Source organism: Alkalitalea saponilacus, assembly GCF_900168165.1.
In the GTDB taxonomy this organism is placed as follows: domain Bacteria; phylum Bacteroidota; class Bacteroidia; order Bacteroidales; family Marinilabiliaceae; genus Natronoflexus; species Natronoflexus saponilacus.
The window spans coordinates 1-57,671 of the sequence record NZ_FUYV01000022.1; the positions used below are offsets into that span (position 1 = coordinate 1).

The 57,671-nt window shown below is 39.6% G+C and carries 49 protein-coding genes; 27 read left to right on the forward strand and 22 right to left on the reverse strand.

Features of this window, described 5'->3' with window-relative positions; all coding sequences use genetic code 11:
- The coding region (locus tag B5X70_RS15295) for a transposase (RefSeq protein WP_143255088.1) at nucleotides 1–301 on the forward strand (301 nt) is incomplete at its 5' end.
- A 51-nt stretch (nucleotides 302–352) separates the two neighbouring features.
- On the opposite strand, the gene B5X70_RS15300 is transcribed toward B5X70_RS15295, so the two are convergent.
- On the reverse strand, nucleotides 353–1,336 hold the full coding sequence (locus B5X70_RS15300) for an IS4 family transposase (protein WP_157666471.1): 984 nt from the start codon (nucleotides 1,334–1,336) through the stop codon (nucleotides 353–355).
- Between the two features lie 773 nt (nucleotides 1,337–2,109).
- Between B5X70_RS15300 and trpC the strand changes: the two genes are divergently transcribed.
- The 4 genes from trpC to trpA all read left to right on the forward strand — a co-directional run bounded on the left by trpC (nucleotide 2,110) and on the right by trpA (nucleotide 5,989).
- Nucleotides 2,110–2,913, forward strand: a complete 804-nt coding sequence (trpC, locus tag B5X70_RS15305; protein ID WP_079558784.1) for an indole-3-glycerol phosphate synthase TrpC — start codon at nucleotides 2,110–2,112, stop codon at nucleotides 2,911–2,913.
- Nucleotides 2,914–3,033: 120 nt separating this feature from the next.
- Nucleotides 3,034–3,639, forward strand: a complete 606-nt coding sequence (locus B5X70_RS15310; protein ID WP_157666470.1) for a phosphoribosylanthranilate isomerase — start codon at nucleotides 3,034–3,036, stop codon at nucleotides 3,637–3,639.
- 374 nt (nucleotides 3,640–4,013) lie between these two features.
- The gene (trpB, locus tag B5X70_RS15315) at nucleotides 4,014–5,192 is read left to right on the forward strand and encodes a tryptophan synthase subunit beta (RefSeq protein ID WP_232468399.1); all 1,179 of its coding nucleotides are present in this window, start codon (nucleotides 4,014–4,016) and stop codon (nucleotides 5,190–5,192) included.
- 26 nt (nucleotides 5,193–5,218) lie between these two features.
- Complete coding sequence (gene trpA / locus B5X70_RS15320) at nucleotides 5,219–5,989, forward strand: tryptophan synthase subunit alpha (protein ID WP_079558787.1); 771 nt, start codon at nucleotides 5,219–5,221, stop codon at nucleotides 5,987–5,989.
- 175 nt (nucleotides 5,990–6,164) lie between these two features.
- Here the strand turns inward: trpA and B5X70_RS15325 are convergent, their stop codons facing one another.
- Nucleotides 6,165–8,321, reverse strand: coding sequence for an elongation factor G (locus B5X70_RS15325; RefSeq protein ID WP_079558788.1), 2,157 nt, complete (start codon nucleotides 8,319–8,321; stop codon nucleotides 6,165–6,167).
- Nucleotides 8,322–8,555: 234 nt separating this feature from the next.
- Between B5X70_RS15325 and B5X70_RS15330 the strand changes: the two genes are divergently transcribed.
- The 3 genes from B5X70_RS15330 to B5X70_RS15340 all read left to right on the forward strand — a co-directional run bounded on the left by B5X70_RS15330 (nucleotide 8,556) and on the right by B5X70_RS15340 (nucleotide 11,209).
- Nucleotides 8,556–8,894: a DUF190 domain-containing protein gene (locus B5X70_RS15330; RefSeq protein ID WP_079558789.1), complete on the forward strand. Its 339-nt coding sequence runs from the start codon at nucleotides 8,556–8,558 to the stop codon at nucleotides 8,892–8,894.
- A 36-nt stretch (nucleotides 8,895–8,930) separates the two neighbouring features.
- Nucleotides 8,931–10,175, forward strand: coding sequence for an ABC transporter permease (locus B5X70_RS15335; protein ID WP_079558826.1), 1,245 nt, complete (start codon nucleotides 8,931–8,933; stop codon nucleotides 10,173–10,175).
- 356 nt (nucleotides 10,176–10,531) lie between these two features.
- On the forward strand, nucleotides 10,532–11,209 hold the full coding sequence (locus tag B5X70_RS15340; RefSeq protein WP_079558790.1) for an NUDIX hydrolase: 678 nt from the start codon (nucleotides 10,532–10,534) through the stop codon (nucleotides 11,207–11,209).
- Here B5X70_RS15340 and B5X70_RS15345 read toward each other — a convergent pair.
- The 3 genes from B5X70_RS15345 to B5X70_RS18090 form a co-directional block, all read right to left on the reverse strand.
- Nucleotides 11,160–12,581, reverse strand: a complete 1,422-nt coding sequence (locus B5X70_RS15345; protein WP_079558791.1) for an MltF family protein — start codon at nucleotides 12,579–12,581, stop codon at nucleotides 11,160–11,162. The genes B5X70_RS15340 and B5X70_RS15345 overlap by 50 nt on opposite strands.
- A gap of 157 nt (nucleotides 12,582–12,738) precedes the next feature.
- Nucleotides 12,739–14,796 (reverse strand): putative porin, encoded by a 2,058-nt coding sequence (locus B5X70_RS15350; protein WP_079558827.1) that lies wholly within the window; start codon nucleotides 14,794–14,796, stop codon nucleotides 12,739–12,741.
- A 364-nt stretch (nucleotides 14,797–15,160) separates the two neighbouring features.
- Nucleotides 15,161–15,307, reverse strand: coding sequence for a hypothetical protein (locus B5X70_RS18090; protein WP_157666469.1), 147 nt, complete (start codon nucleotides 15,305–15,307; stop codon nucleotides 15,161–15,163).
- A gap of 293 nt (nucleotides 15,308–15,600) precedes the next feature.
- On the opposite strand from B5X70_RS18090, the gene B5X70_RS15355 reads away from it, so the two are divergent.
- The 11 genes from B5X70_RS15355 to B5X70_RS15400 all read left to right on the forward strand — a co-directional run bounded on the left by B5X70_RS15355 (nucleotide 15,601) and on the right by B5X70_RS15400 (nucleotide 29,766).
- Nucleotides 15,601–16,731, forward strand: coding sequence for a hypothetical protein (locus B5X70_RS15355; RefSeq protein WP_079558792.1), 1,131 nt, complete (start codon nucleotides 15,601–15,603; stop codon nucleotides 16,729–16,731).
- Nucleotides 16,732–16,772: 41 nt separating this feature from the next.
- Complete coding sequence (locus tag B5X70_RS15360) at nucleotides 16,773–17,717, forward strand: DUF4249 domain-containing protein (protein WP_079558793.1); 945 nt, start codon at nucleotides 16,773–16,775, stop codon at nucleotides 17,715–17,717.
- A gap of 31 nt (nucleotides 17,718–17,748) precedes the next feature.
- Nucleotides 17,749–20,091: a TonB-dependent receptor gene (locus B5X70_RS15365; protein WP_079558794.1), complete on the forward strand. Its 2,343-nt coding sequence runs from the start codon at nucleotides 17,749–17,751 to the stop codon at nucleotides 20,089–20,091.
- A gap of 602 nt (nucleotides 20,092–20,693) precedes the next feature.
- The gene (locus B5X70_RS15370; RefSeq protein WP_079558795.1) at nucleotides 20,694–21,890 is read left to right on the forward strand and encodes a hypothetical protein; all 1,197 of its coding nucleotides are present in this window, start codon (nucleotides 20,694–20,696) and stop codon (nucleotides 21,888–21,890) included.
- A gap of 24 nt (nucleotides 21,891–21,914) precedes the next feature.
- Entirely contained in the window at nucleotides 21,915–22,565 is a 651-nt protein-coding gene (locus tag B5X70_RS15375) for a mitochondrial porin family protein (RefSeq protein ID WP_079558796.1), read from the forward strand.
- Nucleotides 22,566–22,796: 231 nt separating this feature from the next.
- Complete coding sequence (locus B5X70_RS17960; protein ID WP_143255089.1) at nucleotides 22,797–23,027, forward strand: hypothetical protein; 231 nt, start codon at nucleotides 22,797–22,799, stop codon at nucleotides 23,025–23,027.
- Entirely contained in the window at nucleotides 23,017–23,499 is a 483-nt protein-coding gene (locus B5X70_RS15380; RefSeq protein ID WP_079558797.1) for a hypothetical protein, read from the forward strand. Before B5X70_RS17960 ends, B5X70_RS15380 begins: the two co-directional genes overlap by 11 nt.
- A gap of 422 nt (nucleotides 23,500–23,921) precedes the next feature.
- Nucleotides 23,922–24,824 (forward strand): T9SS type A sorting domain-containing protein, encoded by a 903-nt coding sequence (locus B5X70_RS15385; RefSeq protein WP_079558798.1) that lies wholly within the window; start codon nucleotides 23,922–23,924, stop codon nucleotides 24,822–24,824.
- A 56-nt stretch (nucleotides 24,825–24,880) separates the two neighbouring features.
- Nucleotides 24,881–25,831, forward strand: coding sequence for a DUF4249 domain-containing protein (locus B5X70_RS15390; RefSeq protein WP_079558799.1), 951 nt, complete (start codon nucleotides 24,881–24,883; stop codon nucleotides 25,829–25,831).
- 191 nt (nucleotides 25,832–26,022) lie between these two features.
- Nucleotides 26,023–28,326: a TonB-dependent receptor gene (locus B5X70_RS15395; protein WP_079558800.1), complete on the forward strand. Its 2,304-nt coding sequence runs from the start codon at nucleotides 26,023–26,025 to the stop codon at nucleotides 28,324–28,326.
- Between the two features lie 75 nt (nucleotides 28,327–28,401).
- On the forward strand, nucleotides 28,402–29,766 hold the full coding sequence (locus B5X70_RS15400; protein ID WP_079558801.1) for a hypothetical protein: 1,365 nt from the start codon (nucleotides 28,402–28,404) through the stop codon (nucleotides 29,764–29,766).
- A gap of 520 nt (nucleotides 29,767–30,286) precedes the next feature.
- Here B5X70_RS15400 and B5X70_RS15405 read toward each other — a convergent pair.
- The 3 genes from B5X70_RS15405 to B5X70_RS15415 form a co-directional block, all read right to left on the reverse strand.
- On the reverse strand, nucleotides 30,287–31,135 hold the full coding sequence (locus tag B5X70_RS15405; protein ID WP_079558802.1) for a hypothetical protein: 849 nt from the start codon (nucleotides 31,133–31,135) through the stop codon (nucleotides 30,287–30,289).
- Nucleotides 31,136–31,208: 73 nt separating this feature from the next.
- Nucleotides 31,209–32,228: a 2-oxoacid:ferredoxin oxidoreductase subunit beta gene (locus tag B5X70_RS15410; RefSeq protein WP_079558803.1), complete on the reverse strand. Its 1,020-nt coding sequence runs from the start codon at nucleotides 32,226–32,228 to the stop codon at nucleotides 31,209–31,211.
- Nucleotides 32,225–34,075 (reverse strand): 2-oxoacid:acceptor oxidoreductase subunit alpha, encoded by a 1,851-nt coding sequence (locus tag B5X70_RS15415; protein ID WP_079558804.1) that lies wholly within the window; start codon nucleotides 34,073–34,075, stop codon nucleotides 32,225–32,227. Before B5X70_RS15415 ends, B5X70_RS15410 begins: the two co-directional genes overlap by 4 nt.
- A 195-nt stretch (nucleotides 34,076–34,270) precedes the next feature.
- Here B5X70_RS15415 and B5X70_RS15420 point away from each other — a divergent pair, with 195 nt between their 5' ends.
- Nucleotides 34,271–34,798, forward strand: a complete 528-nt coding sequence (locus B5X70_RS15420) for a gamma carbonic anhydrase family protein (protein ID WP_079558805.1) — start codon at nucleotides 34,271–34,273, stop codon at nucleotides 34,796–34,798.
- Between the two features lie 5 nt (nucleotides 34,799–34,803).
- On the opposite strand, the gene murI is transcribed toward B5X70_RS15420, so the two are convergent.
- The 10 genes from murI to B5X70_RS15470 form a co-directional block, all read right to left on the reverse strand.
- Nucleotides 34,804–35,628, reverse strand: a complete 825-nt coding sequence (murI, locus tag B5X70_RS15425) for a glutamate racemase (protein ID WP_079558806.1) — start codon at nucleotides 35,626–35,628, stop codon at nucleotides 34,804–34,806.
- 127 nt (nucleotides 35,629–35,755) lie between these two features.
- Nucleotides 35,756–36,271, reverse strand: a complete 516-nt coding sequence (locus tag B5X70_RS15430; protein WP_079558828.1) for an OmpH/Skp family outer membrane protein — start codon at nucleotides 36,269–36,271, stop codon at nucleotides 35,756–35,758.
- Nucleotides 36,272–36,298: 27 nt separating this feature from the next.
- On the reverse strand, nucleotides 36,299–36,817 hold the full coding sequence (locus tag B5X70_RS15435) for an OmpH/Skp family outer membrane protein (RefSeq protein WP_079558807.1): 519 nt from the start codon (nucleotides 36,815–36,817) through the stop codon (nucleotides 36,299–36,301).
- Nucleotides 36,818–36,834: 17 nt separating this feature from the next.
- Nucleotides 36,835–37,344: an OmpH/Skp family outer membrane protein gene (locus B5X70_RS15440; RefSeq protein WP_079558808.1), complete on the reverse strand. Its 510-nt coding sequence runs from the start codon at nucleotides 37,342–37,344 to the stop codon at nucleotides 36,835–36,837.
- An 81-nt stretch (nucleotides 37,345–37,425) separates the two neighbouring features.
- The gene (gene bamA / locus B5X70_RS15445; protein ID WP_088328561.1) at nucleotides 37,426–39,993 is read right to left on the reverse strand and encodes an outer membrane protein assembly factor BamA; all 2,568 of its coding nucleotides are present in this window, start codon (nucleotides 39,991–39,993) and stop codon (nucleotides 37,426–37,428) included.
- A gap of 3 nt (nucleotides 39,994–39,996) precedes the next feature.
- On the reverse strand, nucleotides 39,997–40,788 hold the full coding sequence (locus tag B5X70_RS15450; RefSeq protein WP_234995086.1) for an isoprenyl transferase: 792 nt from the start codon (nucleotides 40,786–40,788) through the stop codon (nucleotides 39,997–39,999).
- On the reverse strand, nucleotides 40,745–41,524 hold the full coding sequence (porG, locus tag B5X70_RS15455) for a type IX secretion system protein PorG (RefSeq protein WP_079558810.1): 780 nt from the start codon (nucleotides 41,522–41,524) through the stop codon (nucleotides 40,745–40,747). The genes B5X70_RS15450 and porG overlap by 44 nt, the downstream gene beginning before the upstream one ends.
- A 114-nt stretch (nucleotides 41,525–41,638) precedes the next feature.
- Nucleotides 41,639–42,517 carry an NAD kinase gene (locus tag B5X70_RS15460; protein ID WP_079558811.1) on the reverse strand — a complete coding sequence of 293 codons (879 nt, stop codon included), beginning with the start codon at nucleotides 42,515–42,517 and terminating at the stop codon, nucleotides 41,639–41,641.
- Between the two features lie 15 nt (nucleotides 42,518–42,532).
- Complete coding sequence (locus B5X70_RS15465; RefSeq protein ID WP_079558812.1) at nucleotides 42,533–43,951, reverse strand: POTRA domain-containing protein; 1,419 nt, start codon at nucleotides 43,949–43,951, stop codon at nucleotides 42,533–42,535.
- Between the two features lie 26 nt (nucleotides 43,952–43,977).
- Nucleotides 43,978–44,643, reverse strand: a complete 666-nt coding sequence (locus B5X70_RS15470; protein WP_079558813.1) for a CBS domain-containing protein — start codon at nucleotides 44,641–44,643, stop codon at nucleotides 43,978–43,980.
- 161 nt (nucleotides 44,644–44,804) lie between these two features.
- On the opposite strand from B5X70_RS15470, the gene B5X70_RS15475 reads away from it, so the two are divergent.
- The 5 genes from B5X70_RS15475 to B5X70_RS15495 all read left to right on the forward strand — a co-directional run bounded on the left by B5X70_RS15475 (nucleotide 44,805) and on the right by B5X70_RS15495 (nucleotide 48,261).
- Nucleotides 44,805–45,524: a pyridoxine 5'-phosphate synthase gene (locus B5X70_RS15475; RefSeq protein WP_079558814.1), complete on the forward strand. Its 720-nt coding sequence runs from the start codon at nucleotides 44,805–44,807 to the stop codon at nucleotides 45,522–45,524.
- Nucleotide 45,525: 1 nt separating this feature from the next.
- Nucleotides 45,526–46,332, forward strand: a complete 807-nt coding sequence (locus B5X70_RS15480; protein ID WP_079558815.1) for an alpha/beta fold hydrolase — start codon at nucleotides 45,526–45,528, stop codon at nucleotides 46,330–46,332.
- A gap of 121 nt (nucleotides 46,333–46,453) precedes the next feature.
- Complete coding sequence (locus tag B5X70_RS15485) at nucleotides 46,454–47,191, forward strand: hemerythrin domain-containing protein (protein WP_079558816.1); 738 nt, start codon at nucleotides 46,454–46,456, stop codon at nucleotides 47,189–47,191.
- A gap of 32 nt (nucleotides 47,192–47,223) precedes the next feature.
- Complete coding sequence (locus B5X70_RS15490; RefSeq protein WP_079558817.1) at nucleotides 47,224–47,799, forward strand: response regulator transcription factor; 576 nt, start codon at nucleotides 47,224–47,226, stop codon at nucleotides 47,797–47,799.
- A gap of 48 nt (nucleotides 47,800–47,847) precedes the next feature.
- A complete protein-coding gene (locus B5X70_RS15495; RefSeq protein ID WP_079558818.1) occupies nucleotides 47,848–48,261 on the forward strand; it encodes an RDD family protein in 414 nt (137 codons plus the stop codon).
- On the opposite strand, the gene B5X70_RS15500 is transcribed toward B5X70_RS15495, so the two are convergent.
- Entirely contained in the window at nucleotides 48,216–51,941 is a 3,726-nt protein-coding gene (locus B5X70_RS15500) for a sensor histidine kinase (protein WP_232468397.1), read from the reverse strand. The two genes, B5X70_RS15495 and B5X70_RS15500, sit on opposite strands and share 46 nt — an antisense overlap.
- A 77-nt stretch (nucleotides 51,942–52,018) precedes the next feature.
- Nucleotides 52,019–52,492: a 23S rRNA (pseudouridine(1915)-N(3))-methyltransferase RlmH gene (rlmH, locus tag B5X70_RS15505; RefSeq protein ID WP_079558819.1), complete on the reverse strand. Its 474-nt coding sequence runs from the start codon at nucleotides 52,490–52,492 to the stop codon at nucleotides 52,019–52,021.
- 276 nt (nucleotides 52,493–52,768) lie between these two features.
- Between rlmH and B5X70_RS15510 the strand changes: the two genes are divergently transcribed.
- Nucleotides 52,769–53,173, forward strand: a complete 405-nt coding sequence (locus B5X70_RS15510; RefSeq protein WP_079558820.1) for a DUF4783 domain-containing protein — start codon at nucleotides 52,769–52,771, stop codon at nucleotides 53,171–53,173.
- Nucleotides 53,166–54,008 carry a carboxylating nicotinate-nucleotide diphosphorylase gene (nadC, locus tag B5X70_RS15515; protein WP_079558821.1) on the forward strand — a complete coding sequence of 281 codons (843 nt, stop codon included), beginning with the start codon at nucleotides 53,166–53,168 and terminating at the stop codon, nucleotides 54,006–54,008. Before B5X70_RS15510 ends, nadC begins: the two co-directional genes overlap by 8 nt.
- Nucleotides 54,009–54,023: 15 nt before the next feature.
- Here the strand turns inward: nadC and B5X70_RS15520 are convergent, their stop codons facing one another.
- Nucleotides 54,024–55,337: a DNA recombination protein RmuC gene (locus B5X70_RS15520; RefSeq protein ID WP_079558822.1), complete on the reverse strand. Its 1,314-nt coding sequence runs from the start codon at nucleotides 55,335–55,337 to the stop codon at nucleotides 54,024–54,026.
- A 12-nt stretch (nucleotides 55,338–55,349) separates the two neighbouring features.
- Nucleotides 55,350–57,293, reverse strand: a complete 1,944-nt coding sequence (locus B5X70_RS15525) for a tetratricopeptide repeat-containing sensor histidine kinase (RefSeq protein WP_079558823.1) — start codon at nucleotides 57,291–57,293, stop codon at nucleotides 55,350–55,352.
- Nucleotides 57,294–57,671 lie beyond the last annotated feature (378 nt).

The window sequence follows — 57,671 nt, forward strand, 5'->3', positions numbered from 1 at the left end:
GAACCGCTGGCAAGTCGAGCTTTTCTTCAAGTGGCTAAAGCAACATCTAAAAGTCAAGAAATTCTGGGGAACTACTGAAAATGCTGTTCGAATTCAAATCTACGCTGCGATGTGCACTTATTGTTTGGTAGCAATCGTCCAAAAAGACATGCAACTTAACAGAAGTACATATGAGGTTTTGCAGATATTGAGTATATCTTTAACAGATAAAACTCATCTTCGAGACCTATTTGAGAGAACTAAATTTCAATATGACAAAGAACGTTTTAGACTTAATGAGCCAAATTTGTTTAATTTTTAATAACGTCCCAATTTTAATGGGACACTAGTGTTGGTTTTTAATAAAAACGACCTAAGTACATGACAAAACTTTTACGCATTGATTAAATCCGCTGGTATCCAAAGTGTTTAAGATGGCGTGCGCAATTCGAATAAGTCCATATTTAAAAAAGCTATATGCTCTTCTGCCATGTTTTTTCAGCTTTATAGGGTTTATGTTTTTATGCTTATCAATACCGACAAGATAAGCCCAGACAAATGCAATTGCTATGATTGCCATTAGCGTTGAAAGCCTATCCAAGTCTGTAAGATGAGTGTCTTCCATATTGAAACCACTTGATTTCATGGCTCGAAACATCGTTTCGATCTGCCATCTTTCCTTATAATTAATAAGAGCCTGAACTTGTTGGTTAAACGAAGTAATAATTACAAATTCTATCTTGCCAGTTTGCGAATTAAACGTTTTTATTCCAGACAAATAGACAAGGTTATCAACTAAATAAACAAGTCTTTTATAGTGCATATAACTACCTGTTTTTAGTTGATTAAAGAGCCAAAAAGCTTTCTTAATGCCTTTACCGGCTACGCGCACTTTCATGTTTTCACGAATACGAATATAAAACGGCACTTTATTTCTAATGAGATCCTCAAACCAAAGCTCACCAACAAACTCTCTATCGGCCATAAATGCTGATATTGTTGCCGTGCCAAATACATCAATGTATTCATGGATAAGCTCCTGTCTCTCACTGGCATTTGAGTTCCCTCGTTTGGGAAGCATCTTCCATAACAATGGTATAGCAACTCCATGATAACAAACACTAAGCATCAGAATATTGATGTCAGTTTTACCAAACTTCCAGTTGGTTCTGTCCAAACTCAACCTATAAGGTAGTTTGTCAGGCAACAGTGAAAATATTATCCTAGCAAGCATGTGCCGGTCAATAATAAACTCAGCAAAAAATCGCTGAATTCGTCGATGGTTTGATTCGTAAATAGCCTGACCTTCAAACCCTTGTGCAAGCTTAACAAACGAAACCGTTTGCAATTTACACATCGCGCATATTATTGATACAGCGCACTTTACGCGAGACTTGTGCCACTTAGTTGTTTCTTTAAACAACTGAATTAATTCGCTATATTTGTTATCTGCCTTGGTGTTCATGTATAGTACAAAAAGATGTGAGAATCCTCTTGTAAGATACTGAATAGCAAGGTTTTATCCCAATATTTTACTGTGTTATATTATTGATTTTCAATAATTTAACTGTTTTGTCATGTACTAAGAAAAACGACAATAGACAAATAAAGAAATGCAACCGGATGTTTTTTAGTTCAGTTGTTGCTTTTTACTCAATTTTAGAGATAATACAAGAAAATATACACCTGAAAACTATAAGGCGTGAATTCACATATAGGATATAGAATTCATGCTGTATGTTGGAGTAAAATTTGTTGTCTGGTAAAAAAATAATTCCAAAAATCTTGTATTTTTAAAAATCATTCCCTAAACTTGCAGTACAATAATGATAAAAATCATGACACAGAGTTTTCGCAATAACAATTGGTGGTGGCACATTTCATTTTCTACATCGGGAGGTGAAACAATGCCCTTATGACCATTTGCGAAACAAATGAGATAAATAGAAAAGGCTTGTCGGACTCCCGACAAGCCTTTTTGCTTTTTATGTATATCGCTTAATTGATGTTGTGTGTTTGGCATCCCCTTCAGGGAGTTGAGGGGATGGAAAATATCTCAATCAAAACAACAAATAAAATGAGTTAGTATCTCATAATGGATTATAAACAAAAGTCTTAAAACAGATCAGAATGAACATTCTCGATAAAATTGTTGCCAGGAAAAAGGAAGAGGTTGCAGCCGCTCAGGACAAAGTTTCGGTTAAGGAACTTAAGTATTACCGACATTACAATGAGCAGGTGTCGCTTTTTACTGAACACTTGTTGGCTGAGAACTCTACAGGAATTATTTCTGAGTTCAAGCGTAAATCGCCTTCAAAAGGCGATATAAATGGCAAGGCCGTTGTTGATGAAATCATTCCGGGGTATGCTGCAGCAGGTGTTTCAGGAATCTCCATACTAACCGACCACGATTTCTTTGGGGGATGCAACGAAGATCTTACCCGTGGAAGGGAATTGTGTAAGTTGCCCATCATTCGTAAAGAGTTTATCATCGATCCTTATCAGGTTTATGAGGCCAAAGCCATTGGCGCCAGTGCCATTTTGCTGATTGGTGCCATTCTGGATAAAACAGAGGCTTTGGAATTGGCTGCATTGGCCAATGCATTGGGGATGCAGGTGCTTTTCGAAATCCATGACGAAAAAGAACTGGAGCTTCTAAACAGTTACGTACAGATGGTTGGCATCAATAACCGCAACCTGAAAACTTTCAAAGTTGATTTGGAGCAGTCCATTCGTCTGGCATCGAAATTACCGAAAGAGATGATACCCATTGCCGAAAGCGGAATTGGTTCGGTAGACGATTATCTGAAGCTTAAAAATGCCGGTTTTAAAGGATTTTTAATGGGGGAATATTTTATGAAACAATCCGACCCGGCAGGAGCATGTTTGGAGTTCAGCCAAGAGGTTAAACAACGGACAATAAAATCTGTATAGTAAAATCTGCCATGAAATGGCGTGGGGTTGAGTCCCCCCTTGGGGGTTAGGGGTGGAGTGATGGCAAATTTGGATGTATATTTATAACATAAATAGCGTATGTTGATAAAAGTTTGTGGCATGAAACATGCCAAAAACATAGTCGAAGTAAGTGAGCTAAATCCCGATTTAATGGGATTTATCTTCTATCCGCCATCTCCTCGTTATGTGGTAGGAACGCTTCTGCCTGAAACCATAAAAGAGATTCCTTCAAACATCATTAAAACCGGGGTGTTCGTAAATGCCGGGAAAAAAGAGATTTTGAAGTTGACTGAACTATTTCATCTGAATGCCGTTCAGCTGCACGGAAGTGAAACGCCCCAATTGTGTAGCGAATTAAAAAATGAAGGATTAAAAGTGTTGAAGGCGTTACGTCCCGACGACAGCTTGTCTATTTTGGCTCAGGAGTATCATGATGTTTGTGATATGTTGCTGTTTGATACGCCCTCTCCACAGCATGGCGGAACAGGGCAAAAGTTCGACTGGAGTTTGCTGGAAAGCTATAATGGAAAAACACCTTTCTTTTTAAGTGGAGGGATTGGAGTTGAAGATGCAGAAACATTAAAGAACTTAGAAAATATCCATCCCATGGGGGTGGATATAAACAGTAAATTTGAAATTGAACCAGAGTTAAAGGATGTCTCCCGGTTAAAAACTTTTATCAATAAAATCAGAGGATGTGTATGAATATAGAGCAAACCAATAGGCACCCTGAAGCTTAACAATTTGAATTGTAGTGCCATGATAAAGAATACACAGCACCATAATTGAGCTGCCCTTACAGGGCGAAAACACCTTGCAATCTTACCCGGGGCGTTGCCCGGGATGAATTGTGTATGGCTTTCACCCAAATTTTAGAGAGAATTGCAAATAGATTAATGATAAGAAAGAATCACATTGAATACGAAATCCACATTTATGCGCCACAGCGTGGCAAATTATTTCAGCCCAATGGCAACACCTTGGGGTATAAAACCAACAGAATATAGTGCCCTGTAAGGGCAAAAGCATTTTATAGTCCAAATATTATACGGATTATGCAAATTCAAAAAATAACATCAATGATAGAGCCAAACAAAAAAGGATTTTACGGTGAGTACGGGGGAGCTTATATCCCCGAGATGCTCATTCCCAATATAGAAGAGTTGAGGTCAAAATATCTTGACATAATTAATTCAGAAGCTTTTCAGAAGGAGTACCACCTTCTTTTGGCTGATTATGCCGGGCGTCCATCGCCCCTGTTTAAAGCAGAGCGGTTATCCGCGAAATATAACGCCAATATATGGCTTAAGCGAGAAGACTTAAACCATACCGGTTCGCACAAGCTGAACAACACCATCGGCCAAATTTTATTGGCGCGTGAAATGGGACGCAAACGCATCATTGCTGAAACCGGTGCCGGCCAGCACGGTGTGGCTACAGCCACTGTGTGTGCGCTTATGGGCCTGGATTGTGTGGTTTACATGGGCGCAACTGATATCGAGCGTCAGGCACCAAACGTGGCACGCATGCGAATGCTGGGAGCAGAGGTTCGGCCGGCCACATCGGGCAATAAAACGCTGAAAGATGCTACTAACGAGGCTTTGCGCGATTGGATCGCCAACCCATTGGATACATTTTACCTGATTGGTTCAGTGGTAGGGCCTCATCCTTACCCCGACATGGTGGCGCGTTTGCAGGCCGTCATCAGCTCCGAAATAAAAGAGCAGCTAAAGAGTAAAATAGGAACCGAACTTCCCGATTATGTCATTGCTTGCGTTGGTGGAGGTTCCAATGCGGCAGGCAGTTTTTATCATTTTCTGGAAGATGAATCGGTGAAATTAATCGGTACTGAAGCAGCCGGGTTAGGGGTAAACAGTGGCGAAACCGCTGCCTCCATGGCGTGTGGCGACAAAGGCATCATCCATGGCAGCATGACCTACCTGATGCAAAGCGACGACGGACAGATTACCGAGCCTTACTCCATTTCGGCGGGGCTTGATTATCCGGGAATTGGTCCGCTTCATGCGTTTTTAAAGGACAGCAAACGTGCTGAATACATGCCAATAACAGACGATGAGGCACTGGAGGCCGTTATGGAATTGACCCGTTTGGAAGGAATCATCCCCGCATTGGAATCGGCTCATGCTTTGGCAGTGCTGCCAAAGCTGAAGCTGAAAACTTCCGATAATGTGGTGATAACCGTTTCGGGACGTGGCGATAAGGATATGAAAACTTATATGGAGCGCTTTGGTTTATAGGCGTAAATTTTGATAATAGAAAAATAATGAACCGTTTAAATAGACTTTTTGCTGATAAAAAAGATTTGCTGTCGGTATATTTTACAGCCGGTTTTCCCCGGCTGGAGGATACTGTACCAATTTTGAAAGCATTGGAAACTTCGGGTGTCGATTTTGTGGAAATAGGCATGCCTTTTTCCGACCCACTGGCCGATGGCCCTGTTATTCAGAAAAGCAGCACTCAGGCCTTAAACAATGGAATGAACCTAAAGGTATTGTTTCAGCAGTTGCAAAACATCCGGAACGAAGTTTCCATGCCCATAATTTTAATGGGATATCTTAACCCTGTGTTGAAATTTGGATTTGAACCATTTTTGGATAAATGTTCCGAAGTGGGTGTGGATGGCTTGATTTTGCCCGATTTGCCTTTTGAAATGTACGATGAACAGTATCGCCAACTTTTTGAAGCGCGCGATATCAGCAATACATTTCTAATCACCCCACAAACTCCACCTGAAAGAGTCAGGCTTTTGGATGAAAATACCACCGGATTTATCTATATGGTTTCATCGGCTGCTGTTACAGGTGCTAAAACCGGCTTAAATCAATTCCAGATTGAATATTTTTCGCGTATTCGTGATATGAAATTGAAATCACCCAAAATGGTTGGTTTCGGAATCAGTAATAAGGAAAGCTTTAATGAAGTGTGCAAATATGCCAATGGTGCTATTGTTGGGAGTGCATTTATTAAAATGTTAGAAAAAAGCACCGACTTAAAAAATGATATCAGCAGGTTTGTTGATGAATTGAGGGGGTGATAATATAGAGCTCGCGATTGGGATCTCAATCTTTCCAGAAACCTCCGCACCTCAATTGCTAAACTGTATCGGATTATTTAAAACTCCAGCCTTGCCATTGGCAAGGCTGGAGGAATTATTCTGTAAGAAGTAAAATCAGAGTTTGACTTGGCTTTGCGTCATTGTCTCTCTGCGTTTAATCTTCGCCTTGCTCAGCTTCATAAGCTGCCAATAGTTGTTCTTGTACTTCAGGTGGAACTTTGTCGTATTTGGCAAACTTCATGGTATAGAAAGCACGGCCTCCTGTAATAGAGCTTAATGATGTTGAGTATTTGTTCATCTCTTTTAAGGGGACTTTGGCTTTTATTACTTCAAAGCCTTTTTCGCTGCTCATGCCCTCAATGGTGGCGCGGCGCCCTTGCAAGTCACTCATTACATCTCCCATACGGTCGGCGGGGACACGAACTTCTACATCATAAACAGGTTCCAGAATTTTTGGTGCGGCCTCTTTAAATGCAGTACGGAACGCATTTCGTCCTGCCAGTTTAAAGGAGATTTCGTTGGAGTCAACGGGGTGCATTTTACCGTCGTAAACGCAGACTCTGATGTCACGGGCGTATGAACCTGTAAGTGGTCCTTCTTCCATCTTTTCCATGAGACCTTTCAGAATGGCAGGCATAAAGCGGCTATCGATGCTACCACCTACAATACAGTTGTGGAATACAAGTTTTCCGCCCCATGGAAGTTTAATTTCATCGGTGTCGCGAACATTAACTTTAAACTCCTGTCCGTTAAATTTATACATGGTTGGTACAGGCGCATTCTCGTCATATGGTTCAATAATCATATGGACTTCACCAAACTGGCCGGCTCCACCCGACTGTTTTTTATGGCGGTAATCGGCTCTTGCCTGCTTGGTGATGGTTTCTCTGTAAGGAATTTTTGGATTCTTAAATTCAATAGGCAGTTTGTCGTTGTTTTCAATGCGCCACTTCATGGTACTCAGGTGGAATTCACCCTGTCCGTAAACAATAATTTGCTTAAGTTCTTTGGAGTATTCTACGGTTATTGTTGGGTCTTCTTCGTGAATCCGGCTTAAGATTTCACCCAATTTTTCTTCATCTCCATCGTTAGCAGGCTTAATTGCCACGCGGTACTTAGGTTCAGGATATTTAATGGGTTCAAATATATAGTCACATCCTTTTATATTAAGAGTATGATTGGTTTTGGTCTCTTTAAGTTTTACCGTTGCACCAATGTCTCCTGCAACCAGTTCGCTAACTTTCTGACGGGTGCTGCCGGCTACACAATAGAGTTGAGAGAGACGCTCTTTTGCTTCGCGGTTCACATTGATGAGATCCATTCCTTCGGTGATTTTCCCGGACATAACTTTGAAGTAACTGACCTCGCCCAGGTGAGGTTCAATGCTGGTTTTAAAGACAAATATAGATGCGGGGCCATTAACATCGGGAGTGACTTCCGCTCCGCTTGTAGTTAGAGCTTTAGGCATTTCATCAACAAATGGAACTATGTTTCCAAGGAATTCCATTAATCTTCGTACGCCCATGTCTTTTGCAGCAGATACACAGAATATGGGGAACAAATCGCGGGCAATCATCCCTTTTTTCATGCCCTGGCGCATCTCATCCTCGTTAAGCGTTCCTTGGTCAAAGAAAAGTTCCATTAGGTTTTCATCGTTCTCAGCTGCCGCCTCAACCAGTGCATTGTGTAGTTCTTCTGCTTTCTCTTTTTCACTATCAGGAATTTCAGATATCTCAGGTTTTCCACCATCTGGTCCCCATTTGTAATATTTCATTTTTAATACATCTACCATGGCATCATAGCCGGGGCCAATGTTTACAGGGTATTGTACGATGATGGCTTTTTTTCCGAAAGATTCATGAAGGCTTTCAACCGTTGATTCATAATTGGCCTTTTCATGGTCCAATTGATTGACAACAAAAATTACAGGCTTGTTGTAATTGTCAGTGTATCGAAACAAGTTCTGGGTGCCAACTTCAACGCCCTGCGTTGAGTTGATAACCATCAAAGCCGTGTCGGTAACATTTAGAGAAGTTATGGCTCCATTTATGAAATCATCTGATCCCGGACAGTCGATGATGTTCAGCTTTTTTTCCAGCCATTCGGTGAACAGAACGGACGAAAAAACCGAGTAGCCGTATTCATGCTCTACCCGGTTGTAATCCGAAACAGTATTCTTGCTATTTACATCGCCTCTCCGGCTTATGACCCCGCCCTCGTATAGCATCGCTTCTGCAAGGGTGGTTTTACCCGAGCCGCTGCTTCCCAGCAGCGATATGTTTTTTATTTGATTGGTTTGATACACCTTCATGGTAAATGTATTTAAAAAGGTTAATAAATTGTGAGTTCTAAAAAAGGAATAAATAAGGGTACGACTTCAAAATTAATAATATTTGGTTAAGATGCAAGGTTTCACCCCTTAAACTTGATTGGCAAAAATTGACTTTTTTTGGGTTTTTAATTTGAGGTAATTATTTAAGGAGAACTTGAATTTATGCAATGTTATTGTTAAATTACATATTGAATAACAATTAATCCCATAATCATGGAGCTATCCGGAAAAGTAGTGAGGTTAAAAATTATAGTGGGGGAGAGTGATCAGGTTTATCAGCGTCCCCTATATGAAGCCATAGTTTATGCTGCAAAGAAATATAAGTTGTCTGGAGCTACAGTTACCAGAGGTATCATGAATTACGGTTCCGGGAGTTTGGGACTTAGTATCAAGGTCTTTTCACTGGCAACGGATGCATCTATGATTATTGAAATGGTGGATCACCGGGAGAGATTGACCGACTTTGCTCAGATTGTCAGCCGATTAATGGAAAAAGCAGATGCCGGAGGAATTATTACACTTGAAGAAGTGGAAGTGTTGTATCATTGTTGAATCAGTTTATTATCTTTGCTGCAAAACAAGCAGATTTTGAAACCAGAATATTTCATAGCCGGTAAAATTCAATCAGGAGGCGTTTCAGGAAGAAAACTCGCGGGGCCTGTTCTAAAGGTGGCTGTTGGAGGCATCATACTGGGTATGGTGGTGATGATTCTGTCAATCGCCATTGGAACTGGATTTAAGCGGGAAATACGTGAGAAAATTGTCGGTTTTGGAAGTCATATTCAAGTTGTCAACTACGATTTTAACTTAAGCTACGAAGCCAATCCCATCCGTTTTAATCAGGAACTGTATACGGCCATCAAAGAATTGGATGGAGTGAAGAATGTTCAGAGATTTGCTGTTAAGCCCGGATTGCTAAAATCAGAGGAGGAGATGCAGGGGGCGGTTTTGAAGGGCATTGGGGATGATTACGATACTGATTTTCTGGAATCTATCTTACAACTGGGGGAATTGCCAGATTTTGCCGGAGAATCCCCGGCAAATGAAATAATAATATCAGCTACCCTTGCTAACATATTGAACTTGCAATTGGGGCAAGATGTCTTTATGTATTTTTTCCAGGAACAAATTAGAGCGCGCCGATATACCATTGTGGGAATTTACGACAGTAATCTCCCCGATTTGGATAAGATGTTTGTGGTGGCAGATTTGAGGCATATTCAAAGATTAAACAATTGGGATGCTGACCAGATAGCCGGTTATGAGGTGCTTTTGAACGATTTTGATAAGCTGGATGAACTTTGGTATGAGATATACGACCTGACTGCCTCTTACATTTCTCCGGAAGGGGCTATGTTAAGAGCTCAGTCAATCAGGCAAACACAACCTCAAATTTTCAGCTGGCTCGATCTGTTGGATATGAACATCGCGGTAATCATCGTTTTGATTCTCCTTGTGGCAGGGTTTAATATGATTACAGGACTCCTGATTTTGATTCTGGAGAGAACCAATATGATAGGTATTCTGAAAGCCATTGGAATGAGTGACTGGCCTTTGAGAAAAATCTTTCTGTCTTTAGCCGTCCGTATTGCCATACGAGGGTTGGTTTGGGGAAATCTGGTCGGGATTGGGTTGGCGATGATTCAAATGAGGTTTGGCCTTGTAAGTTTGGATCCTGCCAGTTACTTCCTTGATACGGTGCCTATTCACATTGATTTGTCGCATATTCTCCTGCTGAATGCCGGAGCAATTCTGGCGATTTTTTTAATGATGATCGGACCATCATATGTAGCTACACGTATTACTCCTGTCAAAGCCATTCATTTCGACTAAATGATAAACGTTTTCGAACACTAACTGTTCGAAAACGAACGGTTTCGTTTTCGCATTTACTTCCGGTGTATCTGCTTCAAAAAAATGATGTTGATTAAAGTATAGAATTTCAATATGATACTGGATTTGTGTCGATTTTTATTCCGAAAAATAAATTGTGGCATGCTTTTTATAATATAAGTAATAGGTTTAGGTTAGTAATAGGATAAAAAAATGTAGAGTCATTTCTTCAAACGTGAAGAAATGGCTCTTCATTTTTATTGTAGTTTGGCTCTTTTTTTTAATTTTACCGTGTTATGAGGATGGTTTAAACAACCTTGCTGATAGCTTGTTCTGTTTTTACAAGAGATGATTTTATGCAAGATTGGAGAGAAATAATTAAACAAGCGTTGGAAAAGCCATTACCCGGATTAGTGGCTCATGAATTTATGGCACCATCAGTTAGGTTTACCGGAACCAAAGAGCCTGACCGAAAAGTAGCACGTCTCAGCAGTGTTCTGATTCTGCTCTATCCATCTTCAAAAGGGTTATCCATACCATTTATTCAACGACCAGAATATGTAGGCGTACATGGCGGCCAGATCAGTTTGCCCGGTGGGAAGTGTGAGCCAACCGATGCCTGTTACTACGACACTGCTCTTAGAGAAACCCATGAGGAACTAGGAATTGACCCTGATACCGTTACTTTACTGGGAGAGTTATCATCTCTTTATATCCCGAACAGCAACTACATTGTATATCCACAAGTTGGTTCACTTGATGGCGAGCCGGAATTTCGGCCCAATCAGTTTGAAGTGAAGGAGGTTTTTGATGTTCCACTGAATGTTTTCCTCGAACCGGTAAATAGAACATTAATAAAGAATATTAACGGGCATCGTTTGGAGGCGCCTTTCTTTGACGTTGAAGGGCGTCAGATTTGGGGTGCAACAGCAATGATCATGAGTGAATTTGCTGTTGCATTAAAAAAATATGCTTCAGATTGGGTCAGCGAAGTACGTTCTTGTAATGCTCGTACCGCTCAAGAATCTCCCTGACATAATGGTATGGTTCTTCACCACGACAATAACCGAACTGAACCACCGGGTCGTTATAGTATTTAGGGTTAGATTTGTTTAATACATAATAGTCAACATTGTCGTACCAGATAATTGGGGATCTCCCATACTTCTCAGCCAATCGCATGCCATCCAATACATGCCCGATGCCTACGTTGTACGATGCCAGAACAAACTTCAGACGCTCTTCCGGATCTTCAATTCTCAATGACATTCTTTCGTCAAGCCATTGCAGTAGTTGCATTCCACCTCTAATGTTCTCGCGTGGCGATGTAATGGCATGAACTCCAAACCTCTCTGCTGTTTGTGGCATCAGTTGCATTAATCCCATAGCTCCTGCCCAACTTTCAGCGTCGGGAATAAATCTCGATTCCTGGTAGATTATTGATGCTATCAGTCGCCAGTCCCAATCAAAGCGTTCACTTTCCGCACGAATAATATCATCGTATACAGACACCTGTCCTCCTTTTATAGAATGGAATCCTGAGTTTACAATATGTCCAGATCGGCGGTTTTCAAAATATTTTCTGTGAATTCGCTGGTATCTGGCTGTTTTCTTGAACCCTACCATCCAATTGTTAACTGCATTGAGCAACTCAGGTGAATTCCGGTTTACCGCCCATGCCTGTTTTTGTGGAAAACTGATGGCTGTTTCGATGTCAATGTTGGGGTAAAAATTTAGATTCACTCTGGCCAGATTTTCATCTGACACCGTGTATTCTATTTCACCTTCGGCCACTAGTTCAATTAATTGTTCCACCTCGTAATCGGGTATTTCTACAATATGAATGCTGTCTCCAATTTCGTTGGAAAGGCTTCGCAAACGTTGCACAAATGCAGAGCCTTTTTGAACATATATGGTTTTTCCGCCCAGATCCAACTGATTTCGGATTAATTCATTGTGAATGCGTTCGCTGCTCCCGGATCTTTCGGAGCTGTATGCCTGTTGAACCAATACCTGTCTGCTGTAGCTGTGAGGTTCTGTAAATGCTACTTTTTGTTCACCTTCGCGGGTAACGGCAAGGTTACTTGCGATTAAGTCAAGTTCTCCATTTGCAAGTCTGTCAATGTTCTCCTGAAGATTATTGTTTACTGAAACTTCCAGTCGGAGGTTCATGAAATTGGCAAACTCTTGCAATAGTTCAAACTGGTAACCCATAGGTTGACCCTTATAAACGAAATAGTTGGTGGAGTTGTAATTGGTTACGACACGGATTTGTCCGGATTCCCGTATTTGTTGTAAATCGGGAATGTTTTTTGCGGAAACGTAGCTGCTTTCCTTTTTGGGGCTGGAACTGCCGCATCCTGCTGTAATAATTGCAATAAGTAAAATCAGTAAAAGTTGCCTCATCTGTCGCTATTAAGTTCAACATGCAATGGCTAACCTATACTATGAAACAACGATGGAAAGCCATGAATTCTGCATTTTATGCAGGATTCCTAAAATGCTCTATCAAAAAGCAGACCACAAAGTTACACAGAATTTTGAGATACCCCAAACACCAAAATCAGTCGTAGAAATTCCAAGAGAGACCAAACCTTATTGCACGGGGATTTGCAGGATAATTCAAAGTATGAAAATAATCATTACTTGGATATCCCTGATTGATGTGATCCATTTTTATAAATATCCTTGCACGCTTCAACTGCATGTTCAGAAACAGATCTACATAGGGATAATCACCGGTTTTACGTTGGCGTTGAGCATAAAACTGTCCGGTTGCCGGCATGTATGCCGGCGAATACCAACGGGTATTGTATCTCAAATCAAAACCCAACTGAACAAACAGAACATCAAACAAAGTATTCTGATAATACAATGAACTGTATAATGACCATTCAGGCAATGGCATTAATTCGGAGTTGCTGGTTAATTGGTAGAGTATGGTATTGTGATTGTGAAAATTTCCAAGGTTGAAATGCTTGAACAACCGGAATTCAATTGCTCTCAGGAAAGAACCTGATTGTGTTGGCATGGCATTCTGATCCCAATAAAAGTAATCATTTATGAGCCTGGTTTCAGCCGAAAGTTCAAACTTCCTGGTGGGAATTTTTACCGCCCCGCCTAATCTCAGGGTTTTTACCTGGTCGAATCTTTCATCCCAGATGAAGTGGTTGGATGTGTACCGAGATTCGAAAAATCCCGGAGAAACAAGATACAATCCACCATCGGCATATATTCCTGCGGTATCATTGGCCAGCCTGAAGTGGCTGTTCATGGCTCCGGTGATTTCTGTATCACCGGTTCGGTAACCCTGAAAATACAATCTCATCCCGGCATTCCATCTGAAGGATTCACCCAGGTTTTTAAAAATCTGTCCACCAATCAGAGTAGAAGTCAATTGCTCTTCTTCCGACAGGTATTCTGGCGAAGTGGTGAATGTTCCTTCAACTTCTGGCATGGCCGGGAAGGTGAATTGTTCAACTTCGTTGGTGATGAATGCTCTTAACCCGAACTGAAGAAGCGGGTTTGCTTCTTCATTAAACCTCAGTTGAAAGGTGTTTTTTATAGATGTATAATAGAGGTAGTCTCTGGTTTTAGTTGTGTCAATATAGATGTTATCATAAAAAAACGGCTCATTAGGAGAGAGGTAGTTTCGCAAGTTTTCAATGCGATGTTTTCTCCGATTTCTATCGAGGTGGAATGTATGAATGGCTGTTCCAACAGGCAGTTCAACACGTTCACCCTCACGACGGCTCACCGTTATATTCCCGATATTTAAAGCCTGATTGACGTAAATCTGATGATTGTCAATGCGGTTGCTGGCATCATAAAATCTGATGGGAATATTCTCCTTCTCATCGTAATCATATCTTTGAGGATTGAGAACGTAGTCATCGTCTTCAATTCCGGCATTTTCCAATTGGTCGGTTTTATTGTAAACATATGATCCGTGAACTTGATACCTCTGACCGTTATAACTAGAAAAAAATCTGAAATGGCGATTTTCAACCTGCTGAGCTTCGTACCTTCCAATGGATGATATCAATTGGTAATCAAACCCGACGTTCCATCTTTTATTGACATTTTGAGTGAAAAGTACCCCGACAACCTCTTCAGATCTTCGTTTTGGTGCGGCATACTGGTAATAGAGATTGGTGTATGGAGTCCTGGTATTGTAGTACCGCCACTCTTCCGGCTCTGTGAAAAAAGATCGAAGATTATCTGCAAACAAAAAACGGGAGTAGAGGGGCATTTTGGAAACCATGGCAGGTTGCCATGGTGCTCCTATGTTTCCAAGCTGGACATTGGCTATGGCTGCTCTGTTTGCCGGGTTATGAATCTGGAATCCCTGTGAAAGGGTGTCTATTGGTACAGTGTCTTTGACCGTTCCTAAATCCTTCAAAAACCAATTTGTTATTTTGTGCTCAACGGCTTGTGGTCTGGGACCGGATGAGTGGTCGTGATCATGGTCGTGGTCGTGATGGTGGTCATCTGTGTGACCTTCTTGTTGTGCAGGAGTTCTTCCGCCACCAGGAACATATTCCCGGTCAGGCATAATTTGAGCATTGAGTGTAAACACACTCACTAGTATATATGATATTAGAATCAGGAGACTTCTCATGCAGGGCAAATATATTGAAAAATCCACAACCATGGAGTATGAATACCTAATTCGTTTTTGGATTGGGTTTGATAATGGTTGTGATTATATGCAAAAATAACGAATATCATTCGTTATTTTGTATTTATCGAGCGTGAAAATTTTGTGACGACACAGGTGTTATGGTGACAGGTTATCAGTCTAAAGGAGTCTGCGAACAACAATGTGTCAAAGAAAAATTCGTTACAATAATGATTCGCGATGTTTTTTTGAGAGTTAAATTATTTAACTTAATTTTTATTTGCAGCTTTATTTTTTTTTTTCTTTGCAGGGCGAAAAGAATATTCCCGAATACAAGTTTTCCGGTATAATCAAATGCAAAACCTTAATTTATTGATATGATAACCCTTAACTCTATTCCTGACAGACTAATGCTTTTATCTCTTAATTTTCTTCTGCGGATGTTCTCTTCGTGCAGATTTACCTCCTTTTTTGTTTGCTGCAACGATTCCTGAACATTGTTTGTTTTCAAAAAGCATTTGCATTTATGTGCTGCTTTTAGTCAAATTCCATATTCTAAATTTTAAAGATATTTCTTATTGTCGTTAAGTTCGTCATCGGGTGACTTGTAGTCATCCGACGACTAAATGGATTAATCTAAAATTCGTAATTTTTAAAAATCTATAGTTCTTTTATAATCAGGCCGAAGCACAGTACGCCTTTTTATACGGGGGTTAAAAAAAAGCGTCCGACCCCGAAACCGAGACCGAACGCCATACACAAAATCCATTAACGGGGTTGCAGCCCCACTAACATTACAAAGTTATGAAGAAATTTAATTTATTGATTTTATTGGGAGTGTTTATTTTTGTTGGGTGTAGTGATCAGGATTTTATTGTTGACGAATCGAAATTTGTAGAGAACAATAAACAAGAGACCAGATCGTTTCAGGTTAAAGATGGCGTTCTTGTTTTTAGTGATTTTGAGAGTTTGGACAATACCTTGGAATTGTTTTTATCCATGGATGTTTCTCAGTATCAGGTTTGGTTAGATCAAAACAATATGCAAACATTATTGGGCGCATATAATGAAATTTGTTTAGCAAATGATCAGCTTGATGAATTGGTTCTTAGTGGAATCGTTCAACACAATTCTGAAAGATTGAACGCAGATGTGTACTATGATTATTTGAAAAAGGGAATCATAGTAGAGTATTTAGATGATGAAACCAATGAGATTGAATTTGATCTTGCTACTCCAACTCCTTATTGGGCTTCAGTTCTTAATCATGATGGTGTTTTTGTTGTGGGGGATTCTTTGTTTTATGTTACTGAAAACCTAATGAGAATAATCCCATGGGACAATAAGGGGAGTTTAAAATCATCGTTGAATTTGGATAATATCAAGTTTGATGAAGGTTCAGTCTGGGTTTTGAAATCTCAAAACGATGAAAATCAACTTAAGAGCTTTGATGCAACCGATAATAGATTGGATAGTAAATATGTTTATTCCAGTGGAAGAGGTCGAAGGACTCGAATTCAAGTAAAGTTTCAATCATGGCAATTTTTGGGCGATGGCACTATGTGGCGTTATATCCATTATTTGGATATAAGAAATCAATACAAAAACGGGATTAGAGGTTGGCGTGACAGAGCCTATCCAAGCATTGTGATGGGAGATTGGAGTGGGCATATAAATTTTTGGAATGGTTTGCACGGCGATCCTTACTATCGATTCTCTTCAGGCTATACGCAATCATTTTATAATGTATACAGAGCTTTTGGGAATGTCTCAATTTTAGATGGTAGTGGAGGTGGTGGAAACGGTGAGTCTGAATGGGATATTTATTTTACTCCTCGTAAAGAAATATATGATGTAAAAATTGAGAAAGCCAGATGGAAAATTGAAACACCTTTTGCCACAGCAAAAATTGAGTATGGTGGTTATACTTGGTAAATTTTCAAGATTAAAAACCAGAATCACTTTAGATTACTTTCATGCTAAGTATTATGCCAATTACCTCCCTGTTATTTCAGGGAGGTAATTTAAAAAACAGTAAAAGACACCTTTGTGGGTTTGGTTTTTCCGGACTCAAGTTGGTTGTATTAGTGCTTTTAATATCTGTTTTGTCCTGCACTAAAATCATCCCGCCCATCAACGATGATGAGCCGCATCAATATGTGTTAAACTGCTTTCTGTCACCTGATCATCCCATTGAAGTTTTCATTTCCCGCACCATACCGGTTCTTGCAAAGACGAATTATTCCTGGGAAGATGAATGGGACATTAAACTGTATGAAAATGATGTGTTGCTTCCTTTTGTGCCGGAATATGCCGATAGCAGCTATTTATTATATTACTCTGTTCAGCCCGGTTCGCATTACCGCATTGAAGCTTTAAACAGGAATAACAATCATCTTCTAACGGCTGAAGATGTTGTACCTAAAAGAGTGTCGATAACTGAACTAACCGAACTGTATCCTTTGTACACAGATAGACACGACACAACTTTTGGGCAACTTACCCTAAGATTTAATGATGATGGTAATGTTTCCAACTATTATGAAATTGTAGTAGGTCATGGTTATAATCAAAGGTTCAAAACGTCTCATACTTATAAAATCACTCATCCGGTAATTACTCATGATAGTGAATACGATTTATATCCCTTAACTCTTTTGTTTACCAATGAACTATTTAGAGGAGAAGAGCTGGTGCTTGATATTGCTAAGGATGGATATGGTGGTGCAATTATTTTAAAAAATGTAAGTTATAATTATTTCATGTATAAGAGGTATTTGTATGCACATCTGGAGAATCAAAACAGAAAGAAAGACTTTGCAGAAATATCCGATCCGGTAATGCTCTATTCCAACGTGAATAATGGTTTGGGCATTTTTGCCAGTCATTGTCAGGATATTAAATGGGTAGATGGAAATTGATTCGTAACTACCGTTTCTAAGAAATTTATTTATGATAAATAAATCAGCATTGCTATGCTTTTTGGTTCAAATGCTTGTTTCTATTTGTTTTGCATCAGAGGGCGGGCGTATTCATGGAATTGTGCGGGATGCCTCCAGCAGAGAGCCACTTCCCGGTGCTACTATTCAGTTTGGTGCCGGAGCAGGAACGGTGTCAGATCATAACGGGTATTTTAATTTTCGACACCATTTTTCCGACACCATTCTTCTGAAGGTATCGCACATAGGTTATGAGACCAGAACGGTTAAATCCTCTTGTGCCAGAGAATTGGTTTTTGAGATACTGCTAACGCCCGGAATTCAAATCGGGGAGGTAGAGGTTTCCGGGAACTACCTCAATAGTCGCGAAATTGGCACCCTTGAGATTCCTATTGAGCAATTGTATAAAATTCCGTCACTCTCCGGTGAGCCTGACTTGCTAAAGGCTTATCAGATGATGCCCGGTGTGCAGATGGGAAATGAAGGTACTGCTGGTATTTATGTGCGAGGTGGTACACCCGATCAAAATCTCTTTTTGCTCGATGGTGTTCCCCTTTACAATGTGAGTCACATGGGCGGGTTCCTGTCTGTTTTTGATGTGAGTGCTATACGAAAGGTCAATCTTTATAAAGGGTATATGCCCGCCCGTTATGGAGGGCGTATGTCTTCGGTAGTTGATGTCAGACTAAAAGATGGCAACGCTTCGGAACGTAAGCAGGAATTTATGATTGGGATTTTGGCCAGTAGATATTATTCCGAAGGGCCTTTGGGTGAGAAAAATACCTATATGTTGTCCGTACGAAGATGTAATATTGATCTCCCCCTTAGGCTCTATTATCTAATGAGTTCATCGGGGCAGGAGAGTTTTGGATACACATTTATGGATTTTAATGGCAAAGTAACCCGATATATCGATCAAAAAAATAAACTTACATTCCTTGCCTATTACGGCAGAGACAAGTTGTTTTTACGTGAACGAACTTCCAGTAGTATTTACGGGTATTCCTCCGGACTCAAATCTAAATCATTGTACAAGCACAATTGGGGCAACCTGGCAACAGCACTCAACTGGAACCATATTCTTAATGCCAGCTTGGGTCTGGATTTAATGGTGGGCAGTACCACTTATTTTAATACGGTTAGGGACAAATTCGAGAGTAAAAGCAACGATGGCACTGATAAAGGTTATGCAGAAATTCATTCAGGAATAACCGATCTGTTTGTTAAAGCAGATTTTAATTATTATGGTAACCAGAGTTTGTTGACAGCCGGTTTGGGGGCTGTCTTGCACTCATACACTCCGGCAAGCGGCTCCTATAGCTATAAAAGCTCATCACATGTTGAAAGCTCTGAATTTGCTGACCAAATTTATCGTCCCGAGCTTAATGCGTATATCGATTACGAACACTATTTTGGCGGTCGGATTACCCTTTTGTCGGGGCTAAACAGCATATATTGGCCAACGCTGGACTATTTGTCTTTGGATCCCAGAGTAGGAGTGCATTACCGGTTGTTTTCCGAATGGTTGTTAAGAAGTTCGTTAACCAGAGCGCATCAATATGTCCATTTGCTAACCACATCGGCCGACTTTCTATCGCCCGATGTTTGGGTGCCATCAACCCGGGAAATAAAACCATCCTATGCCGATCAGTTAAATCTGGGTGTAAGTTATATGGTTAAAGGGTATGAACTGAGTCTCGATATTTGGGAAAAGCGAATGCATAACCTGATAGCTTACAAACCGGGACACAATGTCACCAATACACAGCCGTGGGAGTTTGCCGTTGAAAAAGAGGGCAAAGGAACTGCCAGAGGTCTTGAGATTCTTGCACAGAAGAAGCATGGACGCAATACCGGCTGGCTGGGGTACTCTTTATCGAAGAACGACCGACAGTTTGAGAATTTAAATTTTGGCAGACCATTTCCCTTTAAGTATGACCGTCGCCATGAAATCAAGGCGGTGTTTGTGCGGAATGTGTCTGAACGGTTCTCCTTTTCAGGTTCATGGATGTTTGCATCAGGCAATCCAACCACCATTGCCACTAAAAAAGTGCCGGTAATTGATTACACTCATTTTGGTTATAACAGATATGAGGATATCGATATTAGAGACGGGCATTATTACAGCGGTGTAAACAACTTCAGGATGGAGCCATACCACCGGTTGGACTTTGGTTTTAGCTTTAACAAACAGTTGCCCAAATATTACCGAACTTATTATCTTGGTTTGTATAATGCCTACAGCCGGTTGAATCCCAACAGCTACTTTTTTAAGACCAAAAACGGAGAAGTGGTTTTTGTGCGCCGTGCGTACTTCCCGATTATACCGTCGGTGAGTTATACGTTGAGGTTTTAATCTGTGGTTGGTGGAATCAGTTTTTTAGACTTTATTGTTTTTCTTTTTGGAAATTGCATCATTTAACTTAATTTTTATTTGCAGCTTTATTTTTTTTTTTTTTTTCTTTGCAGGGCGAAAAGAAGAATTCCGGATACAAGTTTTCCGGTTTAATCAAATGCAAAACCTTAATTTATTGATATGATAACCCTTAACTCTATTCCTGACAGACAAATGCTTTTATCTCATAATTTTCTTCTGCGGATGTTCTCTTCGTGCAGATTCGCTTCCTTTTTTGTTTGCTACAACGATTCGTGAACATTGTTTGTTTTCAAAAAGCATTTGCATTTATGTGCTGCTTGTAGACAAACTCCATATTCTAAATTTTAAAGATATTTCTTATTGCCGTCAAGTTCGTCATCGGGTGACTTGTAGTCATCCGACGACTAAATGGATTAATCTAAAATTAGTAATTTTTAAAAATCTATAGTTCTTTTATAATCAGGCCGAAGCACAGTACGCCTTTTGTACGGGGGATAAAAAAGCGTCCACCCCCGAAAACGGAAATGGACGCCAGACTATAATTATTAACGGGGTTGCAGCCCCACTAACTTTACAAAGTTATGAAGAAATTTAATTTATTGATTTTATTGGGAGTTTTTATTTTTGTTGGGTGTAGTAAAGAATCAGGAGACCCAATTCTAGAATTGGAATCAGAAGGAGTTTTAACTGAAAAGGAGTTTCTTTTGAAAGACAATCTGGCTAAAACAGCCAAAATGCTGGTTCGTTTCAGTACTTGCTCTGAAGTTGAAGATGAGCTTAAAAGCACGGGGCTGTCTTATGAAATTGCAGACGAGTCATTTTATTTAAAAGAAATTTTGAGTAATGAGAGTTATTTAAAATCAGGAGGTAACAGTTTTAAAAATCTTAGGAATGCATTCTTAAACGGCTCAGATTTGAAAAGTTCAAGTCAGAATGAAATAAATGGGGTAATTGCTTCCATATTTGATTATGATTACGTTATGTATATGCCATATCCATTGGAATGGTATCCTGAAGATCGGCAATTTCTAACAATAGTTTCGCACCCTATTGATAACGAGATTGAGGGAATAGGATACAGGTTGGTTGATGGAGTACTTGAAGTTGTATTAGTTAATGATGAATACAATGATGAATATCCTGTTTTAATTATTGCTCCCAGATATTTGGTTGGAGAATATGATGAACTAGATGATTATTTTCCTGCTAATCTGAAAAGCAAATCTGATGATCCTGTGTATGAGGTGAAGCTAGGCTACTTTAGAAGTAGATCTAAATTTGGAACAAATTATTTTAAAAAGCGTGTGGAATTTGAAATACGTAGAGGTCAGGGAGAACTAAATAAAGACGGTAAAGATATCACAACCAGCTGGCCAACAAGGATTGGGTTTACCGTTCGTAAAAAAGATGTAAAAGCTGCTAGCAATGGATGGACAAAGTACCGAAATGGTGGTTGGCGGAAAATAGATCAAGTATGGGATAACGATTGGAGAGAATCAAGAACTGATCAGGGATTTGTTTTGGTTTGTACAAGTGGATCATCATCAAAAACCACTATTGATGTTAAAGTATCTGTGAATGAAGATGGTGAGGCGAAATCCGAAATAACAGCAAATACTAAGATCGAAGTTAAAGGGCGTTTTGTTGGTTCTGCATCATGGGGTCGTAATGGATTCTTTAAAACAAACCAAAATTCATCTGAAATATATGATGGATTTGCGGTTCGCTCCGTTCATTCTGATGTAAAATTTACCATGCCACATAGAATTGTTGAATAATTATTTATCATAAATCCTTATTAAATGAACAGAATAATTTTATCAGTCTTGTTGTTGGTATTCTCTTTAGTGATTAAAGGGCAGGACAAAATCATCACGAACAACAATCGGGCAATTGAGGCAGTTGTCATTGAGCAAACACCGCGATTTGTTAGTTACAAATGGTTTGGTATGGATAACAGCCCTCTATTTACCGTTAAAACACGCCAGTTGGAGCGAATAGAATATCGCAATGGGGTTGTTGATTATTTAGGAAACCTAAATCCCCGACGACAAAAACCTTTAGGAGTTAGTGCTGGGGTTTTAATGACAGTTTCAGGCATTCGAACTGACTTTTACATTCTCAGTCTTGATTATTTTATTACGCCGCAAATCAAAGTTGTTTTAAACACGGGTGAGTCATTTTATTCAGCCAATGAGTCACATTTCACAGTGGGAGGACAATATCATCTGAATCATAAAAACTCACAAACAAGATTAACTCCATACATAGGTGCGTTGTATGGGTCAGAATTTGGAGATGCCATAGCACAATTCCCTTTAGGCATTAATTATATCTTCCCATTTGGGCTAGACTTGTCAATGAGTTTAAGTCAGCAGATAAAAATAAAAAATAATTATCAATACACTCTTTTGGGTTTATCTTTAGGATGGCGATTTGGAGTGAGAAACTGATAGTGCGTATGTTTTATAATGTTGGAGATAATGTAGTAATCGGATGACTTCAAGTCATCCGATTCTAATATACACACGAATAGACATAAACATTCTTGAAATAACATTTATAGGAAGTTTAGTGAATAAAATAAATAATTAGTCTTGTTGTTTTAATCTAAGGCTTTTCCTTCCTTTAAAGATACCTGTTGGCACAAATACAGGGGGGAAATAGTGTTAATTTAGATTCCAATGAACAAAATACTCATACTAAACATTCTCCTCTCAGGATTTTTCTCTTTAAAATCCCAAATGTTTTACCATGGCGATTTTTATGCCGGTTTTGTTGAGGATGAGGTTGAATTATTTTGGGGCTTAGGAGATGGCGTAGGCTATGTCTTTTTTGATGAGTTGCACCTTTTTACCGGTATTGGATTTTATCAGTGTTATTCCTCCAGTCAAAGCTCGAGATATGAAAGATGACAGCTGGTCAACAAAAACGGTTTTACAGCCCGGCTTCTATTCCGGCATTCAATACAATATAAATATCCGTTACAATAAGGAGCTACGAAGAAGGTGGGGCTTTTATCCCGATTTCCGGATTTATTATCTTCCATATTTGCCGCGTAGAGCCAAGTGGATAGAAAGTGAGTGGGTCGTCGATAAACCGTCAGATAGCCATCAGTGGAACCGGGATTCGGGTTTGCGTCAATATCCTGTTGAAACTGTGAGTTATCATTTCCACAAAGCCAAAGGCAGGTCTGCCTCTGAACTGGGATACGGAATTGGTGGAGGTTTCTTTATCGGAAACTGGGCCAATTATTTCCAAATTCATTTTGAATACAACACCCTAAATCCTTTAAAAGTAATTAGTGAATTGGAGGATTACCCCCGAACAATTTCAAATAAGGGAGGACAATTTATTTTGCGCTTGTCGGCTGTAGGACTGCTGTGAATGAAACCTGTCAAACTAAATTCATTTAACTTAGTTTTTATTTGCAGCTTTATTTTTTTTCTTTGTAGTGTCAAAAGAATATTCCCAGATACAAGTTTTCCGGATAATCAATTGCAAAACCTTAATTTATTGATATGATAACCCTTAACTCTATTCCTGACAGACAAATGCTTTTGTCTCTCAATTTTCTTCTACAGATGTTCTCTTCGTGCAGATTTACCTCCTTTTTTGTTTGCTGTAACGATTCTTGATTATCATCAATAAACATTGTACATTATTTCCGAAGGTTTTCAAATATAGTTTGTGTCAGATATGGGTAGATGTTACCCCATGTTGTGCACTACAACAATTAAGAATTGGTAGAATTTAAACTTTGAAATTGTCAGAAAATATGTTGTTTATCTAATCCAAAAATAAACAGTATGAACAAAACAATCATTTTACTCAGTTTTGTCTGTTCTTTCGCTTTGCAGGCAAATACCCAAACGTACAATAATGCAATTGTTAGTGAGGATAGTTCATGGGCTACACTTGTATATGGATTGAGTGCTTATAATATTCCCTGTTACGTCGAAACACAACATGTTTATTTTAAGGGAGATTCATCAATTGCTTCGGTTTCGTACAAAAAAGTTTTTTCGAGTAGTGATAGACTACATGAAAATATTAATTTCGAAGGACTCATCAGAGAACATAACGAAAAAACGTTTTTTATTCCTGCAAGTTTTGATGAGGAATATTTACTATATGATTTTTCATTTGAAGCAGGTTCATTTTTTGAATATAAGGATTTTAGAACTCGGGAATCAGTCTCGCTATATGTTAACAATGTTGATTTTATAGAAATTAATGGTTTTTCAAAAAAACGCATCGAAATAACTGCAAGTCCAGATGCAGAGTGGATAGTTGATACATGGGTAGAAGAAATCGGAAGTTTAAGTGGAATATTGTACCCGTGTTATAAATCATTTTTGGATGGAGGAGTTCGAAATTTGTTATGTTATAGTCATAAGAATGAATTAATATATGTAAATCCATTCTATTCTGAATGTTATTACGATAGTGTTGGAGACATTACACTTGTGCAAACAACTGAAGCTGACAATTACAATGTTTTCCCAAATCCAGTTTCGGATGCAATAAATATTTCTTGTATAGACAACACAATTCTACTAATCGAAGTTTTCGACAACTTGGGACGGAGAGTTTATAGCCAAACACATAATGAGACAATTAATGTAAGTTCTTTTTCCAAAGGTTTATTATTGCTTAAAGTTTATGATGCAAATCAACAAGTTTCACTTTTTAAAATAATTAAAAAATAAAATATGACTGAAAGCAGAACCCAATGCCAAAGAACAATTTTTATAAATATTGATTTATGCGCGTATTGATTTTTAGTCTTGTCTTTATTGTTTTTGGCTGTGAACAGGAGGTTGAAGTGGATTTAACTAAGGGTTTTGAACCGGAGATTGTGGTTAGCTCTTTTTTTTCGCCGCAGGACTCAATCAGGGTTTTAGTTACTTTAACTCAGCCTGCATATTCGAACAGATACAGACGTGTTAGGGTTTCCTCGGCATGGTTAGAAGATGGTTTCAATCAACGACATCAACTCATTGTTGATGAACATTTTTTCGACACGGATTTATTAAGTTCCGGAATTCCGGACTTTACCCCTGGGAGTGCAGTCACACTAGTTGTAGAGTCAGATGAATTAGATAAATTGGTAACGGCTGTGGATACAATCCCACAGCCTGCATATCTTAGGGGGTTTGAGATTATTCCTGTAAAGGATGAGCATTTTTATTATGTTGGAGGTACTATTATTCCACCAATTATGGACGATGAAAACGATCTGTATTATGAAATTATTTTGTACAGCACAGAGCGAGAGCCTGATGATAGCAATCATCATTTTTATAAATATGATTACCCATTTTCTCACCATTATTTAATAACCAGAGAGGATTACTATCCGGGGGTAATGCTTATTGGAGCGGTTGGCCCGCCGACTCTATTGTGGCGCAGCAACAAAAGAGAACCTTTCTATATTGATTTTTATTATGATTCGCCATCGATCCATTGGAATCCTATCGATGGGTATCGATTTCCCAAACATCACTTAAAAATTGAGTTGCGTACCGTCTCTAAAACCTATTTTGATTATAAAACATCCCTTTACCGGCAACAGTATGCTGTTGAAGGGGACTTCTTATACGGATTAGCTCCTCCTGTATCTGTAAGGTCCAATGTGGTAGGTGGCACTGGTATATTTGCCGGCTTTTGTAAGGTTGATACAGTAATTCCGTTAGAGGCCCGCTCTTTTAAGTAGTCTTTGAAAGAAAACGCCAAGGTACGTTATGCTCGTCAGAAAAATACTCATTTACACAAGTTAAACTTCGTTTTTTCTGACTTGCTCCACCGCTAAAGCTTCAGGCGGCACGCGGTCACAGCCTTGCCTTTGACGCTCTCTTATCAAAGTCTTTAAAATTGGGGTTCTCTTGTTGAAACTAAAAGGTAATTATGTATATCCGACTGTTCAGTTTAATTTTTCTGGTTTTCTGTATTGATGGGGCAAGTGTTGCAGCTCAATCCCCGCGACAGGTTGTTTCCGGAACGGTGCTTGATGTGGTGACGGGAGAGGTGCTAATTGGTGCTTATGTTTTCTGTTCAAATGGAAAATATTTTGCAACATCCAATGCCCAGGGTCATTTCACGCTGTGGCTAAACAGTCGGGATTTTGATAATGAGATTACAGTCACACACATTGGATATGCTCCGGCAATCTTACATGTTGAGTCTTTTGGGCAAAGACAAACGGTATATTTAACCCCGGCTCATTTCTCTTTGGATGAGGTGGTGGTTTCAAGCCAAAAGGTTAGGGATTTCATGATGCCGGAGGTCTCTGTATTTCAATTGGAACGGCGTGAACTGCAACTATTGCCATCTTTTGCCGGAGAAAAAGATTTGCTTCTCTATTTACAAAAAACGCCCGGTGTTAGCACTGCCGGTGATGGCAATGCCAATATGTATGTGCGTGGCGGTGGACATGAACAGAATTTGTTTCTTCTGGATTATATGCCTCTTTACCATGTCAGCCATTTTGGTGGGTTTACATCTACATTTAACTCGGATATAATTAATAGTGCAGATGTTTATCTGGGAGGTTTTCCGGCCCGTTATGGAGGACGTTTGTCATCTGTAGTTGATGTTTACTCCCGCGATGGGAATAATTTGAATCATAAAAAGCAGTTAACCCTGGGCATGTTAACCTCTAAAGCTATGTTGGAAGGTCCAATAGTTAGAGAAAAATCATCCTATCTGGTTGCGTTCCGAAAAAACACGTTTCCTTTTTTTCGCTGGGTTTGGGGGATGGACGAAAACTATACAATGTATGATGTGAATGTTAAATTGAATCATCGCTTTACGGAGAAGGACCGATTATACTTCAGTTACTATATTGGTAATGACCAGGTTTCGGTTCGGGTAAAAAATGACGACAGGGTTAAGTCCAGATTGAACGTAGGGTGGGGGAATCATGCTTTTTCGTTGCGTTATAACAAGGTCTTTGATCATTTTCTTTACATTAATGTTATTGTTGGCAAATCCGGTTACGACTATCGGGAGAAATCAGCAGTAAAGTTGAATAATGAAGGTTCTTCCGGCAATTTTAGAAGTGTTTTCATGTCGGGAATAGAAGATGAATTTGTAAAAATTCATCTTGATTATCAGCCATTGAACAATATGGCTGTTTTCTTTGGCAGTGAGTTGTTTCGTCACTCCTTTAAACCGGGGAATACACATATTTTACAATCGGGAAGCGGGTTTGCTGATCTCAATGAAAAGGGCGGATTTTCAAATGAAAACTCATTCTCTCCCAGTTTTTTTGGCGAAATGATTCTTAAAGATATTTACGGATTTTCGTTAAATGGAGGTGTGCGGGTAAGTTCCATTTATACCAAAAGTGAAAACTATACATTTGTTAAACCCCGGATAACAGTAGCTCGTCGATTGTCTTATGATTTTTCTGTAAAATTTAGTTATTCGGAGATGATGCAGCATTTCCATCTGATCTCAAACAATAGTGCCGGAATGCCCACTGATTTTAGGATTCCTGTTTTTGATTTAGCCCCGCCCTCAATAAGTCAACAATTCTTAGCAGGCATTTACCACTCATCTTATGACGATATGTATGAAGTTTCTCTCGAAACTTATTACAAAAAGATGAATGATCTTGCAGATTTAAAAGAAGGAGTATCGTTTACAACAGCAGGTTTTAACTGGGAATCAATTTTGGCAGTTAACGGGCAAGGCGAAAGCAGGGGTGTTGAGTTTCTTGTTCGAAAAACTAAAGGTGAATCTACCGGATGGATGGGCACTTCCTTATCCCGCTCTGAACGCCGTTTTGACGATTTGAATTCCGGTAAAAAGTTTCCCTTTAAATACGACAGATTGTTTTCCATATCATGTTTTTATCAGCAACAAATCAGTGAAAAAGTCTCCATGTCATTTGCGTGGGATTTAGGAACCGGTTTGCCATACAGCCTGCCCAAATCGCAATACAGAAACCATGAGGGCGATTTTGTTTTTATTTATGATGGTATTAATGGTTATCGCGACATCTGGTACCACCGTGGAGATGTGGGATTATCTTATGTCACAGTAAAGAATAAGTTTAGCAGTGAGTGGAGTTTGAGTGTCATAAACGTTTACAACAGAAGAAATCCGAATTTCTATTTTACCCGAATTCATGATGAAAGTCCAACGCTTTATCGGTTTAGTCTTTTCCCGATTATGCCATCGGCCAGTTATACGATAAAATTCTAATAGGAAGCTAACAATTTGTTGTCTCTTTATGCGTTCATATTTTTAAGTTCTTTGTGTTGTAATTCTTTTTATCTGATGATTAAGAAAATATTGTTGTTCTCTTTCGTCGCAGCCATCTTCGCCCTAACCACCCAGTGCGAAAAGGAGTATGTAAAAACAAACTCCAGTTTGTTTTTTAATGTTGATACCCTTATGCTGGATACTGTTGTGTCTCAGATAGGTAGTGCTGTTCATGTTAAGGTAAGACTATTTAATCACAGTCGGGATAATACCGAAGATGTTCTTATCAGATTAGCCGATGGAGACGATTCCCCTTTTTTAATTAATGTCAATGGCATTCCGGGAAGCGAATCCGTACACAATATAAGGGGTAAAGATAGCTTATTTGTTTTTGTACAGTTGAAGTCCGGGCTGTTACCTAACTCCGACAATTGGGTTGAGGTTGTATCAGACAAAATCATTGTTGAGAGTGGTGAACACAGTCAAAACGTTGTTTTAAAGTGTCCGGTTATCCACGCAATAGAAAAACAGGGAGAAATGAATGATGCTGTATGGGTGCAGGATTCATATATTTTTGTAAGCAACGATGTTACCATTCCATCGGGACATACACTGGAAATTGAATCCGGAGTAAAGATCTTTTTTAACAATGGAGCCAGATTTATAGTAAATGGTGGTCTGAAAGTTCTTGGCAGTTGTGATAAAAGAGTATTCTTCCGCAGTTACAGATATGATAATTTAACCAGAACCATCAAATACGAACAAGTACCGAAGCAATGGGGAGGCATATATATTAAGGAAAGCACCCAGCCGGTGGTTTTTAAAAATGCAGTTATTATGGGCGCAAATACCGGACTTCACATTGGTGAACCGGGAGGTGAGGACGTTTCTGTTGATTTGCTAAATACAATTATGCGGTATAATGGAGATGTAAATATTCTGGCTTTCAATACTGATTTGCAAATGTATAATTGTTTGCTTTCCAATTCCGAACAACAAATCATTATGTATGGAGGCCGAATGAATATGATTCACAGCACAGTTGCCAACTATTATGAATGGCGCGATAGTTATTATAAGTCAGCAATTGAGCTCAATGATGCAGATCCTTTGGGTCATAGCTATGTTTTCGACAAGTCGGATATTACAAATAGTATTATTTATGGAATTCAGCAAAATGAAATTGTTGTGCCTGAGGATGCTCTCTTAGATTATTTTCAATTCAACCAGGTAATATTGAAGTCAACAGCTGATATTGAAGGCATACTAACCCAATCGCCAAATTTTGTGAGCCTGATTCACTATGAATATGATTTTCACTTACAAGAAAACTCACCGGGAATTGATTTCGGCATTGTCATTGAAGATGATCGGCAATATTTTGATCTGGACTGTAAACCCAGAGGAAGTCGAATTGATGTAGGTGTTTATCAGTTTTAAGGTATAAAATAGATGAACTGAGATTCCTCACTCCGTTCGGAATGACAGCCATTTGTGATTGTAGGTAGCGGGAGTTGGAAGCGGCAAAGCCGCCTCCAACTCCCGCGGAACTCTGAAAACCCTTTGTCATTTCGATCTGCGGGAGAAATCTATTGGTTTTAATTGAACAGTAATTATGTTTTTTGTTCAATTTGCTTTTTGCTTGTTTCTTTTTTTCTTTGTAAAGCAAACGTGAAATACATAAACTCCATATCTTATTTGATGTAGGTTCTGTTTATTATTTTGACACCAAGGGAAATCATGGATTTTTCCCTGTTATGCTACAACTTAATATTGGGTGTAATTTGAAAAAATGGTAAGCGCAATGCCAAAGTCATTTATGCTTAGTATGCTGCAATCAATTTCAGATGGGATATCTTTAAGTAAAGGGAAAAACCTGCAAGGTTTTTCCCTTGTTCTTTTTGTTCATACATCTGGTTCTTAAATAATGCCTATTATTGGTAAATGATATTGACGCAGGTCAAATATTATGTGCGGATTTTAGTCGGCTGTTATACCATTCCCCCTCCCCCACACAATATGACTTATAAAAATTCTGTTCGTAACGCTCAAATTGTTTTCGTATGTTTTTCTCCTTCTTTCTGGTTGCTTTGTCTTTTCCGGTAAATTTAATCGATACACATAACTTTACCGGAAGTATATCGTTGCTGCCTCTGTGATTAAATTCTTCTGCTAATGCACGGGAAGTGATGGTATTGTAAGGTCTTAACAAATCATTGCTTCGGTATTTTAAATAAAAACCAAATGCTACCCGCGATTGGGGATGAAAATAGTCGTAACCAAATTGCATAAACCAGTTTAACTTCCAAGGTGATCTGTATTTGTCTGTGTAGTGGCTGTCCCAAGGCATTTTCTGATACCTGGAACCCATTGCCGACTCTTTTTCAAGAAGCTGGGACTCTCCCTCGTACAATTTAGCTGTGGCAAAGGCTTTATATAATCCACTTCCCAATGAGATGTTAAAGTGAGGTTTATCATGCGTATTTCTGAATTTGTAGGAGTAAAAGGGCCCAATGCCCAAGTGACTGACATGTACATAAAGATCTTTGTACCAAGGGTGCGCATTAATTCCCAGACTGTTTTTTTCTAATTCGGATTTATAACCGTCAAATGTTAACAATATGCCTGTCGACGATTTAATGGTGTGATAGTACTCGCCCCCAACTCCTAATATGACAGCCAGAGGACTCAAATCTCCGTTGGTTAACGTGTATCCATTATCGATTCGAAGAAAAGCTTTTTTAATTTGAGCTGTTAGCGTTCCACATATACAGAACAGACCTATGACTACAATTTTTAGTTTGACCATCTTTATCAGATTTTTTGCTGTTTTAAACAATAATCAGACCAAACAAGATTGTTATATCGGCAAAAAACTTTCACTATTCCACCTCCCACACATCCCCCTCAATGGCCAAATCTCTGAATGTTTTAATGGTCGAAGTAGATTGTAATCTTTCTATCTGATTGATAACCTCCTGATCGTAAACCGGAGCTTTTACTTTCCTGATAACACCAAGCGCAACGGGGAATTCCGGGTATTCCATATTAGCAAGTTTCAGGTGCAGGGTACTGTCCTGGCATTCGGCATCGTGCACCAACAGATCGCTTTCGGTTAATCCGTTTTCGCCTATTTTTACCACCTTTAGCTGCATGCCATCAAGGATGAGTCCTTTGTCCCTGTTTTTGCCAAATATCATGGGCTCTCCATGCTTCAAAATAATTGTCCGATCATGCTTCTCCTCTTTATGTGTAAGCTCTTCGTGGGTTTTATCATTATAAATCACGCAGTTTTGCAATACCTCAACAATGGATGTCCCTTTGTGTTGTGCGGCTTCCTTAAATATCTCGGTACAAAGATTTGGCTTTCGATCCATAGACCTGGCGAAAAAGTTGCCTCGTGCACCAATGGCGAGTTCTCCTGGTCTGAACGGGTGTTCAATGGTGCCAAAGGGTGAGGTTTTAGAAATGAACCCTCTTCTGGAGGTGGGTGAAAACTGTCCTTTGGTGAGTCCGTATATTTGGTTGTTAAACAGAATGATGTTTAAATCGATGTTACGCCTGATGGTATGAATAAAATGGTTGCCACCAATGGCCAGGGCGTCGCCATCGCCGGTTATTTGCCATACTTTTAAATCCGGGTTGGCAATTTTAACGCCTGATGCAATGGCTGAACCTCTTCCGTGAATGGTGTGAAAACCGAAGGTATTCATATAATAAGTAAAGCGTGATGAACATCCAATTCCGGAAACCACAACCACCTCTTCACGTTTCAGGTTCAGTTCCGCCATGGCTTTTTGCACACTATTAAGGATGGCATGATCTCCGCAACCGGGGCACCATCTTACGTTTTGACTGCTTTTAAACTCCTCTTTTTGAATGATGGTATGTGGATTATTCATCTTTGTTCCTCCAGACTTTTTTTAAAGAACTCTTTGAGTTCTTTAATGGTAAATGGTAATCCTTGAACTTTATTGTACTGGATGTAGTTGAGTTTTGGGAAATGGTTTCGCAGCCAGGTTGCAAACTGTCCCATATTTAGCTCACATACAATAATGGTTTTATATTTTTTCAGTATATCTTCGGTGTTTTTGGGAAGGGGATTTATGTAGTTAAATATTGCAAAGGCAATTTCATTTCCTTCGGTGTTTAATTCCTCTATGGCTGTATGTAAATGGCCGTATGTGCTGCCCCAACCAACAACCAGAACTTCTGCCCCGGGATTTCCCTCCACCGAAAGTGGAGGAATGAAATTTGCCACCCGGTTTAGTTTTTCCTGTCTTAATTTAACCATGATTTCATGGTTCGGGCCATCGTGTGACACAGCACCTGTATCAGCGTCTTTTTCCAGGCTGCCGATGCGGTGCTCATAACCTTCCATTCCAGGACGCACCCAATCGCGATTGAGCTTCTCAGGATTTCGGAGATACGGTAAAAACTTTCCCGGTTCTTGCTGACTTCTGGGTATGTCAATGGTTGGAAAGTCTCCCTCTTCAGGGACTTTCCACTGTTGGGATCCATTTGCCAGAAAACTGTCGGTAAGCAGTATCACCGGAATCATATGTTCAAGAGCAATTTTGGAAGCATAAAATGCATAATCAAAGCAGTTTACCGGTGTGCTGGCAGCCATCACCACCAGAGGGCTCTCTCCGTTTCTTCCATAAAGTGCCTGCATAAGATCTGATTGCTCTGTTTTGGTTGGTAAACCCGTGGAGGGACCGCCTCGCTGAACGTTAACCACTACCAATGGCACTTCTGCCATGACTGCCAATCCCAGAGCTTCACTTTTTAGGGAAAGTCCCGGGCCGGATGTATTGGTGATGCCAAGTGCGCCGGCGTATGATGCTCCAATGGCCGAGGAAATGGCAGCTATTTCATCTTCAGCCTGAAAAACTTTTACTCCCAAATCTTTTCGCCCGGCCAGCTCTTGTAATATTTCTGTAGATGGCGTAATGGGATAGGATCCCAAAAACAGCTGCAGACCGCTTTTATCGGCAGCCAAAAGGAAACCCCAGGCCACAGCCTTGTTGCCGCTTAAATTCCGGTAAAACCCCTTTTGTGGTTCACTGGTAGTAATGTGATAAGAGGGAGTTCCTGCCTGTATGATGTTGCCGTAATTAAAACCGGTTTCCAGAATTCGCAAATTGGCCTCCATTACGTCAGGCTTATGACTGAACTTGTGGCGTATATATTTCCTGGTATAGTCAATAGGCCGGTTAAACATCCAGTTGATGAGGCCCAGAGCATACATGTTTTTACTTCGCAGAATGCTTTTCCGATCCAATTTTAAGTCTTTGGTGCATTCCTGACTTAGAGATGTAATGGGTGCTTTTACAATGTTAAAGCCTTGAAGTTTATCTTCAATAATAGGATCGTTCGTTAGATAGCCTGCTTTTTCAAGGTTCTTTTTATCGAAGTTATCCACATCCATGATGATGGTGCCGCCGGGGCTCATATAATTTACGTTGGCTTTTAGCGCTGCCGGGTTCATTGCCACCAGCACATCTGTTAAATCGCCAGGAGTGCAAACGCCCTTCCCAAAGTGAACCTGAAAGCCGGACACCCCACTAATGGTTCCTTGCGGAGCTCGTATGTCTGCCGGGAAATCGGGGAAGGTGGATATATCATTGCCAAAAGCAGCGGTAGTTAGTGAAAACAACGATCCGGTGAGTTGCATACCATCTCCGGAATCTCCGGAGAACCTGACGGCAATTCTATCTGCATCAATTATTTTAGATCTTCTTTGCATCGTGACCCTGTTTTTTTTGTTTTATTTTGATGCCTGTATGTACTAGAACTAATTTACCAATTAATTTGTTATAATACAATGACGAGGACACTCTGATGTCCTGCTTTTTCTATGATTTTTATCAACAGAAAAACCTAGTTGGCAGGTTGCAGAAGACAATTTGTTATCTTTGTCGTATAATTTATAATAGTATTTATGGCATTAGTTAGAGAAGTCAGAGGATTTACTCCAAAAATAGGTAAAGATGTTTTCCTGGCGGAAAACGCCACCATCATAGGAGATGTTGTCATAGGAGATGAGTGCAGCATTTGGTATAACGCTGTTTTACGGGGCGATGTTAACTCAATTAGAATCGGTAACCGGGTAAATATACAGGATGGTACAGTTTTGCATACTTTGTATCAAAAATCGGTGGTTGAGATTGGTGATAATGTATCCGTAGGACATAATGTGACCATACACGGTGCGAAGATTGAAGATAACGTTCTTATTGGTATCGGCGCCACTATTCTTGATCATGCAGTGATTGGTTCAAATTCAATCATTGCAGCTAACTCTTTGGTGCTTACAGGAACCATCGTGGAACCCAACAGCGTTTATGCAGGTGTACCTGCTAAAAAAGTTAAAGATATTGAACCTGGGCAATCCAAAGAGATGATTCATAAAATTGCCAACAACTACCTGATGTATGCAGGATGGTATTCGGAGGATGGAGGAAGTTGATTCAATTAGTACTCCAATCTTATTGCTGTTATCTCCCTATCCATAAAAAGCGAAGCGGTTTGTGAAAATTTGTCGGGATGTTCGGTAGTGTAAAACAGGCAACGATTGTTCCTTGAAATCCGTGATTTCATCTCAGGATGGCGTGTGAAATAGTCTTTCAGACTTTCGGCCACAATCGGTCCCTGTGAAATGATTTTTACACCTGCGGGGACGTGTTTTTCAATAACTGGTTTGAGCAGGGGGTAATGGGTGCATCCAAGTATTATGGTGTCCGTTTCAGGGGCTTTTTTAAACAGATTTTCAATGTTCTTTTTTACAAAGTAGTGCGCTCCTTCCGACAGGTGCTCATTGTTTTCAACCAATGGAACCCACATGGGGCAAGACTCCTGTTCTACCCTGATATGAGGAAACAATTTTTTAATTTCCAGTGGGTATGATTCTGAAAGCACGGTGCCGGTGGTACCTAAAATTCCCACACATCCTGATTGTGTTAGTTCTCCGATTTTTTCCGCACTGGGACGGATAACTCCTAAGACCCTTCTTGAACTATCTATTCTTGGCAAATCAATTTGTTGAATGGTTCTGAGTGCCTTTGCCGATGCAGTATTACAGGCAAGAATAATAAGAGGAGAGCCCATTTCAAACAGAGCTTTTACAGCTTGTAAGGTATACCGGTACACCACATCAAATGATCGGCCTCCATAGGGCGATCTGGCATTGTCCCCCAAATAGATGAAGTCATATTCAGGAAAAGAGGTTAAAAGATCATTAAGGATGGTAAGTCCTCCATATCCTGAATCGAATACTGCAATAGGCTCTGATTGGTGCATGTTTTCAAGATCTTTTATAAAAATTAAAAGGAGACATTCCCTTAAAATTCTTATTGCAAACGAACTCCGTTTGCAATAAGAATTCAGGAAATACCTCCTCTAAAATAAGTAAAAATATCTTACCTCGTTAATTAATTCCAAGCTTTGCTTTCACAAGTGGGGCACAGTCCACGCTATCATCAGAGTGAAACAGCACCACCTGTGAGCTAACATCGAAAATGTAGATGAATCCATTCTCTTCTCCTACAGCATCAATGGCTCTTTGTAGTTTTTCCAGGATGGGCTGATATAATTCCTGCTCTTTTCTGGAAAGGGTTTGTTGTGCCATGGACTGGAAGTTCTGCAGTCGTTGTTCAATTTCCTGTATCTCTTTTTCCATGGTTGCTCTGATGAGTTCAGGCATGTTTTCGCGTTCGGCCAAATATTCACGGAATTTGCGTTCGTGCTCCTCGCTCATTACACGCATTCTGTTCTGTAGAGTTTGTGCCTCTTGTTGGAGTCGCCTGTCTGCTTCCTGCTTTTCAGGCATATGCATGATTAGTTCCTGCATATCGATGTGTCCAAACTTCAATTCCTGGGCTGAGGATATCAAAGGAGTAATCAACAACAGAGTGATTACAACAGAAAGTTTTAAAAGTTTCATATTACGATGCATTATTATTATTCAACATTAATTCTGAATTCCTAATTTTTGTTTTACAAGCGGGGTAACATCCACGCTGGTTGTCGACTGAAAAAGAGTTAAACCTGAATTTATCTCGAAAATGTATAAAAAGCCATGTTCATTTCCTACCTCTTCTATGGCAGAGAATAGTTTATTAAGAACAGGTATTTGCAATTCTTCCTGTCTTCTTTGCAGGGTTTGCTGAGAATTGGTGAAAAACTCCTGAACCCTTTGTTGAAGCTGAGCATACTCTTCCTCTTTTGCTGTTCGTTGAGCAGGAGTATATGTGTCGAAATTGTTTTCGTACTCAATTTCAATACGATTGAGTTCTTCTCTCATGGATGTGAATTGCCTTTCCAATACGGCAGTTTCATCTTCCATGGTTTTGCCTATTTGTTGGTATTCAGGCATTTGAAGAATAATGTCGGCAACGCTGACATGTCCAAATTTCGGGGTTTGTGCCGAAACTCCAAAGGACATTAATAAGGCAATAATAATCAGCCCGCTGTTTCTAATTAATCTCATTGATATCTGGTTTATGTTTATCTTCTATGGCCAAGTCTTTGTAGCACCTGGTCGCTTCTGTCATGTCTCGGATCTAGATATAATACTCCGTTGGCTTTATCAAATACTGCGGCCAGATCTTCTTCTCTTGCTATTTCACGAATGGCATTTGATAATTGCTCTTGTATCGGTTGTATCAACGTCTCCTGTCGTTTAGCCATTTCACCTTCAGCCCCAAAATATTTATGCTGAAGCATTTTAGCTTCTCTTTCTTTTGCTATTATGGCCTCTTCTCTGCTTGTTCGCATTTCGGCAGATAAAAATACACTTTCTGTTTGATAGTTCTGATACATACGTGCAACTTCCTGATAAATTTCTTCTATCTCGGCCTGCCAGCGGGTTGACAATTGGTTTAATTGTTCCTGTGCTGCCTGAAAGGCCGGAATGTTTCGCAATACGTAGTCAGTATCAACAAAAGCATATCGTTGTGAATAGGTTGTGGCTTGCAAACCTATTATTGCCAGCAAAATTAAAATTGTCTTCTTCATATGACAAAAATTTTATCGTTCTTGGTTTAAAGCTAATGCAATTATTTACAGGTAATACAAAAACTAAACCATTTTTTAATATTAAAAATTCTGTCCCATTACGAAATGGAAGTTGCTGCCATTTGCATTTGGATTATATGGGTTTTGATCGAAACCATAACCCCAGTCAATTCCCAACAGACCGAACATTGGAAGGAAGATTCGCAAACCAACGCCTGCCGACCTGTATAATTGAAACGGGTTGTAATCAGTAAACTCTGCCCATGAGTTTCCGGCCTCAGCAAAAACTAATCCGTAAACCGTAGCCGATGGCTGAAGAGTTAAAGGATATCTCATTTCCAGAGTCATCTTGTTATATATGTTTGCGTTTGCTACTTGTCGGAAGCCTGAAGACTGTGTTTCATCGGGAATTATACTAAATGCTGTTAAAGAGTTGTTTTCATATCCTCTTAAACCGACGTTTTCGCTGCCGTAGTAGCTAAAATTCATAGCCATACCGTCGCCACCCATAGTGTATTGCTCTAAAGGTGAGCGTCTATGTTTATTGTAATACCCGAGAAAACCAGCTTCTATACGCGGCATAATAACTAATTTGTTTGCATTGTCCAGAGTTTTAAACATACTTCCTTTAAAACTCCATTTATGGTACTCAATGAAACGATATAGTTCCTGTTGATTGGTGACGGTTGAATAGTCCTTGTCGGAGAACCAGGAATATGGTGGGGTAAATTCAAGCCCTAAACTAAAATCAGACCCCGATCTGGTATATAGAGGATTATCAATTGAGCGGCGCGATAGAACTGATCTAAATTTTATATTGTTGGCACGGCCGTTTGACATAAGAAAATGCCACTCTTTCATATCGTAATGCTGATAGCTTAATTCATTATACAATACAAAGTAGTCATCTGGCCAGGTGAGCCTTCTTCCAAGCCCCACTGAGATTCCAAAAGTTTTAAAATGTCGGGAGTCGTCTCCTCTTAAGGCAAAAGGATCCTGTTGCCTTCCGTACATGTTGAACATGTTGTATCTGCTACTTACTCCTGTTTGTATTGATCTGTGCAAGGAAACACTCAGCGAGTTAGGTTTGCTTCCACCCAGCCATGGTTCCATAAAACTGACACTATATGCCTGATAGTATCGTCCATTTGTTTGTGCTCTAAGTGATAAAGTTTGCCCATCTCCTGTTGGTAATGGTCTCCATGCTTCACCATTAAAAAAGTTTCTTACCGAGAAGTTCGTGAATCGTAATCCTAATGAACCGACAAACATTCCTGCTCCCCAACCTCCGGAAAGCTCTATCTGGTCGTTTGCTTTTTCTTCCAGATTATATTCCAGATCAACCGTACCTTTATCGGGATCAGGCAAAGGAATAGGCTGTATTTTTTCCGGGTCAAAGTGGCCCAACTGTGCTAATTCCCTAACAGTACGTATCAGCAGAGCTTTGTTGAAAAGCTCACCGGGTTTGGTTCGTAATTCCCTTCGGATAACATGCTCATGAGTTTTTGTATTACCTCGTATTATGACGTTGTTAATTGTTGCCTGGTCGCCTTCAAAAATTCTCATTTCCAGGTCAACAGTATCGTTTTCAATCCGAATATCCACCGGAATGATTCGGCTGAAAAGGTAGCCGTTATTCATATAGAGATTATGAACAGCATCATCGTCAATAAATAACCTCTCATCCAGTCTTGTCTGATTAAAAATATCTCCTTTTTGAATTCTTAATACATGACCGAGGTATTCACCAGGATAGATGGTATTACCAATCCAGGTAATGTTTCCAAAGTAATATTGGTCACCTTCCTCAATTTTTATATTAATGTCAACTGTATTTTCGTCAGCTCTTGTAACTGATTCTTCAACAATGTATGCATCCCGATAGCCTCTTTCATTGTATTTTTCTATAATGGCGCGCAGGTCGTTTCTGTAGTTTTCTTCTATAAATCGTTTGGTTCTAAAAAAGTTGCGAAGTCGACGTCGTTGATTGGTCTTCTTCATAATCCGGTTCAACCGGTTATCGGTAAACTCTTCGTTTCCTTCAAAAGTCAGACTGTTAACTTTTACTCTCTCTTTTTTATCTACGTGTACATCCAGTATAACATGGTTTACTCTGGCTGTATCGTCACGTTGCACAATCGAGACTTCCGTATTGTAGAATCCTCTTTCAACAAAATGACTCTTAATGAATCGCTGTGCTCTGTCAACAAGGTATGGAGTTACCTGGCTGCCTCGCATCATGGCGACTCTGTCGTTTACTGCGTCAATTTCTGAACGTCGAAGTCCAGTATAGTTTATTTCTGATAATCGCGGTCGTTCCTGGAGGTAAATTTCCAACCATATTTGGCGACCTTCTATTTTGGCGGCAGAAATTTTCACATCGGAAAAAAGTCCGTAGTCCCAATACTTTTTGATGGCATTGGTTATATCATCTCCGGGAACTGTGATCTGTTGACCAACTCTTAATCCTGATAAATTAGCAAGAATTTGCGGATCATTATTGAGATCACCGACAACTTCGATTCCGGCAATAGTATAGCTTCTGGGAGTACCTGAATAGGATATTTCAGGAGTGGACGTTTGTCCGTTAAGCGTTAAAATTGAAATGATAAAAAGGAAAAGAATTGTACTGAAACGTTGCAACATCATTGTTTATTTAAGTATTAACTGATCACTTGTTTTTCCGAAACGTCTTTCTCTTTGTTGATAATTTAAAAGTGCTTCATGGAAATGTTCCTTGCGAAAATCAGGCCATAATACATCAGAAAAGTATAATTCTGAATAAGCAATCTGCCAAAGCAGAAAATTGCTTATTCTTAATTCTCCGCTGGTTCTTATAAGGAGCTCAGGATCAGGCATGTTTTTCGTTTCCAAATATTGGCTAAACAAATGATCGTTTATTTCGTCTGAATTAATTTTATTGTTTTTAACATCTTCGGCCAACTGCTTAATACCCTGAATGATTTCCCATCTGGAACTGTAACTCAGCGCCAAAACCAAAGTCAAACCTGTATTGTTCGAGGTTTTCTCGATGCAGGTGTTGAGTTTGTCAATTACATTTCCGGGCAAACTTTTTTTGCAGCCTATGGATTTTAGTTTTACGTTGTTTTTCATCAGGGTTTTGGTCTCCGATGCAATGGTGGAAACCAAAAGTGACATCAGTGCATCAACTTCATTCTTCGGTCGGGTCCAATTTTCTGTTGAGAAAGCATAAAGGGTTAAAAAGTCGATCCCCATTTCTGCTGCGGCTTCTGTTACTTCCCGTACAGCTTTGACTCCATTTTGATGACCAAAGACTCTAACGTTACCTCTTTTTTTTGCCCAACGCCCATTGCCGTCCATTATAATGGCGACATGGCGTGGTAATTTTTCCCGGTTCAATTGTTCTTTTAAAAGCATACTATCTTCTTCCTCTGTTGTGGAAACCATCATAACATTTTGCATCTCTGGTAAATATATTGAAGGTAACATATACACCAACAATGGAATACCAGTCATTATTATGCGTCCAATTCGACCTTCCAAAGCCAAACGGGTCACCCGGGTTGACAGGAAAATCGGTTCCAACTACATCTAAATCATCGGTAAAAGTTTTACGGAAAGTCCATTCAGCTCCAAGTTTGAACCAATCAGTTACTTTCCATTTTACACCTGCACCGAACGGCAAAGATAATACAAAAGTCGGTTTTTCAGAGTGATTATCATCTACTTCTTCATATCTTGTGTAAAAAGTAGATGCCACGCCTAAAGCAACATAAGGAGTAAAGATGGTTTCAGGCCGGTGTGGATGGTCAAATGAGAAAAAATTAATTTCCAAAAGCGTAGATAAATCTATCACATTTCTTTTGAAAGAGTATGGGGCAGAATCATATTCTCGCAAATGTACATCATCAAACTCGGGGTAGGAGCCGCTGAGTCCGGCCATTTGCAAACCGCCCCTGAAAGCAATTCGTTCATTAACATTGTATCTTATAATTCCTCCTATGGAAGGCTGGATGTTGTAAAACATCCTATCAGGGTTTAGATCTCCGTTATACCAGGAAATTCCAAGGAACGGACCTCCTTCTATTTTTGTTTGTGCTTCTACCGGAGCTGATAAAAAACCAATGAATAGAAATGCCAAAAATAAACCTGGTTTCAGGCGTTTGTATAGACTGCTGTACGATTCTGGTTTTTGCATTGATAGAGTTATGAAGATTACCTTGATTTTTTGTACGTAATTATAAATAGTAAAAACGATAACAGGTTTGATTTATTGCTCTTGTAGCCATTGGGGAAATCATCTATAATGAAGTCAGTTTCTCTTATCGGCTCCCCACATTAGCTTGGAGCGCAACGTAGAGTAAAAAGTATGTCCTTCGGGTTCAATAACTGAAACTGAAAAACCGGCTTTTCTTATGATCAATTCTGTCTCCTCATCTAAAATACAACTTCTTGAGTCGAGTGAAGCCAGATAGGTGCCTCCGCGCCCTTCAACTTTTAATTTTAACTCCACGTCATTTGGCACCACTAGTGGTCGCACCGTTAAATTATGAGGAGCAATTGGGGTTATCACGAAATCCTGAGACGAGGGATGCAATATAGGGCCACCAACGCTTAATGAATATGCAGTGGAGCCTGTGGGAGTGGCCACAATCAGACCATCGGCCCAGTAGGAAGTTAAAAATTCATCATTTAAATAAGTGTGGATGGTAATCATTGATGATCCATCTCTTTTTTGGATGGCCAATTCGTTTAAAGCGCACCTGAAATCACCAAAATCGGGAATTTCCGTTACCAGTTTTAGTAAGTCCAGTTGTTTTACCCTGAAGCGTTTGTTTAAAATATCATCTAGTGCTTTTGGTAACTCCTCCATCGAAATGTCTGCCAGAAACCCTAATCGGCCACTGTTAATTCCTGCCATTGGGATTTTTTTGTTGCGAATCATGGTTACAGCATCCAGAAAAGTACCGTCTCCTCCAATGCTGAACATTAGATCTGATTCCGGCAGATCATGATGGTTGTGGAACAGTTTGTCGGTTTTAGGATGTATGCCGGCTGTTTGGGTAAGGAAGTTGTAGAATGGAGCGTATATACAGAAGTCAATTTTTTGCTCATCCAGGTGGTTGAACAGGTTGGTACATCGTTCATAAAACAATTTTCCAAATTGTTTGCCATAAATAGCTATTTTCATTTTTTTCAGGTTTGCTTACATGGAGAGGTTAAAATGTACAAAAATTCCATGTTCGCCAAAATTATTAAAAGAATAATTCAGACTCAAAATTTTATCATAAAAAGTTACCATATCAAACCCAAATCCATAACCCATGAGTAAACTATTGGCCATTTGATTATAGCTTATGGCTTTATCGTTAAGAACGTAACCTGCATCAAAGTGAAGTCTGAAGTATAACGCATAGTGAACTCTCGAAAACTGAGAAATAGGTATCCAGTTGATGTTTCTTTCTGTTCTGGGAATGATCTCATACAATAACCTGTTTTGAACATATCCGTATGATGCACCATCTATTACCCGGTATTCAAAACCGTTCAGATACTCTCTGTAGCCAAGACCTGTTCTGAAAACATAAGGAACCTGATCTTTATCGATGGCAGACAAATGTGTTTTACTTCCGGCAAATATTCGATTGGTCAACGGGTATTGGAATGATGCTGTGGCGCTTGTCTGAAAAAATCCTTCATAGCCATTGTCGACGCTGAACCCGCGCCTGGCAAAGGAGAATTCATATTTATTTCCCCGTAACGGATAGATTTTTGAATCTCTTCTGTCGTACGTATATTTATATTCGGCATCGATGGATTGGTTGTTGTTGGAGTTTGATGGCAAAAAATCGGGATTAATTTTTCGCAAAGTATCTGCAGCATTTAAATTTTCATATGTGACGGTGATTTGGTGGTGATGGTCAAGTTGATGTCTGTAAAAGTAATTGAACTCAAATGTTGATTGTCTTAAAAGTCTGGATCCAGAGGTTTTTATAAATACCTGTTTGTCGTACATGGTGTTATAGGCCGTTTGGTCATATGCGAGCCATCCTGCGCTAAAGCCCCAGCCTGATTGCTGGTTAAAACCGGGTTTTTTAAATTCAAAAAGTACCTGGGAGCGATATCCGGTTACCATTCTGAGTTTAAGAGTCTCGTTTCTGCCTCTGAAATTGTCGTGTTTCAGGTAAACGCCATAATTGAAATGGGAGCCATCGTTTATTCGAAGAAAATCACTGAAGTTGCGTCCTTCCTGTTCAAATACGGGGAAAGCCCATATGTACCATCTCTCTTCAACATCAATATGAAAGCTGACTGTTCTTCTGTCGGGATAAATCACATCTATCTCAACGAAGTTAAAAAGGGAAGTATTCAGCAGGTTTTGTTCTGCGCGCCTGACAAGAGCAAGAATATCTTTTTCTTTGATGATGTTGCCGGTTTCAAACGGCAGCTCAGTTAAAATGGTGATTTCTCTGGTACTGTGATTTCCGGAAATATAAATGGTGCTTACCTGGCGGTATTCATCATATGATGATTGAACCTCAATTCCGGCTGATGCCGGGATTGAGTGAAGGCAAAAAGCTACGATGATTAGCCCAAGATATATATCTGCACGTTTCCATCCCATCTTACCTGAAAAAAATCAATCCTGAATTATACGCTCAAATATCGAATCAATGATTCGTAATTTCTTTTGGCTGTTTCATCCATATGACTTTCGGAGCCATATTCGGCTCTTATTTTATAACCGTATCTTTCAAAACCATTAATTACAGGTTGTAAATCGGTGCGATTTAATTTTATGGTAATGAACAGTTGACCGGATAGCGGTTCTTGTGTTACATATAAACTGAGTATTTTGCTGTCAGAGTCTTCTACTATTCGGGCCAGTTCTGAGAGAGCATAGTCACGCGGGGCAATCTCAATTTGTATGATTCCGCCGGGGGTGTGCGCAGCTATTAATTCACTGAACTGTTGCATTAAATCGTACTGCGTAATTACACCGGTAAATTCCTGCTCAATGGTTAAAACAGGGACAATGCTCAGTTTTAACCTGGAGGCTATCTCTATGACATCATATATGTGTTGATGAGCGAAGATGTAAGGTTTCATCAATGATAACCGATGATTTCCCAACGGTTCCCCGGCTGTGTTCAGTTCGTAAATGTCGGTGTCTGAAACAAGCCCCAGGAATACTTTGTTATTTACAATGGGCAGGTGAGAAACCTTAAACGCTTCCATCCAGTTAAGTGCATCCAATCCTGTGTCAGAGGTTTTTAATGCAGGGATTATGTCAGATATGAGATCTTTTGCCAGCATAAAAATCAGTAATAACGAAATACTTTATAACTTTGTGCTCTGCAAGCTTATATTTAAAGTTAAACCTTTTTATGCAGAAAATAGTTCTGTTGTTAAATAAAAAAGATAAATAACTTTTGGCTTCAATATAAACAAAAGTTGCTACAAATTAAATACCGAAAATGACTAAACTTAGTGTAAACATAAATAAAATAGCTACATTACGCAATTCACGGGGAGGAATTATTCCTGATGTTGTTAAAGCAGCAGTGGATGTGCAGTTATTTGGAGCCGATGGCGTTACTGTTCATCCGCGCCCGGATGAACGTCACATTACCAGGAAAGATGTCCACAATATCCGGCCTGTGATAAAAACGGAGTTTAATATTGAAGGATATCCCTCCCGGGAGTTTATCGATCTTGTTAAAAGTGTTAGACCGCATCAGGTTACTCTCGTGCCCGATCCTCCGGAAGCCATTACTTCAAGTTCCGGTTGGGACACCATCGCTCATTTCTCGTTTCTACAGGAAGTTATTTCCGAATTTAAAGAAAGTGGCATCAGAACTTCTATCTTTATTGATCCGGTTGAAGAGATGATTTCCAAAGCTGTTGAGACTGATACCGACAGGGTTGAACTTTATACCGAACCTTATGCGACAGGTTATGCTAAAGATCGGGAAAAAGCTGTGGCACCTTTTGTCGCAGCCGCGAATCTGGCAAATAAACTTGGTATGAAAGTAAATGCTGGTCATGATCTCAACCTCGAGAACCTTGCATATTTCAATGAGTGCATCCCCTTTTTAAAAGAGGTTTCCATAGGTCATGCGCTTATTGCCGATGCCTTGTACTTGGGTCTTGAGAGAACCGTTGCAAGCTACAAGGCGCTTTTAAAAAAGAACTAGCATGGAGTTGTTTGCAAGAGAATTGGGTGCCAAGGGGCCGGTTATGGTGATTGTGCATGGACTTTATGGAGAGTCAGATAACTGGTTGTCGGTGGCACGGCAGTTTGAAAATGATTACCGGATCATTCTTCCCGATCAGCGTAATCATGGTCAAAGTCCCCATAATAAAAGCCATAGCTATGAAGCAATGGCCAATGACTTGCTGGAACTTATCCGCAGTAAAACCAATGAAAAGGTAATTCTGGTTGGTCACTCCATGGGTGGGAAAACAGTTATGAGGTTGGCTCTGGAAAATCCTGAAATAGTTAGCAAGCTAGTGGTGTTGGACATAGCTCCCAAGGATTACGGAACCTTTTCAAATTTTGCGCAAACCACTACCAATCACCTCAAAATTTTGGACTCACTTATTCAGATACCCATCGACAAAATGTCGAATAGGGGAGAGATGGATCGGGCGTTGGCAAATGATTTGCCTTCAAAAAAACTGAGACAGTTTTTGCTTAAGAATGTGAAACGCAATAAAGAGGGAGGATATTCGTGGCAATTGAACTTACCTGTGTTAAAAGAAGAGATGCCTGAAATAATGGATGGCTTTTCAAACATTCAGCCTATCAATTCAAATGGCAGTTTTCCGGTTTTTTTAATCAGGGGAGAGCAGTCTCCTTATGTGGCAGATGAAGATACCCTGGTTTTTAATCGGTTTTTCCCGGGAACCCAAATGGTTACCATTCCTGATGCCGGACACTGGTTGCATGCCGATCAGCCTGAGCTTTTCATAAAAACGCTTCGCTACCTCATTGAGGATTAATGAAGGAATTGCAGATTCTTATTTTGTGTTTTGATAACAAAATGCTATTTTTACTGATTCTAAATAAGTAGCTTCTAAAACTGCTTAATTGTTGTGGAGTGATATAACTAATAACTTGACTATGAGGATTCATGCAAAAATGAAGATGGCTGATCTGGTGCAATTCAATTTTGAAATACTTGCCGTTATTCAGCGACTTCAAATCCCTTTTGGTTTTAAGGATAAATCCATTGAAACAGTATGCAGGGAGAGTAGCATAAATGTTGATTTTTTTCTGCAACTGGCACAATGGTTTAACGAGAGGGAAAACTTTCCTCAGCAGCAACTGATTGATCATCCTCCTCATTGGTTGGTAACCTATTTGCATAACACCCATCAGTGCTATATCAATTACCAGATTCCGAGAATTGAAAAGGAGATAGAGCAACTGGAGTCGATGACCGAAATACCTGACCAAACGGCTGCGTTAATGATTCGCTTCTTCAAAGAATATATCAAAGAGTTTTCCGAACACCTTGATGATGAAGAACAGGTCACTTTTCCATACGTTCTTGACCTGGAAAAAGCCATAAACGGGGAAATGACTTCGGAGCAGTTTCGCGACAAATATTCAGAGTACTCAATTGACAAATACCTAGATCATCACAGCGATTTGGAGGAGAAGATTTTTGATATGCAGAGTATTTTATTAAAGTATATGTCACCTCCATCCGATAATTGCCATTTTACAAACCTTCTTCTTGAGTTTTATCGATTAGGCAAGGATTTGAAAGATCATACCATATTAGAGGAGAATGTGTTAATTCCCAAAGTTCGTCAAATGGAGGCTGAATTAAAAAAACGGCCATCGTTTTTTTAATGATCAACTATTATTAAATCAAACAATAGGTAATGGTAAAAATATTAATAGTTGAACAATCATATCTTGTAAGAAAAGGAATCATTCATATACTAAAACAGTTTCCTGAAATTGCTAATATAGAGATTCTGGGCTCACATCTTGGGGTTGAAGAGGTGTTGGAACATTTCATGCCGGATATATTAATCATTAACACTTCTCTTGCATCGCTGATTGCAGATGAAAAGTTAAAAGGGTTATTGAGTGATTCATCTCGCGTGATTTATGTTATTGGAACGGCTTTACCATATGAATCTCCCGAAAATCAGTTTTCTGTTTTTGATTCAAAAATTTCTATCACACGAAAGCTTGCTCCATATATAAAGGGTGCAGGAAAAATAAAAGAACCTGAAGAATCAGAAGAACTGACACCACGAGAAAAGCTGATTCTGAAAAATGTGGCTCTCGGGCGTACCAATAAAGAGATTGCCACGCTGCTCCATATCAGTACACACACGGTTATCTCTCATCGAAAAAATATTACCCGGAAACTGGACATCAAGAGTGTGTCTGGTCTTACAGTTTATGCCATTATAAACGGGTTGATAAAAATGGACGATATTTCATAAATTGTATGGCTGCTTTTTGTATCATTGCAATTTAAGAATTATAGAATCATGGCAACAAGCGGACAACCCGATGCGGTTATAAATGCGCCTCATATGGAGCGCATTATAGCTGCAGTAATAGACATCATAATAGTAACAGGACTGTTTTTATTTCCCCGTGTAGGTTGGATGATCGGAATAATTTATCATCTGACCAAGGATTCACTGCCTTTTTTAAAAGGTCAGAGTTTCGGGAAGCATTTAATGCGCATAAAGGTCATTACGCGACCTGACAACAGGAGTTTGGTTCGTCATCCCGAAAAGTCTGTCATCCGCGGATTGGTACTTCTTATTCCGGGGTTGAATCTGGTTGATATCTGGTATTTTTTTACCAAGGGCAGCCGGTTGGCCGATTATTGGGCTCAAACTTCTGTCATTTATACCTCAGACGAGAATCCGGAGAGTGAAGATTCTTCCTTGTAAGGTAGTTGCACATAAAATATCGACCCTTTATTAATTTCTGTTTCAAACCAGATGTGACCGCCGGCATTTTCAATGATTCTGCGTGCAATGGCCAATCCAAGCCCCATTCCGCCGGTTTTAGTAGTGAAGCTGGGAACAAAGAGTTTGTCTGTAATTTCTTCAGGAATCCCTTTTCCATTATCCTTAATGGCCACTCTCACACCATGCCCCTCATTTGTAACTGTTATCTCAATTTTTCCTGTTTTGACGGATGGGATGGACTGAATGGCATTTTTGATGAGGTTGTTAAATACCCCCAAAAGTTGCTCTCCATCGGCTTTTACATATACCGGATCGCCAGCCATATTAATAAATTCGATGGGGGTTTTTGTGGAGTTGGCAAAGAGAGTTCTACTGTTTTCAATCTTTTCAATCAGGTTTACAATCTCCGTTTTTGCCGATGGCATTTGAGCAAATTTTGAAAACTCCGACGCTATGGATGAGAGATTATTGATCTGCTCGATGAGCGTTTGAGTTACTTTTTTCATGTAGCTGTCAAAATCCTCAACCTGATCGTTCCAGGCTCTTTGGAGATACTGAATGCTTAATTTCATTGGAGTCAGAGGATTTTTGATTTCATGAGCTATCTGTTTGGCCATTTCTCTCCATGCCAAATCGCGTTCCGATTTGGCCAGCTTCTCCGCACTGATGGCCAGTTCGTCAACCATTCGGTTATACTCTTTCACCAGACTTCCGATTTCATCTTCACCTTTATAATCAATTTTTTCGTTCAGGTGATCTAGTTTTAAGCTGGATATCCGTTCCTGCAATAACAGAAGAGGCCTGGTGATTTGTCGGGCCAGGAATACAGCAAATCCAACTACCAAAAACGAGAAAACAAGGTAGAAGTTAATCACGGTAACAATTACTGAAGAAATTTCGTCGCGTAATTCATTGTTGCCCACAAAGTAAGGTAGGTTTACGAATCCTGCAAGTCTGTTATCAGCAGTTATCACCGGTACATAAAACGAGATGTAACTGAGGTTGCCAATTCGTTCTTCGGCCAAATACCTTACGGCATCAGTATATGCCAGATTGAAATATGCGTTTGGATTCATCTGGCGACCTGCCAACCCATTGTGGAACAATTCCGGTCTGGATGTTCCTGTCAGTTTTCCATCAACTCCGTATAAATTGATGTCTGCATGAAATACGTTGGATATCATTTGGAGTTGATAATTAAGATACTCACCGGGATTTGTGGTTTCGGGGCCTTCCAGACCAACTTTATATTCCAGCTCCATCAGGATGGATTGTATTTTGCTCTCTAAAAGTTCGAGATGTTTTCTCTCGAACTGCTGAACGGTGTAATACACCGTTCCAATGGCAACGATTACTAGCATCAGCAATAAAAGCATCACAAATGCTACCTGTATTCTTTTCTGAATGGAAATTCTGAAAGAGAATCCGGCGTAGCGCCATTGCATAATTAATATAATGAGAGCACCCGTGAGAAAGAAGAAAATAAAGAAAATGGAGAAAGCCATGAATACATCCCAAATAGAGAAATCCTGACGACTTAACATGACGGCCATTTGGCCGGAGTGCTGATAAAGCAAATGAGAGTGGTCGCTCTCCTTCATAAACACCTTTGTTCCTGCAGTAAGTGGTAGCCAGGATAATTCATTTTTAAACAAGTAGTCTCCGGAACGTCTCACCAGCCTGCCGTTGAGATATTTTGCATAACTGTAGTCCCTGAATAATTTTAATCTTCCGTATTCGCGTTCGCTGATCAGTAGTTCGGGGTATCCCAACCCTTCAAAATAGGCTTTGGAATGAAGTTCGATAAATAGTGATATTTCTCGATCCGGATCGTTTGGGAAAAAACGGAAAACTCCAAAATAGGAAACTCGTCCATTTAGGTTATCAAGGTAATGAAAATGGTTGCTTCCGGGAATGGTGTAGGCATACTGATCCAGCATGTGGAAGAAATATTGGTAGCAGTTATAAATTTCGCCCGTCTCTTCAATATATAAATCTCCCTGTGGCCAGCAAGGAATAATTTGCATGTCGTAGCGATTCCAGAATCCGTAAAAGTAAAATTTCACAAGATGATTTCGAATGGCCTCCGGATCGGGTTCAGGTTGATCAAGTATTCGTGACAGGGTGGCATCAGAAGAGATTTGTTTTTCAATTTCAGAAAGATACATCTCGGCCACCGGGTCTTCATCACGCATTAGTTGAAAGGCAAGGTTTTCAATGAGTAGTTCCCTGCCTGATTCCTCTTTGCGAATGGATAAATCCATAAGAACTACTCCGGCATAAATGGCAAACAATCCTGCAAACCATAAAAAGGTTGAATATGAATGTGTAAGGTGAGGTCGGCGTTTTGAAAAAATCAGCAGACTGCTGCATGCAAAAAACAGAAGAAAAGCCCAGTCACTGGCACCAATTCCAATTCCTCTGAAAATCAGGCAGAGCAGGAAAAATGTGATAAAGAAGCCAGTGAATATCTGCCAGCGCGTAAGATACAGCAGAAAAATAACTACGATGCGCTCTAAAACCATAAGAAAAGAGAGCAACAGTAGAGCCACAATGAGCATTTTGGTAAATGCAACCAGGTCGAAATCAATAACCTTAGTAATAATTAAAGATCCTGCAGAGTGTTTAGCCAGTAAGTAAAACAACTGGTTGATATATATGATGAATAGGGCGCTTATCGCCAGGAATAACCCCAATGCGACATAGGTTTTTAAGTGTCTCCTTTTTCCGTATCCAATGTTATCCGGTAGCCTGAAAAACTTAAAAAACCAGAACGAAACTGAGAATATCAGGATGGAATATAATAAAAAATGACCCAGGGACGGAAGAAACTCCGACATGGCAAAATACCTGGGTGAAAAAAGAGCAGAATTGTCTGGTATGATGGTATTTTTTTGCCATATAATGAGATAGTATACCAATGCAAATAATCCTGAAGCCAGAAAAAACACTCTGTTTGTCGCACCAGTGCTTGAAAACCGGAACTGAATTCTGTAGACCAAAAGCCAAAGAAACAGAATAGATATTAAAAAAGAGATTCTGCTCATTTGCATAATGGCAGATTGATCCTTTTCGACACCATTGGGGATGAGGCTGAACAGAAACTCCCCGTTTGTATCATGAATGCCAACTTGAGTGGCTGATTGTTCACGTGAGATGAGAACAGTGGGGGCAAGGTCAAATTTTGTTGAGAACCCATTCCTCAAAAACTGGTTTTCGTAGGGATATTCTTGTTTAAAGAGGGTGAAGCCAACAGCAAGTATTGAACCGTACTGACGATATGATGTTAAGTACCAGCCATTATCTAATCTTACCAATGGATTCCTGAAATATTGAGGGTTTATACCCTCAACAGGAAGAATGTGGTTATTCCAGGCAACCAGTTCATGCCCCTGGAAAATCAGGTAATCAAAGTCTTTTTTTTGAAGAGAATCAAGTCCCCGCCACAACTCTTCGTGGGTGGTATAGGATTCAATTGGTATCTGATCCAACTGATCAGACATTTTTTGGCGGATAGAATTCACCGTTTTTTCTATCCGCTGAGAAGCGAATGGTTTTTCAGGCAGTATTTCAGACAGATACCTTAATCCTTCTCCCAAAATTAGAAAGAATAGAAATAGCAATATTTGAGGAAGAAATTTTGGGTAATTCTTATACATGCCTGTTTTTTGTCTCTCTATTTACAATTATTGTGCAAAATAGTGAATATATATCTTAAAAAAACACTCAATCTTCATTAATCGTGGTGATATGGTTCGTTGTTGAGTATTGTTAGTGAGCGATAAAGCTGCTCTGCAAAAAATAGACGAACCATTTGGTGAGAAAAAGTCATTTGCGACAAACTGATTTTGAAATCGGCTCTTTTATACACTTCAGGAGAGAATCCGTAAGCGCCGCCAATAACAAACCATAGATTTTTAATTCCTGAAGCCATTTGCTTCTCCATCCATTGTGCAAATTGCCGGGATGTAAATTCACGTCCTTTTTCATCCAGTATGACAAGAACATCGCCGGGCAATATGTTTTTAAGAATTACCTCACCTTCTTTCTCTTTCAGCAGATTTTCTGATAAATTCTTTGCCTTTTTTATGTCGGGAATAACAATGTCCTGAAAGGGGATATACCTTGAAATTCTTTTGAAATAATCGGAAATTCCAGTGTTCAGCCAGGGGTCGGAGGTGCGTCCAACCATAACCAAATATGTTTTCATCACGTATAACGATTTAATGTGCCAAAAAACGAATTTTGAACACGGTTTCCAAATATATGGTTTGGTTTTTGTAGATTTGAGTGGCGGAATTGGTTCGTGATTTTATGATGATGATTGATAATTAGGTATTTGTGTTTATTCGCCGCTTGTTAAAAGAGTAAAAGTTTTGCTTTCTGGAAAGCAAAACAAAAGCTGATCTAATTCATAAACAAATGGCATAAAACCCAATGCTTAACCCGAATAAATCATGAACTTAACTCCTAAATTATACTCGTTATGAAACTTGAAAAATTGCTTTTAGTTGCTTTCCTGTTGTGTTCTCTGCCTCTTTTGATGCATGGACAAACGGAGGGTAAATTGCAGAATGAAATAGTTGTGGCCACCAGAAATGGCGATTCCGGTCAATTATCACAATACTTCAATGACAGAATTGAACTGGTATTGCCGGGTCAGTCTGGCGTTTACAGTCGAGAGCAGGCTCGTTTTTTAGTAAAAGACTTTTTCGATTCACATCCTCCCGTATCTTTTCAGGTAATACATCAGGGAGTTAGAGAAAACGCCACATTCGCCATAGGTAGATATCATTTTAACACCGGCCAATTCAGAATATTGTTTCTGACCAAACGAACAGGAGATAAAACATTAATTCATCAAATTAGAGTAGAGCGGCAGGATGACTAACGATTGGTTAACAAATTTCATAAAATCGGCACTGCAAGAGGACATAGGAGATGGAGACCACTCTTCATTGGCCTGTATTCCACAAAACGCAAGGGGTAAGGCAGTTCTTCTGGCGAAAGAGACGGGCATTATTGCAGGTGTTGAAATCGCGGTATTTATTTTTAAGCATGTGGAACCAACTTCCAAAGTCAATGTTTTAATCCAGGATGGAACAGTTGTTTATCAGGGAGACAAGGTCTTTGAAGTGGAGGCCAGCGTTCATACGCTACTCAAAGCCGAAAGACTGGTTCTTAATATCATGCAACGTTTGAGTGGTGTTGCTACAAAAACCAATCAATATGTAAGGCGACTGGAAGGGTTGCAAACTAAGGTGCTCGACACACGCAAAACCACTCCGGGCATGCGACTGCTTGAAAAGCAGGCTGTGTTGATTGGTGGTGGAACCAATCACCGCATCGGGTTATATGATATGATTATGCTTAAAGATAATCATATTGATTTTGCTGGCGGCATCGAAAACGCCATTACCCGAACAAAATCCTATTTGAAAGATCAAAACAAAGACCTTCGTATTGAAGTTGAAGTGCGAAACTTCGAGGAATTGAACGAAGTACTCAGGGTGGGGGGCATTGATAGAATCATGCTGGATAATTTCACTGTTGAAGACACAAAAGAGGCTGTTGCCATCATTAATGGAGCCTTTGAGATTGAATCTTCCGGAAACATTACTCTTGAAACCATACGAGATTATGCTGAAACAGGTGTGGACTTTGTCTCTGTTGGGGCTTTGACGCATCAAATCAGCAGTCTCGATTTGAGTTTAAAAGCCACATAGTGGCTTTTAAATATTTTACATATCTGTATTTTCCTCTTCAATTTCTGTTTTGGTCTCCTGCGGAAGTGCATCAATGTTTTTAAGTTTGCTCATCATTACATTGGTACGGGTGGTAACCAGCGTCTCTATTTCATCATTGGCCTGTCGAATGCGATCCTGAGCCTTCTTTAGAACCTTTCCAAATTCTCCGAACTGCTTTTTTACCGATGCCAGTACTTCCCAAACTTCACTGCTTCGTTTTTGAATGGCCAGGGTTTTAAATCCCATTTGCAGACTGTTAAGCATGGCCGCAAGGGTTGTTGGGCCGGTTATAATCACTTTAAATTCGTTTTGCAATTGGGTAATGAGTGCGGGTTGTCGCACTATTTCAGCATACAAGCCTTCGACTGGCAAAAACATTATAGCAAAATCAGTGGTGTGGGGTGGGTGAATATATTTATCTCTGATATCCTTTGCACTCTTTTTAATGGACGCAGCAAGATTGCGTGTTTCTGTTTCAATCACACTTTTATCTGCTTGTTCATAAGCTTCATAGAGCCGGAGATAATCTTCCTGAGGAAATTTGGCGTCGATTGGTAAATATACCGGTTCGCCTGAATTGTCCTTCCCCGGAAGTTTAATGGCAAATTCCACATTATCGGCCGAGTGGGGCTTTATCCTTACATTGGATTCATATTGCTCAGGTGCCATAATTTGTTCAAGAATATTCCCAAGCTGAATCTCACCTAAAACTCCGCGGGTTTTTACATTGGTGAGTACCTTTTTCAAGTCGCCAACCCCGCTCGCCAGGGTTTGCATTTCCCCCAATCCTTTTTGCACGGCTTCAAGTCGTTCACTCACCTGTTTGAACGATTGCGAAAGTCTTTCTTCCAGTGTTTTATGCAATTTTTCGTCAACCGTAACCCGCATCTCCTCAAGTTTCTTCTCTGTGGATTGTATCAGGGCATCCTGCCTTTTTGTCATCTCTTCAAATTTGTGTTTTTGAAGAGTATTAAATTCATTAACACTGGCAGTGAAGGATTCCCGAAAAACGTTGAACCCTCTGGTCATCTCCTCTCTTGCGAGCCAGGCCGATTTTTCATTGATTTCCTGCATTTTTGAAAGTCGCTGCTCCAGCCTTAGCGAGAGCCTTTCCAGATTGTTGGCCAGTTCTTCACGGTTCTGCAAAAGAGAGGTAGACAATTCCGATCGGCTCTCATTTTGTTGTTTTTTAAGCAGATCCTGAAACGGGTCAAGAACAGCACCGGTTTTATTTGGGTTGCGGATGAGGATGATGATTTGAAAAATGATCAGTATGAAAAGTAGAATGATGATCAGAGTGATTTCCATGAACTAGTGTATTTATTTTTTTACGTTGGTGGCTACTTCAGCGTTTTCCCGTTTTTCCACTAATGCAGCAGGAATAGCTACAACAAAAACAGTTCCATGATTTGGCTTACTATCCACCTCTATTGTGCCTTTGTTGATGATCACAAAATCGTGAACCAGAATCAAACCCAACCCCTGACCTTTTTCATTCATCGTACCCCATGAGCTTTTTATGCTGTCAGGTTTAAACAAGGACTCAATCTGACTTTTGGTCATTCCAATCCCATTGTCTTTTACTTCCAGACTAAGTTTTCCTGATTGGTAATTAAGCTTAATTCGTATAGTTCCCCCTTTTTGTGTAAACTTAATTGCATTATTCAAAAGGTTTCTGGTTATTGTGGCCCAGCAATTGGGATCAGTCTCAGCTATAACTACAGAATAAGGGCTTGAGTAAATGATCTCTATTTCTTTCTCCTTGGCCGTTGGTTTATATAATAAGATAATATCTGATATAAGATTGGTGATGTTAAGTGGCTTCTTTTCTGGTTGATATATGTTTTGTTGACTAATACTCCAATGTAACAGGTTGTTGAGGAGAAATGTAACTTGTTTTGATGCGTCGGACATGGAAAATGCCATTTCTTTTGCTTCTTTCAGGTTGTTACTGTTTAAAGCCTCCTGTAAATAACGGGAGAGGGAGTTGATGGCACCAACAGGTCCTCTTAAATCGTGCGCTAGTATTGAGAACAGTTTATCTTTGGATTTATTCGAAATTTCCAATTCCCGCTTATTTATTAATAGTTCATCGGCCTGATGGCTTAACTCTATGTTGAGCAGGTTTTTTTGGCGATTTTGGCGCCAAATTATAAACAGGAAAAAAGATACGAGAACGAGACTGGCTGTAACTAATGATAGGATGCCCCTTGCATAACGATTTGTAATTGTCAGTTGATCAACTTCTACCTGTTTAAGTCCAATTTCATAATCGGTGCGTAAGTTGGCCATTGCGGTAACAGTTTCAATGTTTAAAATGCTATCGTTTAAATGCATGAAACGAATGAGACTTGTATAAGCATTTTCAAAATCATCATTATTAAAATATACCTTAGCCATATTTTCATATGCGTCTTTTAATCTCTCAGCACTTTTTGAGGCCTTGGCATGCTTCATGGCATCATAAGATAATTGCAATGCCATTTGCTTGTTTCCAGATATCATTTCATTTCTACTGTTGTAAATAAGCAATGGAACAAGAGCTAAATTGTCCTCCATTTCAGAAAGAATTCTGATGGCTTTATTGAGATTTGTTCTGGCCGAATCAGTTCTGTTTTGTTGAAAATGAATTGTCCCAATATTCCCTTGAATATATGCAAGTGCATGTGGAGAGATATCAGGATCGAAATATTGACTGGCTGAATTATAGTAATAGAGTGCAGAATCAGGTTCCTTAAGCGTAAGAAAGATATTCCCCAATTGATAATAACTCCCTCCAAGAAAATGTTGGCTTTGTTCCTGATCAAAGTATATATTAATGGCTTCTTTTATATACTTGATAGCGGTTTCATGGTTATTGGTTTTATAGAAAACAACGCTCAAGGCATATTTTGCCAATCCAATTTCCTCAATTAATTTGTTCCTTTCGGCTATTTTCAGGCTTCTGATCAAACTGGAAGTTGCATCTTCGTAATTCCCTTTATTTATAAGTGCCTGACCTTCTTCGTACCAGGAATAAAACAAATAAAAGGGGTTTCCTGATTTTTCTGCTATTTTCCGAAGTTGTGAAGTAAATTTGAAAAACGGTTCTTCATAATCTGAGTTTTGAATGATCTTGAGAATTAGCCGACATTGCTCATCCTCAGGTAGGTTCGTTTGACTGCTGAGGATTTGCAGACAACTATCAACAGCAACCCCGTTTCTGCCATAACTTATGATAGTCAGGCTGAACAATATTGCGAAAATTAGGGGTTGTCTGATCATGATTGTCTTTTTGTCTTTAAACGAATACTCTTGTAAGTTTAACGGTTACTAAGGCATTCTAAGAGTTGGTGGTTTCGGTTCGCTTTTCAATTTGCCTGTGTCTGCCGTTTTTTCTGTACATTTGGTAACCTCAATCTGGTATGAAATTTCACCTTCCCCTTTATCAGCACCTTCTGCCTCCCATAAGTCAAAATCTACTTTCTGAGGCTTTGTTTTTAATATGCTGGTATCGCCTTCTATACTTATTTGGGTGATTTCATTAATGGCCGGGCATCGATCAAGCTTCCATATAACTTTATTTCCGGGAGCAAGATGAGTATTAATAGTTCTTCCTGAGTTATTTTGCGAATCACGATAGTATAATTCACCATTCTCTAG

Coding starts and splice junctions, on each gene's coding strand:
- B5X70_RS15300 (WP_157666471.1), bottom strand. CDS start 1,336: ATGTGTAAATTGCAAACGGTTTCGTTTGTTAAGCTTGCACAAGGGTTT.
- trpC (WP_079558784.1), top strand. CDS start 2,110: ATGAACATTCTCGATAAAATTGTTGCCAGGAAAAAGGAAGAGGTTGCA.
- B5X70_RS15310 (WP_157666470.1), top strand. CDS start 3,034: ATGAAACATGCCAAAAACATAGTCGAAGTAAGTGAGCTAAATCCCGAT.
- trpB (WP_232468399.1), top strand. CDS start 4,014: ATGATAGAGCCAAACAAAAAAGGATTTTACGGTGAGTACGGGGGAGCT.
- trpA (WP_079558787.1), top strand. CDS start 5,219: ATGAACCGTTTAAATAGACTTTTTGCTGATAAAAAAGATTTGCTGTCG.
- B5X70_RS15325 (WP_079558788.1), bottom strand. CDS start 8,321: ATGAAGGTGTATCAAACCAATCAAATAAAAAACATATCGCTGCTGGGA.
- B5X70_RS15330 (WP_079558789.1), top strand. CDS start 8,556: ATGGAGCTATCCGGAAAAGTAGTGAGGTTAAAAATTATAGTGGGGGAG.
- B5X70_RS15340 (WP_079558790.1), top strand. CDS start 10,532: ATGCAAGATTGGAGAGAAATAATTAAACAAGCGTTGGAAAAGCCATTA.
- B5X70_RS15345 (WP_079558791.1), bottom strand. CDS start 12,581: ATGAGGCAACTTTTACTGATTTTACTTATTGCAATTATTACAGCAGGA.
- B5X70_RS15350 (WP_079558827.1), bottom strand. CDS start 14,796: ATGAGAAGTCTCCTGATTCTAATATCATATATACTAGTGAGTGTGTTT.
- B5X70_RS15355 (WP_079558792.1), top strand. CDS start 15,601: ATGAAGAAATTTAATTTATTGATTTTATTGGGAGTGTTTATTTTTGTT.
- B5X70_RS15360 (WP_079558793.1), top strand. CDS start 16,773: ATGCTAAGTATTATGCCAATTACCTCCCTGTTATTTCAGGGAGGTAAT.
- B5X70_RS15365 (WP_079558794.1), top strand. CDS start 17,749: ATGATAAATAAATCAGCATTGCTATGCTTTTTGGTTCAAATGCTTGTT.
- B5X70_RS15370 (WP_079558795.1), top strand. CDS start 20,694: ATGAAGAAATTTAATTTATTGATTTTATTGGGAGTTTTTATTTTTGTT.
- B5X70_RS15375 (WP_079558796.1), top strand. CDS start 21,915: ATGAACAGAATAATTTTATCAGTCTTGTTGTTGGTATTCTCTTTAGTG.
- B5X70_RS17960 (WP_143255089.1), top strand. CDS start 22,797: ATGAACAAAATACTCATACTAAACATTCTCCTCTCAGGATTTTTCTCT.
- B5X70_RS15380 (WP_079558797.1), top strand. CDS start 23,017: ATGAAAGATGACAGCTGGTCAACAAAAACGGTTTTACAGCCCGGCTTC.
- B5X70_RS15385 (WP_079558798.1), top strand. CDS start 23,922: ATGAACAAAACAATCATTTTACTCAGTTTTGTCTGTTCTTTCGCTTTG.
- B5X70_RS15390 (WP_079558799.1), top strand. CDS start 24,881: ATGCGCGTATTGATTTTTAGTCTTGTCTTTATTGTTTTTGGCTGTGAA.
- B5X70_RS15395 (WP_079558800.1), top strand. CDS start 26,023: ATGTATATCCGACTGTTCAGTTTAATTTTTCTGGTTTTCTGTATTGAT.
- B5X70_RS15400 (WP_079558801.1), top strand. CDS start 28,402: ATGATTAAGAAAATATTGTTGTTCTCTTTCGTCGCAGCCATCTTCGCC.
- B5X70_RS15405 (WP_079558802.1), bottom strand. CDS start 31,135: ATGGTCAAACTAAAAATTGTAGTCATAGGTCTGTTCTGTATATGTGGA.
- B5X70_RS15410 (WP_079558803.1), bottom strand. CDS start 32,228: ATGAATAATCCACATACCATCATTCAAAAAGAGGAGTTTAAAAGCAGT.
- B5X70_RS15415 (WP_079558804.1), bottom strand. CDS start 34,075: ATGCAAAGAAGATCTAAAATAATTGATGCAGATAGAATTGCCGTCAGG.
- B5X70_RS15420 (WP_079558805.1), top strand. CDS start 34,271: ATGGCATTAGTTAGAGAAGTCAGAGGATTTACTCCAAAAATAGGTAAA.
- murI (WP_079558806.1), bottom strand. CDS start 35,628: ATGCACCAATCAGAGCCTATTGCAGTATTCGATTCAGGATATGGAGGA.
- B5X70_RS15430 (WP_079558828.1), bottom strand. CDS start 36,271: ATGAAACTTTTAAAACTTTCTGTTGTAATCACTCTGTTGTTGATTACT.
- B5X70_RS15435 (WP_079558807.1), bottom strand. CDS start 36,817: ATGAGATTAATTAGAAACAGCGGGCTGATTATTATTGCCTTATTAATG.
- B5X70_RS15440 (WP_079558808.1), bottom strand. CDS start 37,344: ATGAAGAAGACAATTTTAATTTTGCTGGCAATAATAGGTTTGCAAGCC.
- bamA (WP_088328561.1), bottom strand. CDS start 39,993: ATGATGTTGCAACGTTTCAGTACAATTCTTTTCCTTTTTATCATTTCA.
- B5X70_RS15450 (WP_234995086.1), bottom strand. CDS start 40,788: ATGCAAAATGTTATGATGGTTTCCACAACAGAGGAAGAAGATAGTATG.
- porG (WP_079558810.1), bottom strand. CDS start 41,524: ATGCAAAAACCAGAATCGTACAGCAGTCTATACAAACGCCTGAAACCA.
- B5X70_RS15460 (WP_079558811.1), bottom strand. CDS start 42,517: ATGAAAATAGCTATTTATGGCAAACAATTTGGAAAATTGTTTTATGAA.
- B5X70_RS15465 (WP_079558812.1), bottom strand. CDS start 43,951: ATGGGATGGAAACGTGCAGATATATATCTTGGGCTAATCATCGTAGCT.
- B5X70_RS15470 (WP_079558813.1), bottom strand. CDS start 44,643: ATGCTGGCAAAAGATCTCATATCTGACATAATCCCTGCATTAAAAACC.
- B5X70_RS15475 (WP_079558814.1), top strand. CDS start 44,805: ATGACTAAACTTAGTGTAAACATAAATAAAATAGCTACATTACGCAAT.
- B5X70_RS15480 (WP_079558815.1), top strand. CDS start 45,526: ATGGAGTTGTTTGCAAGAGAATTGGGTGCCAAGGGGCCGGTTATGGTG.
- B5X70_RS15485 (WP_079558816.1), top strand. CDS start 46,454: ATGAGGATTCATGCAAAAATGAAGATGGCTGATCTGGTGCAATTCAAT.
- B5X70_RS15490 (WP_079558817.1), top strand. CDS start 47,224: ATGGTAAAAATATTAATAGTTGAACAATCATATCTTGTAAGAAAAGGA.
- B5X70_RS15495 (WP_079558818.1), top strand. CDS start 47,848: ATGGCAACAAGCGGACAACCCGATGCGGTTATAAATGCGCCTCATATG.
- B5X70_RS15500 (WP_232468397.1), bottom strand. CDS start 51,941: ATGTATAAGAATTACCCAAAATTTCTTCCTCAAATATTGCTATTTCTA.
- rlmH (WP_079558819.1), bottom strand. CDS start 52,492: ATGAAAACATATTTGGTTATGGTTGGACGCACCTCCGACCCCTGGCTG.
- B5X70_RS15510 (WP_079558820.1), top strand. CDS start 52,769: ATGAAACTTGAAAAATTGCTTTTAGTTGCTTTCCTGTTGTGTTCTCTG.
- nadC (WP_079558821.1), top strand. CDS start 53,166: ATGACTAACGATTGGTTAACAAATTTCATAAAATCGGCACTGCAAGAG.
- B5X70_RS15520 (WP_079558822.1), bottom strand. CDS start 55,337: ATGGAAATCACTCTGATCATCATTCTACTTTTCATACTGATCATTTTT.
- B5X70_RS15525 (WP_079558823.1), bottom strand. CDS start 57,293: ATGATCAGACAACCCCTAATTTTCGCAATATTGTTCAGCCTGACTATC.